Below are 57,671 nucleotides of genomic sequence, written 5' to 3'. Positions count from 1 at the left end.
AGGAATGAAAGCGCAAGGTAATAGGTTATCATTCCATACGGTACAAAAGATTAAGCTTCTTTCTGAAGAAAAGGACCTTTCAACCTCACAAGAAACTGAGGAAAATGAGATCGCAGCACCTGAAACACAGGCTATGGTCGAGAAGGAAGTCAAGTCTGAAAAAACAACAGTAGAACCAGAAAAACCGAAGGAACCAAAACCTGCTGAACCGGATGATATTCCTTTTGAAATCACCAACCCTGATGATATCCAAATCGATACCAATGGGCAGCTGGGATTGTTTGGAGGCAACGAAGAAGAAGAAAATTAAGATAATAGGGGACTTGGTCCCCTTTTTTATTTATGAATTACAAAATTTTTGGCCACCTCCTAATCGCAATATTTACTATTTTGGAAACAATGAAAAAAGGAGCCATAGTATCCTATGAACTCCTTTAAAAAAACAAGTAGTAATTATGTGATATTTATGATATCCAATGGAATAGTTTAAAATAGGATGAAGCTGAATTCCAAGCTAATCCTTGGTAATATTTAGCAAATTCATTCTCAGATTGTGCAGGAATATAACAGGACACCCCAGAAAAAGAATTAATTGCTGTTCCTAAAAATTGAGGGGTTGCAACCTTAAAGAGGACAGTTCGATCGATTTGACTCTTAATCATGGCTACATGTTCCTTCGAATAATTTTTCTCGCAGAAATCCAAAAGATCAAATGCAGGTACGGTAGAAACCATATTCGGATCAAGATCCAACCTCTGCACATCATTCCTGGAAACTTGCCCATATTTTCCAGTTTGGATAACACTTTCCATGGTCTTAGCCAAATTGGTCATCTCTTTCATATTTATTAAGGAATAACTAGCTGAACGGAACAATCCCTTCTGGTTATTGTAAAAATCAAAGTAAAGCTGTGCTGCCTTTATGAGTCCTTTTTCCACATTCTTATCAAAAAAATGTTCAATGATCTTGTCATATGGCAGACCAACACTGATGACCTCTGTTGGGGAAGCTAATACATAGGGAACAATATCTTTTAATTCATACAGAACCTCCACAGAACCCATGGAGCAGGCATCAAAAATCAAATATTCTAAATTCCTTGGCAAAGCTCTTTTTAGGTCCATTACATCCATGGTCTCCCCATTATCGTCTCCAAATGATTTGACTTTTGCCATTTTCGAGTTCCCAGGATACCAATTGGTAGCATGGGACCATAGTATGGCCGCATAACTTTCTGCCTTTCCGAGTTGCTCCATATCTTCAAATATCATTCTCATGATATTTGGATCTGAGGCATTGTGTTCAGGATAATCTTTTAAAACCTTACTGACAATCTGTGGGGTATCATCATGAACGATTTCGTAAATCTTGGGATTTTGGCCAAAGACCTTGGCATAAACTAATAATTTCCCTCCAAAATCTGCATAGCCGGCCTCCATCTGATTGATGTTTGCGTAAGCTTCCGGAGCTAAGTTGTTGTTTGCTGACATATAGACCATAACAGTCTTGGAAACTACTTGCCTTCCTTGAAGGTCCGTTTTGCTGCACGAGGCTAATAAAACACTAAATAACAGGACAAATCCTATTGTAAAACTTTTCTGAAAACATTTTCTCCTGTTGTTCATTTTTTTATTCAATCTAACTCTTTTAACAAATAAATTAATACGGGAAAGTGATCGGAATATCCATTCTGGAATAGATTACCAGAAAACGTCCTTAAGGGATATCCTTTGTACCGACCGTCCTTGGTAATTAAATAATCGGGATTATAGATTTCAGATTTCCAGAATTTCAAACTGCTCCTATCATCTCCTAATAGTGGCTCCGAAATAATAATCTGGTCAAAAAGGCTCCATTTGGCAAGATATCCTAATGTTCCAATACCTTGTGTATAATGCTTAAACATAGTATTGTACAATTCCCCTGGCCTTAAATTTTCACTATAGCGTTTTGCTCCTAAAATCTCCTTTACGCTGATATCAACAGGGTCGTCATTGAGGTCACCCATGATGATGATCTTTGCTTTATGATTTTTCCTGTAAATGGAATCCACAGCATTTCTGACTATGCCAGCAGCATGCTCGCGAAGTTCAGAGGATTTGGACCCAAACCTGGAAGGCCAATGGTTAATGAATACGTGGACCATCTCATTGGCAATTACCCCCTTGACCATTAAAATATCTCGAGTAACGTATTCCGGCCTACTTTCAATATGGTAAGGCAATATCTGGGCATGAACTAAACGAAAAAGCTTGGGATTGTAGAGCATTGCAACATCGATTCCTCGACGGTCTGGAGATTCGTAATGTACAACTTCATAACCATTATCTTTTATAGCACTTTGCTTGATGAGGTCATTTATTACCCTCCTGTTCTCAATTTCAGATAGTCCAATAATTACGGGCCCTGATTTACCATATTTCCTTCCGATACTGCTCAACACAGAAGCAATTTTCTCCTGCTTCTTCCAGTACTTGTCCTGGGTCCAGTTCATCCCGCCTTTTGGTGTAAATTCCTCATCTTGGATACTAGTATCTCTTTCTGTATCAAATAGGTTCTCTACGTTATAGAATGCAATGGGATATACAGAATATTTCCTGTGCTGACTGAGGCCGTTTAACCATAGTGCTGCAAAAAGAAATAACAGAAGGTATTTTCTATTTTGAATACTAAACATATCTGTTATTTCAATTGAGGAATAATGATTTCTTTCTTACCTCCATTTCCTGAATCCGCACCCACCAATTCTATATTATCTAACCTAAAGCCAATTTTGTTGTTAGCAGAGTTGGAAACAAACTCAATCCTCAAATTATTGGCTTGTGGAATCTTAGGAATACTGATGGTAAACCATTTGTTGTTGTCCCCAGCAGCATTCGATATAGGCTTACTTGGGACTGACATCAATTGCCCATTGACCTTGACCTGGATTTGGTTAAGGTCTGCCGATGCAGATGCATCAAACAGGTTTGCTGTCAGTTGATAGCTTAAGGTCACTTCGCCTTTACCTTGGGAATTGATTCCGGAAATCTCTACAGTAGCATCTCTATTGGCTGGCAACCAGATGTGGGCACCATTTCCTCCCGATATACTTCTAACATCGGCAATACTCGCATCTTCCTTATATTGAACCGGAGGCTTCATGTCAAAATCTTTAAAATCATTGATTTTTGGTCGATTTCCTGATGGATAGGTTCCCTGTCCAAAGGTTTCTTTGAAAAAACTGCCGGCAGTCGGTTTGACCTCTTCCGGATTTTCTCCACTAAAACTCAGAACATCGGCCTTTGTCCGCAACAAAAGCTGCCAGGTACCATTGAACCTTCCTAATATCCCAATAAGGCTACCGGTCCCCCTAGGCAATAGGTCCTGGGAAAAATTCGAATAATTACTCGTCCGAACAACCAGCACTTTCCCATCCTGATCCCTTATTTCCTCATTGCTGGTGGCATTTTTTTCCGAAAAGGTCCTTTTTCCGCCATTGACAAAACGTATGTCCCTTACTTCAACGATTTGATGGACCAGATCGTCCGTCAGTTTATCAAATGATATTTCTTTATATTTTACATTTGCTGGGTTTGGCCATGAATTCATCTTGACCTTATCCTGAAAACTCTGCCAGGAAATCCTATTGGCATTGGTGGTCCCCAAACCGATCTGCAATTCACCACCATACTTTAAGATATATAAGTCCTTAAGGCTCACATAAACTTCCTGACCTACCTGATAGGTCACATAGACCGAATTTTGTTCCACGCCTAAATAAATGCCTGCCGTTCCATCCTGTACATAGATTTGCTTATAGATGTTGCCAGATTCATCATTTGCAGTCACTATCCCTTTTATGATTAATTCCTCCTCCAAAAATACCGGATCCTTAATATCCTTAAATCGTTCTTTTAACTGTTTTATACTGATGTTATCCGGTTTCCCCTTATAGACCGGTTCAGTCAAAGGTGGTGGGGTATACTCGCGTTCACATGCCAAGAAAAGCATGCTGAATAAGAACAAATAGATTAACCTAATATTTTTCATCTAATAACTTTATTAAAACCTATAACTTGTATTAAAAAACACATTGAAACCCTGCATATAGAAATATCGAGAATTGAACCTATCTGGATATACTAGGTCCAACCTACCTTGTTCATAACCGCCAGTCCCAACATTTTTTTGGTTCAGTAAGTTCATAATCGACAGATTGAAGTTCAAGGCACGTCGGTTCCGAAGGTAGATCAACTTCCCAACCGAGGCATCCAAGGTAAAATTTCCTTTCAGCCTCTCTTGGCTTGTCAATTTCCTATATGATTCATAACTATCTTGATAGGGGTTCACCGTGGAATATACTGAAGCCATTCTCCTCAAAGCAGCAGAGGACATGTAGTTCCAGCTGACAAGATTCCCACTCATCTCGAGGAACCAGTAATCGTAGAAATACCTGGCAGCAAAGATTCCGGCTGCCTGTGGCGTTCCAGAGACAAAGAGGTTCTTCATGTAAACTTTCTCCTCCAAATTCACCATAAGGCCATTTTCTGAGTTCATGGTCCCCATGGGATTGTTACTATAGTAATATTCAGCTAGGGTACCAATAAAATCGAAATTCCAGTTTTGGTTCAGACTATAGGTTACACTTGCCTCTATTCCTCGATGTTTTCGATCAACTCCACTTAGGTTGTGAAAGACAAAGGTCCGCTGGGAATCATGGTAATAATTCATCCGTTCCAAATGATCATAGAAATTAGTCTGGAAGAGTGACAGCCGCCCAGATAGATGCGGCAAGGAAAAAACATAATTGATATCATTATGGAGGATCCTGCCACTAGAAAGTCCTTTAACGACGCGGTCTGTAACCCGCGGCATCACATATGATCGATCGGGAGCTGGTGGCTCTGTGATATAGGCAGAATTGGCAGAAAGGAAATTCCGGCCATCAAACTTATAGGTCAGGCCAGCTTTTACCGTAAAATCCACAAAGTCATATTTAGGACCTTTCCCATACGAATGGTCAGGGAATCGGCCGTTCCTCATATTTCCAACCCGACGAAAATCGGTATAGCTGATTTTTGTTCCGTAATAAAACTCTAAATTTCTGGATTGAAAACCATTGCTCAACCATGCATTCACAGCCTGAATATCTATATCGTAATCATAGCCGAAAATATCGCCCTCATAAACCTTTCGGTTGGGAAAAAGAAGGTCATTTTGCTTGACATTTTCATTACCCGGATTCTCCCGTTCGGCAAACTTGTCTAGATCAACGACATGGTCAGCTCCCAGCAGATCATCTATTGTCTTATACTGGTATGATCTCGTCTTTCTAGCCTCAATACCTGCTGTTAGATTAAAATTATTTTGATAAAGCTTATTGAATGTTATGTTCACTGTCCCTTCCATCAGGTCAGAATGCCTGCGTTCCAAGGTGTACAAAGCAGCACCGTTCGTTTTTCTAATATTCTCGGGGTTCAGATTCTGACGGTACATTTCTTCCCAGTTCAACTGGGTGACCTTAGGGTCCCTAGATTTCCAAAGCTGGGTATACTGTTCGATAGTCCTCATGTCAAGCCTAGGGGTAAACCTTGAAAAATTGGAGGGCAAATAACGATAATAATCAGGTCGTGGATCCATGGCGTTATACCAGTTCAATGCCGAATTACTGTATCGACCATAATGTATAATACCTCCAGAAGTCAAACTGCTCCTGTCATCAATTTTCCAGCGATGGGAAATGACCAAGGTCGGATCATAGGCATGGACCATTCTTGAATTACGGATCTTACCATTTTGATAGCCCCAATTTGGATTATATAGATTATCACCGACCAAGTCATAGACCTCCTGAAAAGAGGATCCTTGTTGGCCCCGAACTACAGGTGAACCAAAGCTGAGCACGGAAAGCGAATGATCGCCACCCTGCCATTGTTTTTCCATCGACAATGCATAGGAAAAGTTTCTATAGGATGTCCCCGGAATAAATCCCTTATCAGAAAACCTACCACCGATTGCACCCGTAAATGCCCAACCTTTTTCATTTAGCCCTGTTGAATAACTGAACATGGAGCGTGCATAATAGTTCCTATTCGTGTAGGACAGTGTGAGCTTCCCTCCCTTTGCATAAGAGCTTGCTCGCATATTGATGTTTTCAGAACCTCCAATGGTTCCGAAAGTGTATGTTCCTATTTGATTGTAATTGACCACATCCCCATTTCGGGTCAGGTCATTTAACGCTCCGATTGAAGCGTAATTAAAAACTCGGCGGTATTGGTCATTCGCCAAAATGCCGTTGATATAGATCTGTTCGTAATGTGGGTCGTATCCACGAACCCTAAAACGATAAGGAAAGAGCTTAAACCCTACTTTATTCAGGTAAAGGTCATTGGAGAGAATAACGGATGCCTGAATATCTTGTGAGCTCATGTCCCCTTCCGAGGAAATGATATCATCATCTATCACACCCAGAACGGTCTGCACATCGATCTGATTTTCAGCAACCAATTCTATATCCTCCAATCTCATGAAACTGGAATCCTTAATTTCAAATTCCATCTCATAGTTTCTAAATCCAGCTGACTGAATGATTAATTTTTCAGGTCCGGATTTCAAGTTGACAAAGACAAACTCCCCTTCCTCGTTGCTACTGCTGTTCATCTTGTTCTGTTCCAGGTAAACCGAAACACCCACCAAGGGGATTTTCGTGCGGCTGTGGACCACCTTACCTGATAGTTGAATTCCTTCCTGCCCCAAGACGGCTACACAAAAGCAAGTCAACAAAAAGATTATGGAAAAAATCCTTTGCATATTCTTTAATATTCGAAAGGTTTCATTGAACAAGGAAGGGGAATTTTATCCCCCAACCTTGATTAAAATGATTATTTTGTTCCTACTAATTTGATATTATCGATACGATAACCACCCTCATTTAATGCTGAAATCGCATCAAATTCAATAGTGATCGGAGCTGCAGGAATACCTGTGTTAATAGTTTGAGTAGAGAAAGAGTTTTGACCTCCCAATACGCCAGGTTGTTGCATTTCTTGACCATTGATTTTAACTTTCACATTCTCCACCTTCTGTCCAGGACGATTTGAAGCCATTGAATAGGTCAGTTTTAAATTAGTAAAGCCAGTTGTATTCACGTTTTGGATCTTTAACCCTGTGGTTCTATTTGCTGGCAACCAAACATGGGCATCCATGGTAGTGGTCCTACGGATGTCGGCATATTCTGCAGTATACAGATCTGAATAACTTACGGTCTTATTATAAAATCCTGTATACTGACCGATTCTAAACCTTTTAGACCTATCATCCATTGAGATATCACCAAAAGTTTCTTCAAAAATAGTTTGTTCAACACCAGTAGGAGTTGGAGGAGTAACTGTACCACCATCTTTGCCAATAGTATGTGTTCCACCAGTAACTGAGGTCCAATCTGTGATAATCGCATTTCCAGTAACGGCAACTAATCCGCCTACCTGAAGAGTGATATTATAAGTGTATTTCTTACCAGCTTCATAGTTCAAGTTTGCCGGTAAAGTCCATTTATAATTATCAGATCCAACTGTAAACACAACCTCTTTAGCACTATAATCAGAAGGAATTAAGATAGCTTCAACAAATTGATCCGCATTTTGAGCTGTAACCTTCGCGTTGATATTTGCATTGCTAGTTCCTGCTGCGATAGCTCCTGTCGAAAGTTCCATACTTGAAACGGTAGGTACATTATTATAAGCTGCTCTTAAACCTGTTAAATTGTTCACACCAGTTCCAGCCTTAACAATCAACTCGATTTTTGTCAGCTTATGTGCAAATTCCAAACTTGCAGGACCCGAATTTTTCCCCAAATTCTTTGCATTGTCTGAATACATCACATCAATCTTCGCTAAATTGCTCTGATCCGTAACATTAAAATCTAATCTTGTTCCATTTATCGCAGTTGAATAAGGATAATACGCAATAAAATCTACCTGCCCAGTTTCAGGATAATTGATGATATCACCTCCCGTTGCCGTAAAGTTCCCATTTCCATTGGTGATGTATTTTTTGTTCGCCGCCAAGATATTTGACAATCCTGTACCTTGCTTCATAAATACACCAATTTCATCATTTGCATCCCACGCATTTCCATTTGCTTTTGTTGCAGTTGTACCTAGAATCCTAGAAGTGAACTTAACTTCCGATGGATTGGTTTTCTCCAACTTCCTGTAATCATCTTTTTTACAAGAAGATACCAAGGCGATAAACGCCAGGGTTGCAGCTAATAATTGTTTTGTTTTCATTGTAATTTATTTATTTGATTTATAGTAAGTCCTATCTCCAGATCGCATTATTGATCATGCTTTTTGTCGCTTCCGGAAGTCCCGGAAAAAAGCGATGTCCAGTCTTCCTTTCCAATTCCGCTACAGTCATACGATAACTGTCAAAATGGGCACTGGCCTGCGTAGCCTTATTTTCCATATAGAAACCTATGGTATAATAATCCTGCCCCCTTTTTACGGCCAAAGCCTTATAGTAATATTTTGGTTTTGCAACATCCTCACCTCTATTATCCTTCACATATTCTACAGGAGCATTGCCATCCCTGATTCCGGCTCCTGTTACTACATACATGGTATCCACCCCCGAATTCCTTGCCCAAGAACGGATCTGATTTTCCAATCTTGCCCACAACCCCTGGTTCAATGAGCTGTTCTGAGCAGTCATATTGGTATAATAAAATGTCGTGGAGTTTTCGGCATAATTCTTTGTCCTATCTGCACTCGGGATCTGATGACCACGGTCTATCCCTCCGATTCCAAAACCTCTTGATAATAAAGGTTGAGTAAAGTTGGAAAAGCTAGGGTCATAGGCCCAATTGTCCGTACGGGACTGCCCCCCTAAATAGTCACCACTCAATGGATAGGCCACCCAGTGAGCAATCCTATTTTTCTTGTCGTAAAGCATTGAAAAATTTCGTTTGGAACGATCAGGAGTCATCTTAAAATTATATTCAAGGTCTGCTGAATTTGAAATGACTGGCAATTCCATATAAGAGACAGTCGGGTTGGGATCCACCGTACCATCATCAGTCAAATCGATACTATACTGGTATCTATTTCCCCGCACATAATCTGTAGCCAACTTGCCAATTTCCCAGGTATAACGATCTCCTTTATTACTAGTAAACACCATTACAGATTGACCACTCAATTTTCCAGGAAAAATGACCCATTCGATTACCGTTTCTAGTCCTGTAGACAGGACCTTACCCTCCACGTCCTTGGAGACTTGACGAGGGTTTAACTGAGACTGATCAATTTGAAAAATAGCTTCCGTCCGTAAAGAGCTTATTTTTGCATTAACCGCATTGATCCCCGCTCCTTTTACTCGAACCTGGATCTTGGCCATCATTCTTTCAAAATTCAATTGAACTGGCCCCTGCTGATAGCCCATGGCATTAGCACTGTGCCCAATCATATAATCAATGGTAGCCTGTTGTTGCTGATTGGATATGTTCAATTCCCTCTGCAGATCAGATCTTCGTTGAAAAGGATAAAATGCAACAAACTTAACTTGCTTATCCTTGGGAAAATCTATGGCGTCTGCCGATGTTTTGGGAGAAAAATTCCCGTTCCTTTGCGTTAAAAACTGTTTATTGAACCCCACAGGTATCACATTGCCTGCTGTCAGAGCCTCTCCCTGATACATAAAAATTGAAATGGAATCCTTTTCATCCCATTGCGTACCTGACATACGGGTCTGAACCTGGCCAGTAATCTTACTGGTAAACAAAACAGATTGTTCTTGCTTAACTTGGATATTACTGAAGTCTTTCCGACATGAACCCAAAAACAATAACGCAACTGCGAGAACAAAGAATAACCTCTTAATCATTAACTTAATATTTATTATATAAAAACCAATTATTTCGCATCATAATAAGTTTGGCTCAAAATCAAGACTTTTTCGGAGTTTTAATTTTGAATTCACCACCAAATTTACCTTTGAATTAATACAGTTTAATTAAAAAGATATTAAGAATATATTACTAATGAGGCTTTGGTTAAACTCTATGTTAAGCAACAAGATAAAAACCAAGGAATTAGCAAATTGAACAAGCTTTTAAGCCTTTATTCAGAGGACAAAAAAAAGGCAGAAACAAATAATGTTTCTGCCTAGCACCTTTTATAAAAATTTCTTATTTCGGCTTGTAATGGAACTTACCTTTTTCTATCAGATCTTGTTGTTTTTCATCACAGATGGCAAAAGTAAATCCATCTTGCAATGCATACGAACCATATTCACCATTTTTATTTAAAGCTAAAAATCCTACCTGAATATCTTTGGCAATTTCAGGTTTTTTCTTGACGATCCTCATAACCGCTTCCTTGCAGGCATCTTCAGGGGAATAACCTTGACGCATTAATTCTACCACCAGAAAACTACCTACATTCCGGATCACTTCCTCTCCCACACCGGTTGAAGTAGCTCCTCCAACCTCATTATCAACATATAGACCTGCTCCGATAATTGGACTGTCGCCTACTCGGCCATGCATTTTAAAAGCCATGCCACTGGTAGTGCAGGCTCCAGAAAGATTACCGTCAGCATCTAGGGCCAACATGCCTATGGTATCATGGTTATATTTGTTTCCCGGCAGTCTTTCCGTGGCAAATGATTTATTTTCAATGTTCATGACCGGTTTGTAGTTCTTTTCCTTTAACCACTCTTTCCAAGCTTCCTCAGAACTGGGGGTCAATAAATTCTCGGCCTGGAATCCATTCTCCAGTGCAAATTGCCTTGCTCCGGCACCAACCAACATCACATGTGGCGTTTTTTCCATCACTAATCTCGCTACCGAGATAGGATGGGCAATATCTTCCATCGCCGCCACTGAACCACAATTACCAAGCTCATCCATAATACATGCATCCAAGGTCACATGTCCATCACGGTCCGGATAACCACCTTTTCCCACTGTTACATTCTTTAGATCGGCTTCAGGGATTTTCACACCTGCTTCGACCGCATCAAGGGCCCGACCATTTTTCTTCAGGATTTCCCAAGCAGCTTGATTGGCAGCAACACCAAAATCCCAAGTGGAAATCACAATAGGTTTACGAACCGATTTCGTGGATTTCTCTGTCGCTTGACAGGAAATAGCAGAAGCTACTGTACCTATACTGGCAGCCCCTATGATACCTTGTTTTATAAATTTTCTTCTTGAATGCATAGTAATTACAATATTAGGAATACAATTTACAAAGAACAAGGATTAAACGATTGTAAATTATGCGTTATTTCCAGTTAATTATTTGGAAAAAACGTAAAAATACGCTTAATTACAGTCTATTTTTCGCATATTTATGCGGTTTTACCAAGATAACAATTATTAAAGACTAGAATGATGATACGTATCACTGCGCTATTCTGCACATTTTTCTGTTTGAACAATATTTCTTTCGCACAAACAGACTCCACGATCTATAAAAAAGTGGATCAGATCGTACAAGACGCCAAACAACAATTTGCTCCGGATAAACGAACCAAAATCGTTGCCCTTACGCAAGCAAATGCGATCAATAATCAGTATGTCATTGAGTCGAGTGTTGCTGAAGCCAGCAACTTCATTAAGTCTCAAACAGCTAATATTCCTGCAACGATCCGAATCAATGCCCTTCCAGACTCTACCGTAGGTCAAAAAGTTCATGGAGTCGTCAATCTTTCGGTGGCAAACTTTAGAACAAAACCAGGAAATGCCTCTGAAATGGCAACACAGGCCATTCTTGGAACAGAGGTTGACCTGTTGCAAAAAGTTGATGGTGAATATAGAGCAAGAACTCCTGAAGGCTATATTTCATATGTTCCAGCCTCCTCTATTGCAGCAATGGATCATGCCGCTTTAGAAAAATGGAGAAAGCTTCCCAAATTAATCTACACAGCTGAATTTGGAAAATCACTTTCTCAAGCTGACCCAAAAAGTGTCCGGGTTTCTGACCTGGTTTATGGAAATATCCTAGGCTTATTAGCTGAAGAAGGTAACTATTATAAAGTAACTTATCCCGACAATCGTATTGCCTTTATCCTAAAAGATGAAGCATTAACATTCGACAAATGGTTAGGCTCAAGAGAACTGACGGCAGACAATGTGATCAGCAGTGCCAAAACCATGATGGGGCTACCTTATCTTTGGGGCGGAACATCTGTTAAGGGTGTAGATTGCAGTGGTTTTACCAAAACTGCTTATTACATGAATGGCTACATCATCCCGAGAGATGCATCTCAGCAGGTATTGGCTGGTCAAAAAATTGACATCCTAGATAAAGACGGACATTTCGACGCTAAAAAAGCACTTAAAAACTTGAAACCGGCAGATTTATTGTTCTTTGCTTCTGGCAAAAACAGCAATCCTAATGCGCGTGTTACCCACGTTGCCCTATATATTGGAAATGGTGAATTCATACATTCGGCAGGAACCGTTCGTATCAACTCCATGTTGAAAGATGCCGCAAACTACGATGACTTCCAGACCAGGACCGTCGTTGCAGCAAAAAGATATATCGGCGTGAAAGATCAGCAAGTGCAAAAAATACAAGAAAACCCTTACTATAACCAAAAATAACCATGAACAGCAACGAGTGGCAAAGCAAAAATATGGGGAAATTTACCCTGCGTTTCAAGCCCTATACGCTTGAACTACGCCATGTATTTACCGTAGCTTCTTTTAGTCGATCAACAACCCCTGTTGTCTTGACTGAACTCGAATATGATGGCATTATTGGCTATGGCGAGGCAAGCATGCCCCCTTACCTTGGGGAATCCCAGGAATCGGTCATGAATTTCTTGAACAAGATTGATCTTTCTAGGTTCAACTCCCCTTTCCAAACCGAAGAAATCCTTCAATACATCGATCAGGTCGATGCTAAGAACACGGCAGCTAAAGCTGCTGTCGATATAGCATTACACGATGTATTAGGCAAAATAATGGGCCAGCCATTTTATAAAATCTGGGGATTAAACCCTGATCTTATTCCGCCAACTTCCTATACCATTGGAATAGATACGGAAGAAATGATCCGCAAAAAAGTAGCTGAGGCTGAGCAATTCAAGATCTTGAAAGTAAAACTTGGTCTAGATACAGACAAAATGATCATTGATACGATCCGTTCAGTAACGGATGTCCCTTTATGTGCCGATGTCAACCAAGGCTGGAAGAATAAGGAAGAAGCTTTGGAAATGTCCCATTGGTTAAAAGAAAGAAACGTTGTTTTCCTGGAACAACCGATGCCAAAGGAAATGATCGATGAAAATGCTTGGCTAACTGAACGTTCTCCCATCCCTACCATTGCGGACGAAGGGTGCCAACGCCTTGCCGATGTGCCGGCTCTAAAAGATGTTTATACAGGCATCAACATCAAATTGATGAAATGTACAGGGATGCGTGAAGCTAAAAGAATGGCTGAATTAGCCCGCTCTTTAGATATGAAAGTGATGTTGGGTTGTATGACTGAAACCTCCTGTGCCATTACCGCAGCAGCTCAGTTAGCTCCATTAGTGGATTGGGCAGATTTGGATGGGGCCTTATTGATTGCAAATGATATCTACGACGGTATGCAGGTAAGAGATGGGAATTGCATTCTTCCCAACCGTCCTGGAATTGGAATTTTAAAAATATAAATTGGACAAAAAAACCAAAAAAACACATTACCTAGAAAAACAGATTACCTAAGAATAACAAATTACCAAAATTATGAAACATCACTTGCTCACAACTTTGTGCGTAGTGGCTTGCACGTCTATGCAGGTCGTTAATGCGCAACAAATCGCTGTGGCTGGGAAAGTTTCTGGATCAGATGGCACTCCGCTCGTTGGAGTAACTGTATCTGTGAAAGGAACAACAATCAGTACCAGTACCAACGAGAATGGCTTGTTTTCTCTAAATGCAGATCACAATGCCACCTTGGTTGTATCTTATATAGGATACACAAGCCAAGAAATCCCACTGAACGGAAGAAAAGCCATCAACATCACCTTAAATCAGGATGACCAAGCCATCGATGAAGTTATGGTTGTTGCTTATGGTACTGCCAAGAAGAGCTCCTTTACAGGTTCGGCAGCAACCGTAAATTATGAAAAAGAGGCAAAGGACATTCCCGTCACCTCCTTCGAACAAGCTTTAACTGGTCGCATACCAGGTGTTCAGATCAATACGACTTCGGGCCAGGCTGGATCAACCTCCAGTATCCGGGTTAGGGGAATTGGTTCCATGAACGCCTCCAACGAACCTTTATATGTAGTGGATGGAGTACCGGTAGTTTCTGGAAATGTGGGCCAAATGAGTGGAGCTCTTTCGGGAAGCAGCAACAATATCATGGCCACCATTAACCCTAATGACATTGAATCCATTTCAATTCTGAAAGATGCCGCGGCAGCTTCATTATATGGTTCGCGTGCAGCAAATGGGGTAGTGATCATTACGACTAAATCAGGAAAAGCCGGAAAACCAAAAATCGATTTCCGTACCTCCTATGCCGTAACTCCTAATTGGGCGACCGACAACTACAAACCTGGAAATCCTCAGGAACAGATCCAGTACTTCTACCAAATTTTCCACGATTACAGAACCTCCAACGGATACACCCAAGAACAGGCCAATCAATATGCCTTAAACCGTATGAATACGAGATTCGGGATCCACGGCTATGAATTCTCTAGCGAAGGAACCGGCTTGTATGATAAAATTATCATCAAGGGTAAAACGGACGGTGTTGAAAATAGAGACGGTCAATATTTTGATTGGAATGACGCTCTTTTCCGCACTGGAAAATATCAGACCAATGACCTTGCTGTGAGTGGTGCTAGCGATAAAACTAAATATTATTCTTCTTTGTCTTATACAACCGACAAAGGCAGAGCCTATACCAATGAGTTTGAAAGAATCGGCGGCCGATTGAATTTTTCCCAAAAACTTTCTGAAAAAGTCGAATTTGCCACCAACTTCAATTTAAACCATAACAACAAGGAAGGTTACAATGACACGCGTAACACAGGGACAAACTATATGTACCTTGCAAACAACCTATTGTTCCCTTTCTATTGGCCTACGGATTACAAAACAGGCAAAGAATACACAACACGCTATAATTCTTTAGGTTACAACCCATTATACTATGATAAACAATGGGAAAATAATTCAAAGACACTTCGTATTGTTGCTGCTCCATCCTTGACTGTAAAATTCCTTCCGGAATTGACCGGTAAAACCATCTTCTCCTACGATAATGCCGAGGTTAAGGATCATTTATATTATAGCCCTTTGCATTACCATACTACTTATGGTGCTACAGCTAACGGAACTGTTTTTGAGTACAGCACGAATTACAAGAAGTTGATTTCTTCTTCAACCTTGAATTACAACAAAACCTTTGCTACGGAACATACCTTAGATTTATTGGTAGGATTTGAAGCTGAAAAGAATGAAACAAATTATCAATTTGCAAGTGGTTCTAACTTGCCTTCCAGTTCGCTGCATACCGTAGCTACTGCCGGTATCAAAGACGCTGATGCATATATGTGGGGGAATAATATGATGTCTGTATTCTCTAGAGCTGAATACAACTTTAAAAACACTTATTTCCTTTCAGGATCCCTGAGAAGGGACGGTAACTCCAGATTAGGCCCTGATACCCGTTGGGGTAATTTCTGGTCCCTGTCTGCTGCATGGAACCTAAAAAATGAGAGCTTCATTTCGGATATCGAAGAAATCAATCTCCTAAAACTAAAAGCTTCCTATGGTACCAATGGAACTCTTCCTACTTCGAATTTCGGCTGGAGATCCTTGGCTTCGTATGGATATAACTACATGGACCAACCAGGTGGAATCTTGACTACCATTGCAGACAAGGATTTGAAATGGGAAAAGAGCCATACCTTCAACGTAGGTGCTGAATTTGGTTTGTTCAACAATAGACTTTATGGTACCGTTGAATATTTCAATAGAGATTCAAAAGACCTATTACAGGATGTCAACATCTCTTTAGTAACTGGATTTAACTCTACTCTTCTGAATGTTGGGGAAATCAACAATAAAGGTCTTGAAATTTCAATAGGTGGAGACCTCATCAAAAAAGATGATTTCCGTTGGTCCGCTAATGTCAATACCTCTTTCCTGAAATCGAAAGTTTCGAAACTTTATGGCGGTAAAGATATCACTTGGTGGGACCCAACAGGTGGAGATTCAAGAGTGCAATTCATGTACAAAGAAGGGGAAGATGTGTATTCATATTACATGGCTGAATGGGCAGGTGTAGATCCAAGCAATGGTAAGCCAATGTGGTATACCAATGATGGTACAGAAGGAGAATTCTTGCACAACGGACGTGGTGCTACCAATAAGGTAAGCGATGCAAAACAGGTTATCGTTGGCTCTCCGATCCCTAAAGCATATGGAGGTTTCAATACCGATATAGAATACAAAGGTTTCTCTTTGGGCTTAAACTTCACTTATAAAATCGGCGGAAAATTATTTGATGCGGGCTCAAGAGACGTTGCAGAAGATGGTTATTACTGGGAAAGGATCCGTTCATATTACGCCATACAGAACGTATGGACACCAGATAACACAGATGCACTTTATCCTTTTGTCAGTGGAAATGACCCAGAAGATGGTATCACACGCTCCACCCGTCACCTTTATGATGCATCATTCCTACGCTTGAAAAACGTGAATGTATCGTATCGATTGCCAAGTGCAGTAGTCAGCAAAATTGGATTTAGCAATGCTAGGATCTTCTTCAATGGTACTAATTTATTAACCGCTTCTAAATTTAAATGGGCTGACCCTGAGGTTAACCAGTTTGGAACAAGAGGTTGGGAAACTCCTTTCGGAAAAACCTACACCTTCGGATTAGAAGTTAGTCTATAACCTTCAATTATTATCATCATGAAAAAGAATTCATTATATATCATAGCACTTGCAAGTTTATCGTTGTTTTCTTGCAAGGATTTCTTGGATGTAAAACCAACCAACTCCACCGATTCCAGTGTAACCATTCAAACAGTTGCCGATGCGAAGGTGATGATCAATGGTTTGACAAGACAGATTGTAAAATCAAGCTTATTTGGCCGAAACTTAATGCTCTACGGAGATGCAAAAGGAGGTGATCTTACCATTGTCTCCCAAGGCCGCGGGCTGGATGCATTATATGTATTCAACCACTCCGTCAATAACAACAACTATTCTGATTTCTGGGCAGATGGTTATAATGCCATCATGCAAGCAAACAATATCATCAAAAGTATTGATGACCTCCAAGCAGCCGGAACTGAACTGGATTTCAATAATTTTGAAGGTCAAGCTTTGACCATCCGTGCCTTATTACATTTTGAATTGGTCAAACTTTACGGAAAAACCTATACACAAGACCCGAATGCATTAGGGGTTCCTATTGTTACTGAAGCATTAAGTACCTCTGCTCAACCCTTGCGTAATAAAGTTTCGGAAGTGTATGGGCAGATCATAAAGGATCTAACTGCTGCGGCAGAGTTGCTTCCTAAAACAAAGGCAAATGGTTACATAAATTACTATGCCAATAGGGTTATCCTTTCTAGGGTCTACATGACCATGGGAGATTTTGACAAAGCTTTGGCTGCAGCCGAAGAGGTCATTGACTCCAAGGTTTACTCCTTATACTCCAACAGCGAATGGGTACCTTCTTGGGCAAATCAATTTGGCAAAGAGTCAATTTTTGAAATCACCTTAGCCAAAGATCAAGGCGATTTAGGATCCGCATCCTTGGGTTTCTATTATTTGAAGAATAAGGATAACAATGCACTTGGTAATTTCACAGCTTCAGACTATTTCTTATCACGTTTAGGACAAGATGAAGATGATGTACGTTGGGGAATATTCACCAAAGATGAATTGGACCGTCAGGCAGCATGTTATAAGTACGTAGGCTCAGTTGAAAAAGATGGCGATGGCAAGGATACTTATACGGCTGTCAATATTAAAGTAGCCCGTTTATCTGAAGTCTATTTAAATGCGGCCGAATCAGCATTGAAAAAACCATCTCCTGACAAAGCTAAAGCGGCGAACTACCTGAACGAAATCCGCAAGCGTGCTCCTGAATTGGCAGCAGCAACGGCTGCAACTGTTACAGAAGCCATGATCTTGGATGAAAAGAGCAAGGAGCTTTACGGCGAAGGTCAACGTTATTGGGATATGATCCGTACAAATAAAACGATCACCTTCAATGATGAACATGTTGGAGTTACCATGTCACATAGACAAAAATCCATCAACAGGACTTTCTTCAAAACCATTCTCCCTATTCCACAAGTGGAAATCAATGCAAATCCAGGTCTTGAAGCACAGCAGAACCCAGGATATTAAGAACCAATTATTATACAACATCAGGCGGTCAGATTGACCGCCTTTTTTTGACCCAAAATGAATGGGCAATGTCATTAAGTCTAGGTTTCTGTGTTCATGTTGTGTAACGAAGCATCTCGGATGCGAATTTTCAAAATTTAAGAAAACTAATATTGAATTGGCGTACAGATTCTCCATTGATCGTACAGAATTGCAAATGAACTAAAGAGGGATTCAGAGTGAGACGAAGAATCTATTCTTTAATTTTTTGTGGGTCGTGGTCATCTTGAGCACAGCGAAAGAACTGTTTTTTTTTAGAAGATTTATTGAAAAACATGTCACCTCGCTGGGGGTTGGCCGTAAAACGGTTTAAATTCCTAAAAAGATTTCACCCACGCTGTGGGTTCTAGAAACAAACATTTCACCTTCCAAAGGAAGCCCCTTAGCAACCGGCTCATTTCCAATGGCGGAAAAATGGAAAGAATGCCGTTGTCCTGTGCGATGGGATTGCTAAAATAATTGAACCCTTCTAGGGTTCTCCTTATTGCAAGAATTCTACATTGGCAGTGAGTAAAACAAGCATTTCACCTTCCGAAGGAAGCCCTTTACAAACAAAACCCTATCCTCTTTCCACAACCCATAAATATTCATTATTTATTTCTCTTTTTTAGCAAAATCTTCACAAAAACGCAAGGTTTTTAACAAATCCCTCAATATTTCGCAAATAGAGTAACTTAACAATAATGTCCTTTGCATTTTTTTGCAAATTTTTCATTGTTTTTAACATGAATCCGTTATATTCGTTTATCTAATAACCAATAACTCTAAAGATGAATTTACCAACTTGCTTATCAATTGCGGTTGCATCATTATGTTCCATTCAGATGCTCTCCGCGCAACAATTGTCCATAGCTGGAAAGGTGACCAACGCCGAAGGTGAACCCATTGTTGGGGCCTCCATTTTTGTAAAAGGCACACAGCAAGGTACTTCCAGTAATGAGAGCGGATTGTTTACTTTGAATGCACCAAGCAGCGGAACGCTGTTAATCCGTGCTGTAGGATACGCTCCTTTGGAAGTCCCTATCAGCGGAAGAACGAACATTTCCATTCAACTTCAACACGATGACAGTGAAATCGATGAAGTTGTAGTGACAGCTCTCGGTATCCAAAGAAGTGAAAAATCGCTAGGATATGGAGCCCAAAGTGTGAACAGTGCCACTTTGAACTCCAACAAACAACCCAACTTGGTCAATGCATTACAAGGTAAAATAGCCGGTGCGACCATCAGCTCTACCGGTGGTGCGCCTGGTCAAGGTGCAAATATCCAAATCCGTGGTATTAACTCCATCGACCCTACCCGCGATAATCAACCTCTTTTCGTAATCGACGGTATCCTAATGGATAACTCGACCTCTACACAAGGTGGTGCCGAAGTACGTGGTATGAGTAACCGTTCAGTGGATATCAACCCTGATGATATTGAAACCATCAATATCCTTAAAGGTGGAGCCGCCACCGCACTTTATGGACTTCGTGGTGCAAATGGTGTTGTCATCATTACTACAAAGAGTGGTAAAGCTGGTTCTTTGAAAATTGATTATCAAGGAACAGTTGGTTTTGAAAATGTCAACAAATTCCCTAAAATGCAGGACACCTATACCCAAGGATGGAAAGGTGTTTATGATAAAGATGATTTCTGGCCTGCTTGGGGACCTACCGTAGCTGAAGCTATTAAAGTAGACCCTACGCATCCAACTACACTATACAAACCTTTTGAAGAGGCCTTCGAAACCGGAAACCAATTCCGGAACTCCTTAAGTTTCTCCGGAGGATCTGAAAAATTCAGTTTTTTAACGTCTGTATCCCAATTGAAACATAATGGGGTACTACCAGCAACAGATTTCAAAAATTATCAAGCTCGATTGAACACCAATTTCACCTTAAGTGAAAAATTAAAAGGTGGTTCTTCCCTTGCAGTGACCAACTCAGGAGGTTACCGCGGAAATGCCAATCGCTATGCCGAGCAGTTGATCTATTGGACCCCAAGATACAATGTAAGGGATTACCTCATGGAAAATGGAACCATGAAATCTTACGGTGAAACCGACAACCCTATCTATGTCGCACATACCAACAGATTTAAAGACGATGTATTACGCGTAATTGGAGGTTTTGACCTAACCTATTCTCCAGCAAAATGGGTGGATTTGATGTACCGCGTAGGTATTGACGCCTATAGGGATAATCGCGAAGGAACAGCTATTGGTTACCAAGGACTGGCAGATGAGCGTTTAGTTTATGATAATGGTGTTGAGGGTGCTGATGGACGCGGATTTTATAATGTCTACAACAATAATTTCAGGGCATTGACCAGTACTTTCATTGCAACCTTCAAACATGATTTCAACGATGACCTCAATGCTACATTACGTGTTGGACAGGATGTTTACGACCGATTCATTAAAAGAACAGCTACCGAAGGTGGAGATTTAACGGTTTATAACTGGTTTGATCTAGGCAATGCCAACATCATCAAAGCGGCCACATACAATGAAAAATATAGATTGATGGGCTTCTTCGGTGAGTTGAACCTAGCTTACAAAGATTATCTATTCTTAACCCTAACAGGTAGAAATGACATCACCTCTACCTTGAGCAAGAACAATCGTTCTTTCTTCTACCCTTCTGCCACATTAAGCTATGTGCTTTCAGACCAATTCAGTATGCCTGAAGCTATTAACTTTGCCAAATTGCGCTTGTCGTACGCACAGATCGGTAAAGACGCTGCACCTTATTCAACCAGTGCTGGTTTCGCTCCTTATACCAACCTGCCAACAGGTTATATCGGATTTACAAGACCTTCCTTATTGGGTGACCCGCAATTAAAACCTGAATTTACCGACACCTATGAGGTAGGGATGGAAATGAAGTTCTTACAATCTCGATTAGGATTAGATGTGAACTTCTATAACTCGGTAAGTAAGGACCAAATTATTCAAGTCCCTGTATCTTCAACAACTGGATTTGTTACCGCTTCGATTAACGCAGGTAGTATCCGTAACAGAGGTTTAGAGATCACCTTAAATACAACACCTGTTAAGAAGGACAACTTCACATGGAATTCAGACATCAACTTTTCCTTCAACAGAAACAAGATCCTGTACATCCGCGAGGATTTAGATGATGAAATTGTAGTTTCTTCTGAATATGGCTACTTGAACTCAACCGTTTCCATGCGTATCCGTCCAGGAGAGTCCTATGGTACACTTTATGGTAGAACGTACAAGCGTTACTATACTCCTGATGAAATCGCTCAGGGTTTGGATAAAACCCGTGAATACGACGAGAGCCGTCCTCTATTGATCGGTGCAAATGGTTTCCCTGTATTGGAATCAACCTCAGTTCCTAAGAAATTAGGCAATGTTCAACCAAGCTGGGTAGGCGGCTGGAACAACACCTTCAATTACAAGAGCCTATCTTTAAATGTATTGGTCGATGCACGTGTGGGGCAATACCGTTACAACCAATTAGGAAACTTTATGGCTGCATTCGGAGAGGCTGATTATACAGAAGACCGTAATGACTACAAAGTATTTGATGGTGTATTGGCTGACGGTTCAAAGAACACAAAAGAGGTATGGTTAGGCCAAGGAAAAGACCCTAAAAATGGTGTAGATTATGGGAATGGTTATTACCGAGATAACTTCCGTGGAAACTCCCAATTCTTTGTGGAAGATGCTTCATGGTTAAGATTACGATCTGTATCCATTGGCTATAGCTTACCACAACAATGGTTAGAAAACAAGTTTGTTAAGAACGCTAGAGTTTCTTTGATTGGAAACAATCTTGCCCTTTGGACAAAGTATTCAGGATATGACCCTGAAAACTCAACCACCGCAAGTGGATCGAATATCGAAGGTTTTGCTGGGATGACTTACCCTGCTGTCAGAAGCTTCTTATTTAGCTTAAATGTTGGCTTTTAATTCTTAAGATCATGAACAAATTCATCAAAATAGGTAAAATTTCCTTATTGGCCCTAGCCCTGTTCTCCTTGAACAGTTGCAAGGACTATTTCGAAATGACCGATAACCCTAACTTGGTTCAAACCCCGCCTTTGAACGCCCTATTGACTACAGCTACACATAAGGCTGCATTCAACAACTATAGGATTGCATATTTCAACAATCAGTACTCGCAATATTTCGCGAGCCCTTCTGGTGGTTCGGATACAGATACTTACCAGATCACCAATAACTCCTCAACTTGGAACAACCTTTTTTATTCTTTAGCAGACCTGTATGACTTTATGGTCAAATCGGAAGAAGCTGGAGCATCTCATCACCTTGCTGTCGCACAAGCTTTGACAGCGTATCAATTGGCCTTGGTCGCTGATACTTGGGGCTCTGTTCCTTTCAGCAAGGCCTTTGGAAAAGAAGAAACCCTTACCGTTCCTTTTGACTCCGAAGAAGACTTATATAAAGCGCAGGTCGACCTTATCAATAAAGCTTTGGAGAATTTCAAAAAAACGGATGCTACCCAAGAGCTGAGTGCCAAGGATGATCTTTTATGTGGCGCAGACCTAGACAAATGGATCAAACTGACCAACGGATTAAAAGCCCGCGTCCTGAACAAGATAAGCAAGAAAGCTGCATACAATCCAAAACAAGTTTTGGCAGCTGCCCAAGCTTCATTACAATCCAATGCTGAAGATATTGGTATGTCTACCTTTGATGGTGTAAATCCATGGGCATCCATCTCGATCAGCAACCTATTGAATAACTTGGACGGTTGGTTAGGAAGTAATTTCATTGATCAAATGAATGGTAAAACTTACGGAATTGTAGACCCAAGAATTTCCAAGATCACAGAAAAAACAGTTCATGGCGTTTATGTAGGTACAATAAGCGGTCAAGGTAATGTCGGTGCTGCCAATACAGTTCGCGATGAATGTTATATCAGCTCAAAATCACCTGTAAGCAGTGAATCTTCTCCATTGATGATCTTGACTTATGCTGAAGTAAAATTCATTGAAGCAGAAGCCGCATTTAGAGACAATAACAAACCTGTAGCTTATGCTGCTTTCCTTGCCGGTGTCAAAGCCAGTATGGATAAATTAGGTGTTCCTGCTGAAGATGCCACAAAATACATTACGGCAATCTCCGTAGGACAGGCAAACCTAACGCTATTGGACATTTTCCGCGAAAAATACATCGTCACCTACCTCAATGCTGAAGCATGGAACGATGTACGCCGCTTCGATTACAAGTACAAAGACTTCAAACTACCGATCGGCGCCGTATTAGGCGACAAATTTATACGCAGAGTAGCTTACCCTGCTGATGAAATCACCGAAAACGGATCCAATGTACCTGCTGAAGTACCATTGAGTACCGAGCTATGGTGGGATAAACCGTAAGGGAGTATTGAGATTTGAGATTTGAGTATTGAGATATTAACTCTACAAAAAAGGGGACCAAAATTGGTCCCCTTTTATAATTTCTATAATATCTATCTTATCTCATTGCCTACATCTTACCTCTATAGACCCTTTCTATCTCACATCTCACATCTCACATCTCATATCTATAAAACCCTATTCTTCAATAGCCCAACCTCACTTAATGGTTTGGAAAGGTCTATGAGGTATCCATTGAGAACGGCGTATTTTAGGGTCCCGTTGGAATCACCGATATAGAAATTGGCGGTTCCACCAAGGTCTATAAAAGGTGTTGCTGCAAAGGCTTGGGTTCCAAAAATATGGATTGGCAAATTATGTAACATGCTGGTCTGTTCAGGTTTTAAGGTTGTTACCTGTACACCCATATATCCTTTTTTCAAGAGGTCATAGGCAATTTCCGGGGTAACGGACTCCAATGTTGGAACGGGTTTTTCGGCAATTTTACCTTGGATAAATTTAAGGCCATTTCCATCCACTTCATCATATCCAAAAGATTCAGGAAGGTCTCCTATATCCTCAACCCTACCCCGCACAAAGAAATCCCTGCCATCTGTCGTTTCACCGCGTCTGATAGCGATATCACTTTTCAATGGAATAGAATCTGATCCGAATTCCAAACCACGAATGACGATATCATGCATATTGCTTGCGTTGAATGGGATATCTTCATAACCTTTGGCATCATAGTTTTCATAGGTTCCTTGGGCTATTTCCATCAATGCATTTAGAATGATCACGAAATTCAACTTCCGGATTTCTTGTTTCTCAGGGTCACCTTTTAAGCCTCCCGACTCAATTAATACGGTACTTGCACCCCAAGATTGGAAGTTATCTCCAAACCCTCGTGGGGTATAGGTATCATCATATTTCGCAACCGCATCTGGAATATATTGCTGCAGGACTTTATTCATTCCCACAATGATCTGCATCGCTCCCTCTCGAACCTCATTGATCTCACGCTCTGTATTATAGGCGGGGGCCAATAAGGAGATGGTCACTGGATTCTTCGTACCTGGAACATTGTAATAAATATTCTGATCATGCAGATTGAAACCATAGCGAGGTTTTATTTCCTTAGCACGTGCCTTTAACAGTGCGCCTTCAACTGTCTGTCCAGCTCTGGCATCCCTATTGAGGTCAATACTCTGCGCATTCCTCCGAAGATATCGCTCTGCACCATCAGGGTTCAACATGGGTATGAAGTGAATATTCAATTGATCTTTCAGCAAGGTCCTTACACTATCAAAACCATCATCCTTACCTTCCAAGAAATTAAACAGGTCAAACAAGGCCATGGTAGCTGTCGGTTCATCGCCATGCATCTGCGACCAGAGCATTACTTTTTTGTCACCATTTCCATATTCCAACTCATTGATCGAACGACCTTCAACCGATTTACCAATTTCAGAGATCTTAAAAACATTGCTTTTCTTATGCAGTTGCAACAGGGAGTCAACGTCTTTATGTTTAAATCGTCTTGAAAAAAGTGCGGATTCTTTATAGGTTGAATGAATCTTATTCATTTGTGCAGTATCCAGGTTATAACCTGGAATATTACCATTAGAGGATCTTGAAAATGGATTACTGCAAGTCGTTGCGGCCAAAAGGCCTAAGGAAATGACAAAAAATTTCATACTATACTAACGCTTTCTCTAAAATTTCTATTGTACCCTTATTGGCATCTATTCTAGCTCTAACTCCAACGGGCAGCAAGAACTGATCATTGATATGTCCAATTACCGCACCAGAATAGGATGGTATATTCAATGGCTTTATAAAATCCCTTAGGATCTGGTCAAGATTTAAGGAACCATAACCACCTGAGGGAGAACAATCAGTACATTTGCCAAAAACAAATCCTTTGATTTGCGAAATAATACCAGCATTCATCAACTGGCAGAACATACGGTCCACCTTTTCCGGAGATTCGTTGATTTCTTCCAGAAACAAGATGCTGTCCTTGAAATCTGGCAAAAATTCAGATCCACAAAGGCCTGAAATCAAGGTTAAATTGCCCCCTAATAACTTTCCTTCTGCAACTCCTGGATTAATGGTCGTTATTCTATCTTTATATTGAATGATATCATCTCCTTTTTTCGCAGGGTTGCTATAGCTTACCAATTTGTTATCCACGAATTGGTCGGTAAAGGTCTTCGCGACAAAGTTACTCCATGTACTCGTCCCTACAGGACCATGGAAGGTAACCATGCCAATTTTGGCTTGGAAAGCCATAATCAACGCCGTGATATCACTGTAGCCCAATAAGGCTTTAGGATTCTTAGCGACCATATCATAATCTATACGTTTCAACAACCGGGAAGCACCAGCTCCCCCACGGATACATAAAATGCCTGCGACGGATTTATCCGCAAACATATTATGTAGGTCCTCCAATCGTTGATCATCCGTACCAGCTAAATTGCCATAACGTTCGCGGATATATTTCCCTTCTTTTACCTTAAAACCAAAATATTCGAGAACCTCTCTTGTCTGGGTGATGGAATCTTCCCCAGTAACGGCACTCGCAGGGGCAATGATACCAATAGTGTCTCCGGCCTTTAAGACCTTCCCTTTCAGCAAAGGCTGGACCTGATTAGCTACGGCCATGGCCTCTGATTTTCCAAACAAAGGAATGGCGGCTAAACCTATCCCCAATGATTTAATAAATGAACGTTTATCCATAGGTTAACGATTGAAAAGTAAACGATGTCCTGAACCTACCTCTTGTATCTTGCCATCTGTATAGGCCAATAATCCAGAAACAAGCGTATGTTCAATGGTTGATGTAAAGGTATGGTTTTCGAAAGGAGACCATCCACATTTGGATAAAATATTCTCCTTAGTTACCGTATATGGTTTGTTTAAGTCAACCAAAACTAAATCTGCCCAATATCCTTCACGGATATAGCCTCGCTGTTCAATTTGGAACAAAATCGCTGTATTATGGGCCGTTTTCTGGACCATTTGCTCCAAGGTCATCTTTCCTTGTTTTACCAGATCCAATAGCGCCTGTAAGGCATGCTGTACCAATGGACCACCAGATGGTGCCTGTAAATAGGATTGAGATTTTTCCTCAAAAGTATGAGGAGCATGGTCTGTTGCAATAACATCAATATGTCCATCCAATACGGCCTCAAGAATAGCATCACGATCGGCTGCAGTTTTGACTGCGGGATTCCATTTTATGAAATTGCCCTTTGTTTTGTAATCAGCATCAGAAAACCAAAGATGGTGGATACAGGCTTCTGCAGTAATCCGTTTTTGCTCCAAAGGGATATTGTTTTCAAATAATGCTGTTTCCTTAGCTGTTGAAATATGCAGGATATGAAGTCTGGTATTATTCTTTTTCGCTAATTCCACAGCCTTGGATGATGAAAGATAACAAGCTTCGGCAGAACGGATTAAGGGATGCATTTCAATGCTGACATCTTCGCCATATTGCTCTTTGAACTTGGCCAAGTTCGCTTGAATGGTAGCCTCATCCTCACAATGTGTCGCTATTAAGGTTGGCGCTTGGCTGAAGATGGCTTCCAATGCTTTTTCATTGTCAACCAACATGTTCCCCGTGGAAGATCCCATAAAAACCTTGATACCACAGACGTCCCTAGGATTAGTTTTCAGGACTTCATCCAAATTATCATTTGCAGCCCCCATAAAGAAGGAATAGTTCGCCAGCGAATTGTCCTGCGCTATATCATATTTATCCTGAAGTAACTTTTGGGTCAAGGTATTGGGAACGGTATTTGGCATCTCCATAAAGGATGTTGTACCACCAGCTACCGCTGCTCTACTTTCTGTAAAGATATTCGCTTTATGGGTCAGACCCGGTTCACGAAAGTGAACTTGATCATCGATCAATCCTGGAAAAAGATGTAATCCTTCAGCGTTTATGGTTTGGTCGGCATTGGTTTCAATCGTGTCGGCTATTTTTTCTATTCTGCCATTTTTAATAAAAAGATCCTGCACCTTAATGCTGCCTTCATTCACAACATGGGCATTCTTTATCAATATTGTAGACATGTAATTTATCTTTAAAGGTTATGCTAAGCAAATATACTAATTTCAAGGAGCCTACAGGAGTATAAGCACGATTTAAAAGCTGTTTTTACTGTCGTTTTCTGGGGGATTTCCACGGTCAAATGTCCCCAGCGGAACATAGAATTGCTCCAACTCTTCCTTTCGGTTTATCTTTCTACAACCACCATTCTCCAAAAGCAGCAACTCGGTCGCAATATCTAATACGTTCATATAATCATGGTCAGAAATCAATAAACCTTTGATTTTGGATTTTTCAACCAATACCTCCTGGATTTCTCCTTTAGAATGGGCGATATGCCAGAAAATGGCTCATCCAATAAAATAAATGTTGCTTTCTGTTCGATTAATAGCATGATTTCTAAATAGCGCAACTCTCCTCCTGCCAAGTCCGCAATCTTATTGTTCAGGATAGGCATGATCAACTCATCGCTTTCAACTTTCGCCCGGCTCTCTTTATCGGATAGCATAAATTCAATGGCTTTCTTTACTCGAAAGGAAGTGGGCAAAAAGCTATCTTGGGGAAGATAACAAACTTCCCTGGTCGGGAAAGCCTGACTCACTTTATGACCATTTACCCTGATATATGCATTGTGGGCTCGCAAGGATCCAAAAATAATTTTCATGAGAGTCGATTTCCCAGTCCCATTGCGACCTAGTAGTCCGATAATATCACCTACTTTCAATCCCAGATAGCCCCCAGTCAGCAACTGATTGTTATCAGTATAACTGAACTGCACCGAGTCCACAAATAATTCTTTATCCTTTGTATCCATAATGCATGATGATAATGAGGAGGAAGGAAATCAAAAGATTGGCAAGGAAGGTATATACGACCAAATGCTTGCGGGATAATCCCAGGTTAAAAAACAGGTATTTGGTATTGCCTTCAAAAAATCGAACCAATGCCGCCGAGGCTAAGTAGCCAACGGTCATAAACACAAAGGGAAAGTAGCCAAAATATTGAATGCTCATTGCAAGACTCAACACCAGGTTGATGAATAGAATTGGCTTATAAAATTGCCAGAGGTGTTTCAGTTCAATTGGCATAATTAAATCTACTAAGAAATTAACCAAGTCCAAAATAAATAATCTATTAATCAACAGCTTGTTGAAAGTAATTTTTGCATAAACTAAAAACTTTGGCTCTAAAAGTTATTTATTAACCTAATCCTAATGAGCAAAATTTAATTTTAAAGGATGAATCAACCTGAATAAATCTGAAGGAAAACTAGGCCTTATTCGAGACATATTCGGGGCAAGTTCCAAAAGTTTCGAACTGGATAGAATTATTCTCGAATATGTCTCGAATGATTCTCGAATCAGGTCAAAATAAAAACCATAAAATAGGATGATAATTTCCAATAAAATCAACCAATAAAGAAAGGGCTACCCAAATGGGCAGCCCTTTCTCCAATAAATGATTTCCTTATTCCATGCTAGGATTGAACTCCCCACCCCAGTCTTTATTTTGCAGCACCTTAGGGTTTCTGTCAATAATAGATTGTTGGATTGGGAAGAAATAATACGTATCAGGCACTTCACTAACCTTAACTCCATTTTTCGGAACTTGAAGAATGCTGTACTTGAAATTAGCTTCCTTCAACTGATAAGTTTTGGCCAAGGTATTAGCCTGTTTGATATCCATTTCAGCTCCATTTGCTTCGATAGCGATGGCTTCTACACCAAATTTGGTTCCTTTATCTAAGGTATTCAATTTCCGGCTTCTTCTCAGATCCCAGAAACGGTGTCCTTCGAAACAAAGTTCAATGTTTCTTTCTGCCAAGATAGCTTCGCGCATTTGATCGCGGTTAGTCGCAGTGATACCGTATTTTCCATCGGTACCAGCCTCGATTCCGGCACGTTTCCTCAATTGGCTCAACATATCCTGTGCTGTACCTAGATCACCGGTTTCGTTAGCAGTTTCTGCATAGTTCAACATCACTTCCGCCAGACGCATCAATACAAAATCTACATCGTATTGGGTTTCCACTTCCGTTTGTTTCAGGGACAGTTTACTGTTCTTTAAGATAAAGAATCCACTGTAACGGTCTTGATTTGTTGAGTTGATACCTGCAGCAGGATTGATACCAAAGTTGTCAAGGGCATCAGCAATACCTAGGGAGGTATATTGGCGTTTGCCAGCTTTTCCAGAAACTTCATACACCTTGCCGTTCCAAACAATGGATTTTTCAAATCTTGGATCTCTATTCATCCAATAGGATTGCAAGAAATCATCATCCGATTTAAAGTATTTGCCGGTAGGATCTGAATAGAGCTTACCATCTTTCATTGGGAATTCTTTTACAAAATCCCAGGTTGGAACCGACCCGGCAGGGCCACGGCTTTCTGAACCGGGACGCACACCATAATCCCAAGCAGCAACCTTATTAGGATAGGTATTGATTACTGCGAATACGACCTCTGGACCTTTTTCTTGCAGGGTGATGTTTGCATAATCAGGTGTCAGGGCATAATTGTTTTTGATCAATTGGTCATAAGCAGCTTTATTGGCTGCATTTGCTTCTTTCCAATATGCATTATTATACGGATTGGAAGGGTTGAATTGAGGGGAAGCTTTGTAAAGCAATACTTTTGCTTTAAAGGCCGCAGCAAAGTTACCATCAATTCTACCATAGTTTGATGATGATTTTTCGATCGTTTGAGGAAGCAATTTAATGGCTTCATCTAAATCTTTCACCAAAAGCTCGAAAGACTCTTTGGTGGAATTTCTCGGCGAATTTAAATCATCTGCCGCTTGGTCCTGCGGTACGGTTATGTAAGGAATACCGCCATAAAGCCTGACCATATCAAAGTAAACAAATGCCCTTAAGAAATAAGCTTCACCCAAGGTGCTGTTTTTCACCTCTTGACTCAAGCTGCTGCTTTCCTGAACTTTTTGGATTGCGGTATTGATCTTACGGATATTGGTATAGTCCCATGTTTTGAAACCGCCTGCAGTCGGCGATATGGTATTCAATTGGAAAGGAACACCCACCAATTGTTCACTATATACATCTGCACCGGCACTCCAATTACCAAAAACGGTATAAAGGTTTGCCATGTATGCGTTTACTAAATTCGGGTCTTTCCATACCTTTTCTTCATCTAAGGATTGGAGATCTTCGATATCCAACACATTCTTACAGGAAGTAAAAATGGTTGATAGTCCTAGTGCTACTAATAATATTTTTTTCATGATTCAGTTCCGGTTAAAATTTAATGTCCAAGCCAAAGGTGAATGTTTTCATTAATGGATATGAGTCATAATTCAATTGTTCAGGATCATGAAACTCGGTCATTGGTGAGAAAACAAAAAGGTTAGTACCATTGAAGAACAAATTGATACTGTTCATTTTGATTTTTTCAGTGAAGCTCGTTGGCAATTGGTAAGCAACATTGAGGTCTTTCAATCTGAAGAAGGCTCCGCTACGCATCCAGAAGCTAGAAGGGTTCGTACCCGACTCTGCCCAGTTATAACCGATAGGTCTCGGATACTGTGCATTTGGATTTTCTGGAGTCCATACATCATCTGCCCAAATCGGGTAATAAGGACGGAAAGTTCCACCATGTTGACGCATACCGCCACCCTCTTGATTGGAGATCATACGGTCGTAATTAAACACCCCTTGGAACAGGGCATTGATCGAAATTCCTTTCCATGAAGCGTTCAAACCTAATCCATAATCCCATCTTGGAGAATTGTTGGTCGACAATAAGGTAACGTCATTTCCATCGATCTTTCCATCTGGGATATCAGAATAACCCTGTCCACGGATATCTTCATATAAGATCATTCCTAAATAAGGATCCCTCCCATAAGTTTTGAATCCCTTGGCCAATAAATCATCTAATTGGGCTTGCGTACGCACCAACCCTAATGAATTTAATCCATAGATTACGTTGTTAGGTCTACCGATCCTGGATCTGAAATGTTCAAGTCCGCCTTCTGCATATGCAGCAGGTTCATCGAAAATATCCCATTGATCAACGGCATATCCTAAATTTCCAGAAATGCCATAAGCAACCTCGCCTATTCTGTCATTCCAGTTTACAGAAACCTCACCACCTTTATAGCTTCTCGCAGCATAGTTTTCAGGCGCCAAGGCGCGACCATAAGTATCCGGCAACAATACGGTTCTAGGACCTAAGATATTAGTTTCAGCACGTTTGAAGACCTCAATGGAACCATTCAATTTGTTGTTGATGAATCCGTAATCCAAACCTAAGTTGTAGCTTTCTGACCTTGTCCAGGTAATGTTGGGGTTAGGGGTTGAGCCATAAGCCAAACCATTGTAGTATCGATCACCGAATATAAAACCAGTGGTCGTTGCATATTTCTCAGCAAAAGAGAATGGATTGATTGCATTTCCATTCACATCCAAATAGTTACCGGTAGCACCATAAGCAAATCGAAGTTTCAAGTCGGAGAATTTATCCTTGATTCCAGCGAAGAACTCTTCTTCAGAAATTCTCCATGCTGCAGAAATCGAAGGGAAGAAACCGAATCTTTTTTGCTCAGGAAACAAAGCCGCTCCGTCATAACGGAAAGAAGCTTCAGCCAGATATTTACTGCCATAAGCATAATTGAAACGACCAATAATGGATTGCCTTGCATCAATTCCTTCCAGACCATTGGTATACCTAAAATTGCGGTCAGTTGGGTAGACATGCATTTGATCCAGTGCAGTGATTGGGCTTTGTGCAGTGGAGGTTATATTGGTGTATCCTTTTTCACCTTGTTCAAATACCAAAGTCGCACCTACATCATGCTTTCCAAAAGTCTGCATATAATTGATGAAGAAGTTCATCTGGTATTCCCATTTACGTTGGGTATAATAATCCATAAATGGATTTTGCTGACTGAAGGTGAAGACGTTTATCCTATCTTCCGAAGGTGGCGCAGGGATAAAAGGGTTTCCATCTGGATCCAAAGAAGTGAAAGTATAGTTCTTTTGGAAACTCATATAGCGCTTACGCAGATAATCTTCAGCGATATAGCTACCAACAAATTTCGTTGATAGACCAGGAACCAGTTTATCCAGTTTCAGGTTCAAGGAAAGAATTGGGTTGATCTGCCTCACCTTACGATCGATATAACGATCGCCGATCACCTGATCGATTACGTTCCAAGCCTGCCAGCTACCCATTGGCGTCTGTACCGGATATTCCGTTGGTTCATTACTAGGTGTACCATCTTGGGTCAAATAGAAAGGATACATTTTTGGCCAGTTGAAAGTTACGCGATAAAAATCGGAAACATCAAAATCATCATCATTTGATGAGGTACTGAAAGGCCAATAGAAACGATTGGAGTTCTGCTGGTTTGCAGAAATATTCATATCGATACTGAAGGCATCGGTAATATTCGCTGAAACATTGGACCTTAAATTGAATTTCTGATGGTCTACCGATTTATAGGAACCATTTTCATTTCTAAAGCTCAGCAAATTGTAATAGGTAATTTTATCACTACCTCCAGAAACGGAAATTGACTGCCTATGGCTGACAGGATTTCTCCAGATCACATCGTTTACACTATAACTTTTATCCTTGAAGTAAGCAAATTCCTCCTCACCATTGGGGATTGGTAAACCTTGAAATTCGGCAACCCTATTTTGATAGGTTAATTCATCTGTAGCGGTAGTTAAATCGGCCAGCGGTGTCATCGTCGGGTTACTGATGGCCACATTGCTTTGGATATTGAATTCAGGCTTTTTAACCGTTCCTTTTTTAGTGGTCACAATTACAACACCATTACCCGCACGGGTACCATAAACCGCAGCTGCACCAGCATCCTTTAAGAAAGACATCTGATCCACCTCATTGGCCTCTAGAGCGTCGAATGCGGCTTTATCGCGTACAATTCCATCAATAACGAACAAAGGTTCAGCAAAACTACCTCTAAATCTGATTTTAGAGGTAGCTCCCGAAAGGCCAGATGTTCCAGTTACCTTAACACCAGGTGCACGACCGGCGATGGCATTGGAAAGGTTGGAAGGAGAGACATTTTTTAGTGCATCACCATTTACGGTGGAGATTGCCGAAGTAATATTAGCACGTTTTTGGGTACCGTATCCCACTACCACTACCTCATCAATATTAGCATTATCAGGTGCTAGGGAAATATTGATATTTTGGGCATTTGATACCGTAACTTCTTGGGTCAGATAACCTAGGTTTCGGATAATAATGATGTCACCATTATTGGCAGTGATCGAAAATTCTCCCTTGGCATCGGTACTAGTTGCTCTTGTTGTCCCTTTAACGAGCACTGTAGCACCTACAATAGGGTTCCCCGCATCATCTTTAACAGATCCTGAAATACTTTGTTGCCGAACAGCAACAGCTGAATGGGCAAAATTTCCTTTTTCGGCGAAGACTTCCGGTGAGCTCATCAATAAGCACATCGCAAGCAACGACAAGGATTTTGCCCCAAAAAAAACACGATTTTTTTGAGTCATTATAGTAATAATTGAGAATAAAAAGATTGCCTAAAAGGCTTTAATAAAGGTTCTGTTTGTAATAGGTGTTCGGAGTTAGGATAGCTTATTTCACGTTCATAATTTAATAGTTTTTAATTAGATTGGGAGAAAAATAGGAGAATCCAACCTAAATACAAAATCATTTTTTCAGGCAACCAATTTAAATTTGAAATATATTCCCCTAAGAAAATAATAGCAATTTTCAAGGTTTAAAATATCAAAATAATTAAAATATAAACATTAATTAAGCTTAATAAATGTTTTTCAATAAGCAATTGTAACAAGTTAAAATTATAACCAATATCCTTCCAGCAAATTATTCCATTTTCTTAAATGTGGGCAAGTCTTTCCACCATTTCATCAAAGCCTTGCTATATTTTTTCACGAGAGGTTTTCTTTCATCAGCAAGATTTACACTTTCGTTGGGATCGGATTTGAGGTTGTACAGTTCGGGGTCACTACCATCTTGATTCATCATAAATTTCCATTCCTGATCTCGGATTGCCAGAGCTGGGCTACGGTTTATTTTCTTGGGGAAGCTGAATACGGTTGAATCATTCCTTCCATATTCCCAGATGAGCGGTTTGTTTCGGGTAATGGGATTTCCAAGGATTGCACCGCTGAGATCTTGACCATCAAGCCTCTTGGTATTCTTCAGCGGAGCTTCTGCCAACTTAGCTAAGCTTGGGAGCAAATCAAGTGCGGAAATAATGGTCTGATCATCTACCTTTCCGGCTTTAATCCTTGCTGGCCACCTCATCAACAAGGGCATCCGGATTCCGCCTTCATATAAGGAGAGTTTACTACCTCGCAGCCCTGCTGAACGGTCCTGTCTGAAATTAGGCAATGGGCCATTATCGCTGATAAAAATGACCAAGGTATTTTCATCCAGCCCCATTTCTTTCAAGCCTTCCATTAATCTTCCTATTTCTCGATCATATTCTTTGAGGACAAACTTAAAGCTTCTCTCCTCCTGGGGTTTCCAATCAAACTTTCCGGTTTCATCATCACCTGCAATCCAAGGAGTATGCACATCGTCTGTCCAAATATTGATAAAGCAGGGTTTATCTCGATTCTTTTGCAAGAAATCAAGGGTTTTGTCCACAAAGTATTTTGTCCGGTTCCATCTTTTAACACTGTCCTGGTCCGACCATATCCAATCCATTGCGGTGATTGCTGGGTCGGGATCGGGGCTTTCATAAGTTCCTGCCCAAGCATCAAAACCGTATTGATCGAAGTTAGGCGCGTCGGTTACGTCGCGACCTCCACCGAGATGCCATTTACCAAAATGTGCTGTCTTATAGCCCTCAGCTTTTAGCATATCGGCCATGGTCAGCATATCAGGGTCAAGAAAATCTACCTGTTCTTTTTTCCTGTTGTCTTCACGGGTATTTAGAAAGGTTGTAAAATGGAGTTTCGCAGGACGCTGACCGGTCAGTAGGCCAGCACGGGATGGGGAGCAAATTGGGGAAGCACTGTAATAGTTGTTGAATCGAATTCCTTCTTTACCCAATTTATCGAGATTTGGCGTTTCATATCGCTCATGGTAGGAACTTAAATCGCCTACTCCAAGATCATCTGCAAGGATCAAGATAATATTGGGTTGTTTATTGTTTTGAGCAATGCTATACTGGACAAACAAGGACAGTAAAACAAAAATAGCAGGTTTTAAGGCGTTCTTCATAGCATTAGGGTAAATATCCTGGATAAACATTTACCCAATTAACGACACAAAGCCCAAAAAGTTTGAAAAAGAACGCCTTGACCTGCTAACACTCAATTAACCGAAGTTGGTAAATACAGGTACATGAATACATAGTACATGGCCCAGCCCATGAAAACGATTATGATGATCCATACCCACCAAGGAATCCCCTGAGGAGTTTCACTTCCATCAATCATAAAGGTTTCGGAATTTCCTTTCCCATAGGCGTTGATCATGATGGGCACCAAGTCATCGATCACGGCGTTTTCTTTGATTCCGGTAATTTCGATCGCTGGACCGTTTCGGACTTCAAAAGGAATAATCCTTACCCCTTCTTTTCCTCCAGGGTCTTGGCTGACAATTCGAAGTTGGTGTTTTCCGTCGACTAGTTTGCGAGTATCCAGTTCAAAATTAACAGGACTATATGTTTCAGCTATTGGGATCTTTTCATCGTCGATGAAAATAAATATTTTACTTCTTTGGCTCATAGTTATCAGAATTTAGAATAAACCTTTTGATATGGTCAGACTGTTTTTCCCCTGGTTTGATGATCATTTTCAAGAACATTCCCAAAGCGATCAATGAAATCAGGATGATAGCGATGACCATGATGTATTCGAGGTTGCTTTTTGGAGCTGTACCATGTACCCAGCCTCTTAAAATTTTAGGTTGATTTCTTTCACATACCGGGCAAGCCATCAAAAAGGTAATGCAAGTACTAAAAAGCAGTGTCAATTGAAATTTTTTCATGATTATTTGGATTGAGTCTTTACAAAATCTACGATTTGCTTGATATCTTCAGGTTTTACTTTTTCACCATTATTACCCCAACTGGTCCTTTCATAATTGATAATGGCGGCTACTTCTTTTTCAGTAAACCCAGCATTTACTCCTACCGCTGCCATCACACCATAATCAGGTCTGCTATCATAACCGTTCATAATGATATCGATATAAAGCTCCAGATCATCGCCAGTTACGACAGGACTGCCCTTTAAGGGAGGAAAAGCTCCTGGTAGCCCATTGCCATCAGCTTGGTGGCATGCTTGACAATGTGCTACATATAGGGCCTCGCCGTCCAATTCTTCTTCGGCTGTTCCTTGGCCAGCGGCGGCCTGAGCTTTTCTTTTATATAGAAACTCTGGAACATCAGCTTCCAGTTTAACTTGTTTCAAGGACTGTAAATAGGCTATCAATTGCATAGCCTCTTTACTTGCTACGACTTTCTTCCCATTACTGGGTGCAAAGTCTTCGGGAATATTGACCACAACATCTTCCTTGTCTGGTATGGATTTATATTCAAACAGGAAGGGATAAGCGGGCATAATGGATTCCTTGACCACTATACGAGGGTTATAAAGGTGGACCAAATTCCATTCTTTGCTGGGTTGGCGATTACCTACATCAGTCAGGTCGGGGCCAGTTCGTTCTGTTCCCATCAATGTTGCAGTATTTCTCCAAACATCCAGTCTTTCATTATGTGCATAATCAGCTGCTACACTTGGTCGCTGACCAAAAACTTTATCCATATCTACATTTCTGACCTGTTGAGTATGGCAAGCCACACAGCCGTTGGCAATAAATATAGACTTGCCAGCAGCAGCATCTGGTGAGAGCGGTTCGGATTGAGGTAGAGGTGCATTTATCAACTGGTTGTTCAATGCGGGAAGAATGGCAACAAAAATCGTCAATACAATAAAGAAGATTGCTGCAGTAATAAATAGTTTCTTATGATCGTCGAAAAACTCCATGATCGTTTATTTTATTTTTGAACTTTAATAGTTGATTGGTTTTCAAATTGGCTTGTAATTTCTTCAGCAATGTCTAATTCTTTTACATCAGCCATCATCTTATATAAGTTATAGGCGAAAATGAGGTGCGACAGCCACATCAGACTACCTCCGATGGCTCTCCATAACCAGTAAGGCGCCATAAAGGCCACACCATCGATAAATGGCTTGCCTTCTAACCACATAATTCCTTTCAGGGTGGATCCATACATCAATGGTACGGTATACATCAACATTCCGATGAAAGCGAACCAGAAATGGGCTCCAATACTGATTTGGGGCGCCTCTCTTCCAGTAAATCGCGGTACGATGGTGTATATGGATGCCCACAAGAAAAAGCTGATAATGCCGTACATGGTTAGGTGGGAATGGGCAACGGTAAAGTCAGTAAAGTGCCAGATCAAGTTGGTTTCGCGGAAGGCTTCGGCGGTACCTTGCATCGATCCGGTGAAATAAAAGATGATGCCGACCAAGAAAAATGGAAGGATATAACTATCGCCCAATTTATACCAGGATCCTTTAAAGGTCATGAGGAAGTTGGTCGTTCCGGCAATAACGGGAATGGCCATACCGGCACTTCCGACAATAGCAACAGTCTGCAACCACCAGGGAATGGAGCTGAACACAAAGTGGTGGCTTCCGATCAGCGTATAGAATAAAATCTGTGTCCAAAACGCAAGAATCCCTAAACTATAGGAATAAATAGGCCTATTGAGTTGCTGTGGAAGGAAATAGTACACGAGGCCTAGACAAAAAAGCATAAACCACATACCGACACCTTGGTGCATGTAATAGCCTTGAATGATTGTCTCTCCGAGGCCATTCTGCCAAAAAGGCAAATAGGCTGCTAGGCTAATCACAATAGTAAAGATTACCGCAGCGACTATATACCAGTTTGATATATAAATTTCCCGAGTTGTCCTTTTTGCAATGGTTTTATAATAATTGATTAGTGTCAAAACCAATGCAATTCCAAACAGCAACATAATAGGCCAGATATATTCCCTATACTCGCCTCCGCTATTGTTAATTCCTGCCATCAGGGAAATGGTTCCCACGAACACACAGACATTGATCAAAATAAGGCTGTACCAGCCTAGTTTTAAGCTATAGAGTTTGGTGTTACTGACCCTTGGGACCACATAATAACCTAAACCGATCATGGCTAGGGATGCCCATCCCCAGAAGACGGCATTGGTATGGACTGGCCTTAACCTCCCGAAGCTAAGCCAGCTAAAACTCTCCATGTCTGGAGCGACGAATTTAAAACCGAGGTATTCACCGATGGTGGTTCCAAATACCAACCAAACGGTTGCCGATATCAAGTACCAGTTGACCATCTTGGATAGGTCCACGTCAAAGTTGGTCCTATCGGTTGATCTTTTCTTTTTGGATACGATCGGGATTCCATGGTTTTCATTAATGGACAATAGCCCTTTGGGATCCTCCGCTTGATTGGAACCAGAAAGTACATCAGCTTTCAATCTATAATCAGCAGCTTCCTGAAAGGCTAATAGTTCTTTTTCAACCTCAGCTAAAGGCCTGTTTTCCAATTCTTGGACAATTACTTTTGCTTCCTCTTTTTGAGCGTTAATGTTCAACTTAGATAACCTCCGATTGATTCTGACGAACAATAAAACTAGAATGAAAATGGTCGGTATCAAGAGCAACACTAAGGTGATAATAACGCCTGCCTTAGACCAGATGGATTCACTGGTACCATCAATGGAAACAGTCTGCGCTAAGGATTCCAGGGGGAACAAGGATGTTCCAAGGAGGAAAAAGGCCAGTAACCAAGATTTCAGCTCCTGCCTGCTCTTTTGCTTGATAATTCGCGCAATTTGGCTGGAGTTCATTTTCTTGAGTGAGTTTTTCCAAAGATTAACATTCCGTTTGGATTTCTCTTTTAAGAGAAAGGTGCTGACCTGTTTAATGCGATCGATCAAAAGGAGAACCACAATGAGGATGGAAAGGAAAACTAGCAGTAGAAAACCTATCCAAAACTCAACCGGACTGATCTTAGAATGGAAAAAAATGGATTGTGTGAGTAAATCTTGGACGGAATTACCGTCCGAAAGGATTAAATTAAGAGTTAAAATAGAATTCATGTTAAATTCGATATGATCTTTGAATTTAGATTAAGCCATATTCTTAAATAAAATGAATTTGAAGAATTCGCGATTTGATGAAAATGTTAGTTTTCAGGAAGTCGTAAAAGTATTGCTGGAATGCAACCTACCCTCGCTTGGATTTATTTGAACAATTCAATGACTTAATTGAACAAAGTTAAGACTTGAATTAATAAAAGACAAATTTATCTTTTATTAATTGCAAAGAAATTTAAACGACACTGTTTATAAATGATTTACAAAAACACCAATCCTATTTTCAGAAGGATTAAGCGGAATTTATTGTTTTGGCTGGGCAAGTTCGCGTCTTATCCTGCTCAAGGATTGCGGGGTGATTTTAAGGTAGGAAGCGATATATTGTTGCGGAACCTGTAAAGCTAGTTGAGGATATCGTTTAACAAATTCAAGGTACTTGGTTTTAGAATTGCCAAAATTTAAAAAATCATTGTCTTTAATCTTATTCAACAATGTGGCTTCTGTAATCGTTTTGAGAAAGATAAAGAAATTGGGGATCTCTTGGCATAATCTTTCTACAACCAACTTATGGATAGCATATATTTCTGTTTCGACCACTGCCTGGAAAGCTTCACTCGCCGGAATACTGGAATAGTAACTTTCCAGATCAACAAAGAATTGATTCTCCTTAAAGAAATACTTGGTGATTTCATTCCCTTCATGATCAGGTTTAAAAATCCTGACGATACCGGATTCAATAAAAGCGATTTCGTGAGCAATCTGTCCTATTTCCAAGAAATAATCGGACGCCGCTAACTGTTTCTGCTTGAAGTTGGAGGCAATGACCTCGATGTCTGCATCAGAGAGTATTGCCCCAAATCTCAATATGGATTTTAACCTTTGCATTTACTTAACGATTCCTAGTTCTATAACACTATTTGCACAATCTAAAATGGCCTTCTCCATCGAATGTCCTTTCCAACCTAATTCCCTTTTGGCTTTGGAAGTATCTACCTTTCTTTTTAAACCCAAATCCAATAATACAGGTTTTAAGGCAGGTTCAAAAATTGACATTATTCTAGCCAAAAAATTAGGGAGGTTGGCAGTACTGATTTTCCTGTCAGGGAAATGGGTTTTTAGGACTTCAGCTAGCTCCTTCATCGACATGTGACCTTCGCTTGCCATATATCTATTTCCAGCAGCCTTTTCCAGTTCCATCACATCTGCCAATAATTTTGCGACGGAGCGAACATCAACTATTTCAAATCCTATTTTTGGCATGGCAGGCATGCTTCCTGATAAGATCTTAACGATAATATTGGCGGAAGTACCATAATCTTCCTCCAATACAGGTCCTAACATCGCACCAGGAAGAATGCTGACTAATTCCATCCCCTTGCCTTCTTCTTTGATAAAGTTCCATGCAGCTTTTTCAGCAATGGTCTTGCTCCTCATATACGGAGCAGTATCCTGTTTATTGCTTTCATCGGTCCAGTGCTCCTCAGTAAAAACCCTGTCCATTTCATCAGTTTGTTTTCCATATACCACTGTGGAAATGGAGGATACCAAAACCACTCTTTTCACATGGTTATGCTTGGCAGCTTGAAGAACATTCAATGTCCCCTCTTTTGCTGGGATGATTAATTCATGCTCATCCTTAGGTAGTTCTCGCGGGAATGGAGAAGCTGCATGGATGACAAAATCCTGATTTTCGCAAGCTTTTAACCATGCTCCTTTATCGAGCAGGTCTGCCTGTACAAAAGATAGGTTATTTATACTCTGGGTATGTTTGGCGATTACGTGCTGTATAGCGTCTGCACGTTTCATGTCCCGTAGAGACCCTGTAACCTGATATCCTCTGTTGAGCAATTCAATAGCTGTATGAGAACCCAAGAAACCGGTCACTCCTGTCAATAATACTTTTGATTTGTTCATGACTTTGAAATTTGATTAATACAAAGTACCTGAACAATCCGATGCCCTCAATTACCAATTGGTAAAAAATGAAAACAGATTAAATAGCTTGCCCAAAGGTAATTAGGTTACTGTCAGGATCGAGGATAGCGAATTCTTTCTGTCCCCAAGGTTTTTCCGTTAAGCTTCCATTAGGATGAATGTTGACTCCACGGTCAATCAATTCTTGGTAAAGCTCTTCGATATGGTTCACACGGATATAAACCTGACCATAATTTTCTTCGGGAACAAGATCCAAAAAGATAAAGAAATGAAGTTCTGCTTCATCTTTTTTCAGGATCATATAGCTTTCAAAATTAGCAAAACCAATTTCTTGAAAACCTAATTGCTGAACGTAAAAGTCTTTGGTTACGGTCTTTACGCGCATGGGTAATTTGGGGCAAGCAGCTGTTAACATAATTGAATTATTTAATTGTTAAAATAAGTATAATTTTTGGAGTAGAGAGTTGGCCTTTTCTCTATTTTATCTTCAATATGAATAAATCACCACCCAAATTTCATACCATAATAGTTAATAATTTTACATCAATCGATAATATTTTTAAACATCAAAAAGCATAGGCTATAAAAAATGAGATGGAATAAAAATAGTTCAAAAAATAGAAATCTTTCTAATTGATTAACTATCAATTATATAATACTACCAACCTCTGATATTCACCTATATTCAATAAGATTTAACATAATTAGACAAAATATATCCAAAATATGTTCGTTTTTGTATCAATTGTATCATTGCCGTTACAATGATATCTCATACTTAAACTTATATTATGTATAAAACACTAACCCATCTATTTTTATGGCTATTTGCTATACAATTATCTTATGGACAGGATCGAACAGTAAAAGGAAACGTTGTTGACGAACAGACGAAATCACCTATAGTCGGCGCGACAGTCCGTTTAGACGCCAGTAAAAAGGCAACCCAAACCGATGATTCCGGAGCTTTCAGTTTAGAAATTCCTGCAGGTGCTGTAAACCTGACCATCAGTGTGTTAGGCTATAACACAGTGAAACAGGCTATAACAGCGACAGACTCCGTTATTTCCATTTCCATGACCGCACAGACCGCAAGGATTGATGATGTCGTTGTCACGGCCTTGGGAGTACAGCGAAAATCAAAAAGTTTAACCTACTCTACCCAAACGGTTAAAGGGGAAGACCTGACCAAAGTCAAGGATGCCAATCCGATGAATAACTTGACAGGGAAGGTCTCTGGGATGCAGATCAACCGAAGTTCTTCGGGTATCGGAGGTTCGGTCAATATCGTCCTTCGCGGATTTAAATCCAACCGGAACAACCAGCCACTTTATGTGATCGATGGTTTGCCGATTACCAATACAGGTGGATCGGGATCTGAAGGAGCTTTTGGTGGCGGGCCAGACCGTGGAGATATCCTGAGTACCCTGAATGCAGATGATATCCTGAGCATCAACGTCTTGAAAGGAGCCTCTGCCTCTGCCCTTTACGGTAGCCAAGGTGCAAATGGTGCCATCATGATCACCACCAAAAAAGGTGCTGAAGGTAATCTGAAAATCGATGTATCCTCAAGCATTACCGCTGACCAAGCCTTCTACCTTCCGAAGTTACAATACAGCTATGGCCAGACAACAGAGGGATCAGAAGAGAGCTGGGGTGAGAAAGGTTCATTCCAAGATCCTGTAGATGGATTCTATAATACTGGAACAACTTTGATCAATACCGTTTCCTTGAGCGGAGGAACTGAAAAGATGCAGAACTATTTCTCTTATGGCAATACCACCAACAAAGGTATATTGCCAACCAATTCGTTTAATCAGCATTCAGCAACCTTTAGAAATTCCACTAATTTTTTCGATAATAAACTAACCTTCGACGGTAGTATGATGTACTCTAGACAGGATATCCACAACCGTCCAACATCTGGCTTGTACTTTAGCCCGATTGCCGGTCTTTATCTGTTCCCAAGAGGTTTGGATTTTGATAAATACAAAAACAATTATGAGTACCTATCCCCTACGCGGAATCTATACCTGCAGGATTGGTGGAATATCAATGCAGATGCAGGTTTGACGGGTACACACCATTCACAGAATCCATTTTGGGTATTGAACCGCAACCCAACATTCCAATTGCGTGACAATATCATTGCCCAAGGGCAATTGAAATATACCATCAACGATTGGTTATCAGTCAGTGCAAGAGGTACACTGAACAAGCGATGGGATAAATGGGAAAGACATGTCTATGCCGGTACGCAAGGAGTTCTTTCTGGAGAGAAAATAGAAGGTGTTTTAGATGATAATGGTCGATATACCCGTGACCAGACTGAAAGTACCGCTTTATATGGTGATTTACTCTTCATCGGTAACAAAACATTTGCCGAGGATTGGGACCTGAACTTTACAGCTGGAACTTCAATCAATGATACTAGATCCACAGGTTGGAACCTTGATCAGTTAAAACTAGCTGTGGCCAATAAGTTTTTATTGAGCAATATTTACAGGGATGCGCCAATCAATGTATTAAATGAATCCATCAGCAGGCGCCAGTTGCAATCGGTATTCGCGTCGACCAACTTGGGCTATAAGGACAGGATATTCTTGGATTTAACGGCACGTAACGATTGGGCTTCTACCCTTGCCAATACTCCGCAGGAGAAAAAAGGTTACTTCTATTGGTCAGCAGGTTTATCGGCAGTGCTTTCGGACATGATCAAAATGCCAAGTTTTATTACCTACAGTAAATTAAGGTTGACCATGGCGGAAGTAGGAAATGATGTCGGAATTTACAGTACCATCCCGACAAACAGCTTGGCAACCGGTATTTTGAACGCAAATGTTTCAGGGCCTTACCAAGGATTACCTTTGCGCCCGGAGATCAGCAGAAGTTATGAAGTGGGCTATGAGGGAAGGTTTTGGAACGACCGCATCAATTTTGATTTGGCCCTTTACAAAACAAACACAAAGGATCAATATTTCTCATACGAAGCTCCAGTTGGACAGGTATTCACGACCGTTTTCCTAAATGCCGGAAATGTACAGAACAAGGGTATTGAGGCAGCTTTGGGTGTTGATGCGATCAAGAAGGATAACTTCAGCTGGAATACGTCTGTGAACTTCACGGCAAACCGCAATAAGATCCTGGAACTGGCACCCAAACTAGGCGAACGTTATTCTGTAGGCGGCAATTTCAATGTGCTTCGTTTAAATGGATCATTTGGAGATTTCTGGGCAAGGACCTTCTTGCGTGATGAGAATGGGGTGATGGTGGTTGATGATACCGGAAGGCCGCAGATTGGACCGGAGGGATATATTGGAAATAACAATCCTAAATCCATAGTTGGCTGGAACAATACCATCAATTACGGAAAATTCGGTTTAAGCTTTACGATAGATGCCCGATTTGGAGGTCAGGTCATCTCAGTGACCGACGGTTATTTGAACTCCTTCGGTGTCAGTGAGGTTAGTGCTGCAGCAAGGGACGCAGGAGGGTTGGATATCCCTGCCGTTAAACTGGACGGTACCCCTTGGTCAGGTAAAATCCCAGCACAGGCCTACTATAGCGCGGTGGGAAACAGAGATGGCATTATCGAAGGCCAGGTGTATGATGCAACAAATATCCGGATGCGTGAGATTTCATTGAGTTATGGTCTTCCTATCAAATGGAAAGGTGTAAAGAGCGCGTCCATATCATTGACGGGCAGAAACTTGTTTTTCTTCCGTAATGACGCACCATACGATCCCGAGCTCAACACCACAACCGGTGTTGGAGGACAGGGCTATGATAGTTTTGCCTTACCTGCTACCCGCAGTTATGGATTGAACCTTAAAGTATCCTTTTAATAACCAAGAGAAAAGAAATGAAGACATTAAAATCATATTATAAACTGTCAGGAATATTATTGAGCAGCCTTTTCCTGACGATGAGCTGCACCAAAGACTTTACGGAATTAAACACGAACCCTGCTGGGGTAACGGATGAAGAAGCCATGGGAGACTTTGCCTTGGTCGCTTCATTCCTTGCACAAGGACAACGAGCTATTCTTTCTGAAAATGTAGGTGAGTATCAAGTTTCAAACAACTTGACCAGCGATGCCTATGGCGGCTATTTTGGGGCTGAGGCGCCCTTTGTTGGGAATGCCAACAACCTGACCTATAGTTTAGTGCCAGGTTGGTATTCTTCCTTATGGGTTGACCGGTATATCCGAGCGATGAATCCCTTATCGAGAGTAGAGTTACTGACCAGGAACGACGAAAAAATGAAAGACATTTTTGCCTTTGCCAAAATATTGAAAGTGTCTGCCATGCATCGTACCTCCGATAAGGTTGGACCTATCATCTACAGTAAATACAATGCGCCAGATGAGAATGATCAGATCCATTATGACAATCAGCAGGATGCCTATAAAAACTTTTTTAAAGATCTGGATACCGCTACGACAATACTAAAAACCTACAAAGGCAAAGAGGTGTCTGCGGCCATGAAAAAGTCTGACTTGGCTTACACAGATAATAATTACGATCGCTGGTTGCGAATTGCCAACACCCTACGATTAAGACTTGCGCTTCGTATCGCATTCAAGGATGCTGCATTGGCTAAAACTGAAGGTGAAAAAGCCTTGAACCCTGAAAACGGAGGTTTATTGGAAGCCACAGCAGATAACTGCTTTATCAAATTAAGTACGGACCATCCATTGAACATCATTACGACCACATGGAGTGATACACGGATGCATGCCAGCATAGAAACATTTCTGGGCGGTTATAAAGACCCGCGTCTAGGAAAATTGTTCCAACCTGCTACGGACCCAGCGGTCAAAGGCCAATTTAAAGGGATCCGTACCGGAATTGACATAGATGCAAAGAGCCGATATGATAACTATTCAAAATTACAGCCATTACCAAATAAGATGCAACTAATGGTATCCTCTGAGAGTTGGTTCTTAAAGGCAGAAGCGGCATTGAGAGGCTGGAGCAATGCAGGCAATGCCAAAACCAACTATGAAACAGGGATTGAAAGATCATTTGAAATGTACGGTTTGGGCGCACAGGCAACAGCTTACAAAAACAATGCTACCGACAAACCTATGCCTTACATCGATCCAAAAGCAATCAAGGCCGGACAGAATGATATCAAGGCTGGCTCTCCATATTTGAGCACCATCAGCATTGCTTGGAATGAAGGCGATAGCAAGGACAGGAAATTGGAAAGGATCATTACACAGAAATGGATTTCCATGTTCCCTGACGGAGATGAAGCTTGGGCAGAGTACCGCCGTTCGGGATATCCGATCTTGTTCCCAGTGGTGGTCAACTACAGTAACAACACGATCCCAACAGTCCCAGGAATAAGAAGGATGCCGTATCCGGAAAGAGAATACAACAGCAATAGTGCAGCAGTAAATGAGGCCGTGAAAATGTTGGGAGGGCCAGACAATGGCGGAACTCGGTTATGGTGGGATGTAGAAAACAAGAAATTATAGTAAATGATTCAGTGGTAATTTCAGGAGCGGAGAGGATTATTCCTTCTCCGCTCTTTTATTTCCGTTCATTTTCGAACAAATAATGTCCGAAAATGAACAACTTAAGGACTAATCAAATCACAATTAATTGATTATAACCCAATTGATGCAATGGCAATAAAATTGCAAGCTGTATTCCATATCTATAGAACACAACTGCATCTGCTAAAATCTTAACAATGAATTGGAGCTATATAAAAATTGCTTGGCGAAATATCAGTAAGAAAAAACTTCAGAACATCATCAATTTAATCGGATTGATCTGTGGCATTACTTTCATCATGATCGTCGGTGCCTATATCTGGGATGCAAAGCAGGTGAATGCACATCTAAAAAACAAGAATCAACAATATCTATTGCAGAGTTCATATAAAAAGGAGGGTTTAGGATTAGACATCACCACTGTGGGTGCACTTCCGAAAGCACTGGCTGAGGAGTATCCTCAACTTGTTAAGAATTACTACAGACTCGACGGCCTGACTTGTATTGTGTCCAATGGTACAGATAAGTTTGAAGAAGGCGCAAGTTTGGGCGACCCAAGCTTATTAGCCATGTTTGGATTTGAGCTCCATGCAGGAGATATTAATACGGCTTTAAAAGACCCTTTTTCATTGGTCATAACGGAAGCAGCCGCCATGAAATACTTCGGCCGAACCGATGCCCTTGGTGAACAATTATCCATTAGAAACTTCAATGGGGAAAAGCATGATTTTATGGTAACCGGGATAATCAAACCAAGTTATCAAAACTCAGTCCTTGAATTAACCCCTGCCCTACGCAGTGATTTCTTTCTTCCAATTGCTTCTGAGAAATACTTTGGAAGGGACATTGATAATTGGGAAAATCCATACATCATTGGTTTCTTGGAATTAGAGCAAAACGTATCTCCAGGGCAGCTCACAACAGCTATAAAAACCTTAGTCAGCAAACATACTGACAAGACTTTTGCAGACAATTATAGTCCGGATCTAAAACCGCTGAAGTCCTATTACCTGGAAAGCAATGATGGAGCTATTCAAAAAATGATTGATATCCTGCTTTACATTGCTGGGTTCATCCTGTTGATGGCAATCATTAATTTTATCAATTTTAATCTCGGTCAAAATATAGGTCGTTTAAAAGAAATTGGGATCAGGAAAATAATGGGAGCCCAATCCAATCAGATAGCATCTTTATTGCTAACGGAATATGTAATTCTACTATGTTTGATTTTATTCATCTGCCTTCCATTGTATATCCTAGCCAAACCACTTTTTGAAAATATTTTCATGCGCAGGCTACCGCAATTAACAGAATTGCCCTATTATTTCTATTTGGGTATTTTGTTGTTTTCGATTTTGATCGGGTTAATTTCAGGCCTATACCCTGCTATCAAACTTTCAAGAAACAGCTTGTTAAATTCAGTAAAGCTTCAGTTTGACAAAGTAAAAAACAAACACAGCATTCGAAAAGCTTTGCTGTTCCTTCAGTTTACTACAGCAATAGTCATTTTGACTTCCACTATAATCATTGCCAGACAGATCCACTTATTTGTCAATAGCGATTTGGGATATAATAAAGAATATATCCTCACGGTCCAGACGACTCGAGATTGGAGCCCTGAAGGTGTTCGGAAAACCCAAACTATCCAGCAGGAATTGGAAAAGCTGAATGAAATTGAAGATATCAGCTTATCCTATGAAACCCCAAATAATATAGTTGGGAAGGCAGAAATTGCATTGATGGACAAGTCTGATGAACCAATCAATTCTCAAATGATTATTTCAGATTCCAAATTTGCTGACACCTATCAAATCCCGATGCTGGCAGGTCAATTCTTTAGCTCCAACCTGGTAGATTCCATGGCCCCTCAAGAGGTGGTAATCAATCGAAAAGCGATGAATGTTTTAGGGTATGAGCATGCTGATGATATAATCGGCCGGAATTTAAGAATCAATGGATCAAATGACCCGATAAAAGTCGTTGGGATTACTGAAAACTTCATTCCCAACTCCATGCACAATCCAAATACTGCAATTATCTGGCTGAATGTGGCCCAGAATAATTTTTATCGCTATTTCAATATCCGAATGAAACCAGGTTCCATTTCAAATTCTATTCAAAACATTGAGAAGAATTGGCATTTCCTAATGCCCGATGCTCCATTTGAATACCATTTCATGGAAGAAAATATCCGGAAAATGTATGAAACCGAACTGCAGTTGTACAGAGCTTCAATTTCAGCTACAGTTATTACTTTAATTATCGTTTGCTTAGGCATTATCGGTTTGGTCTCCTTATCAATCAGTGCGAGAAGTAAGGAAGTAGGCATGCGAAAAATATTGGGCGCAAAACTATCAGATCTGCTGGTCTTATTTTCAAAAGAATATTACCTGTTGTTTATAGCATCTGTCCTGACGGCAGTTCCTATCAGTTTCTTTATGATGAAGAAATGGTTAACCAATTACGAATTTAGAATTCAGATTTCTGCCTGGAACTACCTATTACCAATCCTTCTGCTTTTGGCATTATTGGCTGGATTAATCCTCTTCATCTTATATAGAAACGGAAGAGGTAATCCTATCCATAGGTTGAAGGAAGATTAATTAATAGATCAATAAAAAAGCCGGCTTGAACCGGCTTTTTTCATATTTCTATACCTTCGGGATTTGATACCCGTTATTGTATTTCGCTGCTAGATAGCCATTCGCTTCTTCATCCGTAAATTTCGCCTTATCCTTATCCCAATAGAGCTTCTTACCAGTTCTGTAGGCAATATTCCCCATTTGGGACAAAATAGCAATATGAGCTCCAGCTTCCACAGGAGCATGTAAGATGCTCTTGTCCTTTGTGCGGATTGCGGTCACAAAGTTCTCCATATGTTTCTCCAAACCATTATCTTTTGAAGGTTGATGCGGAACAGCTTCCATCCTACCTTTCTCTGGAATGACTTCCCAGCCACCTCTATTCACCACCAAGGTACCATTGTTCCCGATAAACGAAACGCCATGATCTTTTCCATAAGGACCTAAATCAATACCTGTCGCTTGTTCCCATTGCAGGTAAAAGTCGTCAAATGCGAATACAGTAGTTAGGGAGTCCGGTGTTTCAGCGGCATCATCTGGATAAGCAAACTTACCGCCTGTTGCCATGATGGAGTTAGGGTTAGACACTTTCATACCGATCAAGGCAAAGTCCAACATATGCACACCCCAATCAGTCATCAGGCCACCTGCATAATCCCAGAACCACCTGAAATCAAAATGGAAGCGATTAGGATTGAATGGCCGCTTTGTTGCCGGACCTAACCATTTATCATAGTGCACTCCAGCTGGAGGAGCAGAATCTGGCTTTACAGGGATACTCTTCATCCAACCCTGATAAGCCCAAGCCTTGACAGACCTAATTTTCCCTAATTTGCCACTGTGCACAAAGTCCATCGCATCTCTAAAGTGCTGCTGACTACGTTGCCATTGTCCTACCTGTACAATCTTATCGTACTTTTTGTCCGCTGCCAACATCACTTCACACTCTTTGATGGAATTCCCCAAAGGCTTCTCCACATACACATGCTTACCTGCCTTTACTGCATCGACCATCATCATGCAATGCCAATGATCGGGCGTTCCAACGATGACAGCGTCTACATTAGGATCTTTCAATAGATCCTTATATTCAATATATTTTTTGACCTTGATGTTTTTTTGTTCCAGTTCAGAGGCTCTTTTGTTCAGCACATTTTCATCGACATCACATAAAGCAGTACAGGTAACATTATTTATTTTTAATATCGCATTCAGATTGGACCAACCCATGCCGTTTGTACCGATTAAACCTATACGCAAAGGGGTATTCTGATTAGCGAAAGCTTCCGTTCTAAAAAGCAAAGTCGAGGCGGCGAGCACGCCGGCACTCTTGAGAAAATCTTTTCTTTTCATTTATTGTTGTTGTTTTAGGTTTTAAAAAATTAGGTGTGTAATAAAAGTATTATTTACATTTCATCAAGATACAAAAAATCTGAAAAATTTAAGGCTATTTGATTTCAAAGAATTGACTGTTAGTAGTTAAGGATATTTTAGTATATTGTTATAAGCAAAAAAATGCACCCTATGGAAGAAAGTATCCCTTTTAAGCCGATAAACTTGCTTATTGTCGAGGACCAACAGATTATCGTGGATGGCTTGATCATGATCCTCAGCGGACACCCGAAATTTGGCGAAATCAATGCTTGCACAGATACAAAGGAGCTTTTGCATGCCATCGACACCTACAAACCCGATGTCATTTTAATGGACTTCAACATGCCCCATATGGATGGTATGCAATGTATTGAAGTGGTACTGGAAAGCAATCCAGACCAGAAAATACTGATGCTGACTGGTTATGATGACACCGAACTTATTCGTGAAGCGTTACGAAAAGGAGCTTTAGGCTATGTTCTGAAAAACATAGCAAAAGATGAATTGATCAAAGCTATCGTTGCCGTAAATGAAAGGAAGAGACATCTAGACCAACAGGTACAGAACAAGGTCGTTGAAGCATTTTTAATGAATGAGGAGCATAATAAAGTCGAACAACCCAGCAATAAAGATGCTTTCAATCTATCGAATCGTGAAATTGAAATCTTGAAATTGATCGCTGAGGGTAAACCGAGCAGCAAGATAGCCGATCAACTCTTTATCAGTGCCAATACCGTAGATACCCACCGAAAAAACATCATGGCAAAATGTGGGGTCAAGAAAATAACAGAACTGATCACCTTTGCTAACAAGAATCAACTTCTTTAGCTTTTGAGAGGCAGGGTAATTGAAAAAAACGAACCTGCATCCAATTTGCTGTCTACTTCAAACTTTCCTCCAATTAACTGGGATCGGGTCAATATACTCTTTAGACCTAACCCTAACGTATTTTCAGGTTCATAAATAAATCCTTTCCCATTATCCTCCAGACTGATGATCAACTCCGATTCATTATCGATCAACTGAATATTGATTTCCGATGGCTGGGCATGCTTTACCATGTTGTTTAGCAACTCTTGGATGATCCTATAGATATGGACTTCCATGCTGGCCGATAAGTTTTTGGAATCATATTGCTGGTAAAGGTTGAACTTGATATTCGGGTAGCTCGATTTGATATGGTTGACCAGTTCCTGAATGGCGGATTTCAAGCCCAGTTTACTGAGCGAAATAGGCATCAAATTATGCGAAATGGTCCGGATATCAGCATTGACCCGATCGACATCCTGCATCAATCTTTGGATATCCTCAGCAGCCTTTGGACTATCCAGATGATCCTCAAGATGGGTCAGTTTCATTCGGATGGCTGACAACTGGACTCCAGAGCTGTCGTGCAGTTCTTGGGCTATCCGCTTCCGCTCCTGTTCCACCGTCGCCATCAAGAGCTTGGTGTCTTCTTCCTGCTTCTTACCCAGTTCCATCAACATGGCATTATGCTGCTCATACATCTTCTTCAACCGCAGCATCATCAGGGTAAATACAATCAGGACCTCCCAGACCATAGACCAAAGCATCATGTTCTGAACGTGAATGGTCCATAGAAAAAATGGCACCTTGGAGATCACATCGAGCTCCAAATTGAAATAATACTGCCCAAGTTGTCTGATACTTGTAGTCAGGATCGTATAGGCATGAGGTGCAAAGGCAATCATAAACCAAATCGTTTCGGTCTTGTTCCTTTGCCTGGTCAACAATATTACCAATATGTACAAAATAATCCCACAGGTAATGGAGAACATAACCGTATTCAACTTTTGGATCAGAGAAAATATGGAGTGTGGGATCCATTGATAGAACATCGCAATAATGGTCAGCAGCAAAGAACATAAAACAAAAACCCAGAGTACCTTATCCAATCTCTTGACAAAACGACGGGTGACAAAATATTCCCGAAAAAAACTGACCCCAAAAATCAAATACAGGTTGGTGAAGATATAACTGGAGATATTTTGAACCGATGGATAATCTCCCCACAAATACTTATAGGAGAGTCCTAAATCGGAATAGATATAGCTGGCTCCAAAAAATATATAAAAGAAAAAAGCCCATTGCTTTATTTCTTTGGTCAATACCAAGGTGATGCCCAAGATAAAAAGGAACGCTGTGGTAATGAAAAAGAAATAGGAAATGGTCGTCGTTTCTTTTAGGTAATAGGCCTCCCGTTCATGTTTGTCCCAGAGCAATAAATTGAAATTGATGGCCGAATAGTCGGAATGAACCTTCACAAAGTAACTTCCAATTTCCAATGGTTGCAATTCTATGGAGAAGATCAGGTTTTGATGCTTAACCGTACGATTGGCAAATGGATAACTGGAACCAAGGATCTTGACCAGGACAAAGCGATCTCCAACTTTTTTATACAAGGTCAGCGAATTGAGATTGGGATTGGTAAACTCTAAATATAGGTTTCTGGCAACAGAATCCTGATTAGCCAGATTTACCCGTACCCATAGGTTACCATCTACTTTTCCAAAATTATAAATGGGCTCCTGAAAGGGTTGAAATTGATTCTCAGCAGGAAGGCTATCGCCTGCAGTGTTATCATAGTAGTAGGCTGTAGAAGTGGAAATATTGAGGTGCTCGGTCGTATCAGGCAACAAAATGGTCTGCGCTTCCAATCGACTGGAAAACAAACTGAGGAGCAGACTAACTGCCAGTGTCCATATCAAACCATGCAGCTTCATTATCCTAATTTACAGTTTAATCCTGTAGAAAACCTAGCTAAAGCACTATAAAATAAGGCTATCCGATCGAATATCACCTTTTCAGGTTAGTGAAATACACCAAAAAAGGGATTTGGTTAAAATCCTCTTTTTGGATGTTTTATGCGGTTAAAATTTGTCGTCACTTTGAGTTAACAAATCAGAAAGGAGAAAAATATGAAAACCTTAAAAATAAAATCGCTCTTATTCGGCCTTGCTTTGATTGGCTTAAATTATCTTCAAAGTTCTTGTAGCCGCTATTACTATCAGCCCAATGCGGTGAATGCTCCAATGATGAAAGAAAAAGGAGATTTAAAAATTGGGATATCAGGAACCACAAGCTCTGAGGATCTGAACGGTACCAATACCAGTTCATCCATTATCAATCTGCAAACAGCCTACTCACCCATCAAACATTTAGGTGTGATGGTCAATTACTCCAATTACAATTACAACTTTAATGAGGAAGATCCATCAATAGGAAATGTGGATGCCCATGCGGGGCTATTTGAAGGTGGCGTCGGTGGTTATTATCCCATTATTGCCCGTGAAAATGGATTTGGTCTGATTGCCGATACTTATGTTGGATACGGCGGAGGTAAATTGAGCAGTGACGTGAACATGAATTTTAACAGGACCTTTATCCAACCAGGAATAAATCTTACTTTCCCATATTTTGATGTAGGTCTAGCGACTAGGATTTCAGGTATCAAATACAGTAATTTTGACGCCAATGGCATGACCCCTGAATATATCACCGAACATAAATTGGACAATATCACAGATAAAAGACATTATTTCTTTGAACCGGCATTTACCTTAAGGGCAGGATATAAATTTGTCAAGGCGGAATTGCAGGTCGTGGGAAGTACCCCAATGAGTGAGATTGATTGGGAAAGCAAAGGAACAGTTGTCACCTTCGGGATCCATTTCTCCTTGATGGATGCTATAAAATTTGCAAAAGATAGATAGTGAATCATCCAAAAATAACGGAGCAAATGTTTGCTCCGTTCTTTTTATTTAAGCACCCACTTTAAGGATTTCTTTATCTTTTCATACTCCGCTTCAACAGCCTTATTCCATTCTTCAGCAGAAGTTACCTTTCCAGCTCGATTCCAAACCGCACCATTGTAATACACAAAATCTTCATCGTTCCTAGCCTCGCTTGATAGCAAGAATTGCTCAGGCCTTCCGGAATCTAAAATGACCTTTTTCTTTGGGATGATGACCGCTATTCCGGTCTGTCCATTATTTGCAATTTCTGGCTCCCAATAGGCCAATGTTTCATTTTTTTGCCCAACTGCAATTTTTGGCTGATCTTCTTTCCGTTTAGCAACCCCGATCGCAATTGCAGTGTTACTGGCTTTACTATTTTGAACCTGCAACACTATTTTATTGAAATTACTGCCCGCATCCAAGCTTATTATCTTATTCAATTTCACTTCCTGCCCTTCCAACTCCTCTGGATCATACTCCAATTTAAAGGTGGTCCTTAAGGGTCCGTTATCCAAGATCTGGTATCGACGATAATGCTTTGTAAATTTCAAACCTTTATTGGAAAGTAAAGCTACATCTCCTGCACCAAGCGTTTGCCCCACGGTATAATAATCCATTCCTTCCCCGTTATCCTGATGGTAGTTTTCTACCTTATACCATTTATTTATGATCAATTTATCGGTTCTCTTCGCCCAATAGTCCATCCCTTGACCATCATCTTTTCTGCCTTCCAATGCCTTTCCATATAAGCGGAAAGCCACGACATCATTTTCCCAAGCAAAATCATCAAAACGTTCAGGCACATAGCGAGCAAAGGTTTTTGGTTCTATCACAGTTCCTGCTTGTTTGTCTAGCTTATATTTTATGGTAGTCAGGGCAGGAAGCTCCACTTGGATCAGTACATTCACAGGAATGTCAGCACCCAATCTTTCTAATTGAAAGGGAACATGCTGATTGCTTTCATCGAGAATACTAAAGACCGTATCGACCTTAAAATGTTCCTTAAATTTCTGAAATGGAATGGAAATAAGTTCTTTTCTAGGATGCTTACTTGGATTTTTCACCTCAATATATTGGGCATGGCTAATTGCCAAACAGTGTATTATGATTAGGCAAGTCAATAGGAATCTCTTCATAGCTACTAATTTCAGAAAATGAATCTATCGAAAAAAGAGATATTTTACCCCAACCCTCCTCAAATCGCCTGAATGCTTTTGATATTTACACCATTGAAGCACCCATCTTGACAATTGCCCTCAACATAACCAGCTAAGGAAATCATACCGTTGTTTTTAGTTTCAAAATACTGCACTGCATTTTTACGCTTGATTATCCAATCCGTTTCTGCTAATTTATAAATTTCATCTAGGGTCCTGATTTGGGATGCATACCCTACTTTAGAACCTAATTTCCCAAGATTATTTTCGTTTTCGGTCCACTGTAAGAAATCAAGAAGTGTTATACCCTCCTTTTTTAATTGTTCCTCAAATTCTTTCCCCTTTTTCTTAAGGATCTCATCTAGCTCATTCGATGTCCAGCCATTTGCCGGCAATTGCACAGATTCAAACGCAGTAAAATAAAACTCGCGTTTTACAACCTTTCCAGACTTAATCGTCAGCTTTGTCTCCCAAGAATATCCAAAATATGAATTCCCCGTAACAATGTAAAAGTAGCTGTTGTTGCTGTTCGCTTTAAACTTCTGAAAAACATCATAACTGTCCTTAAATTCAGATTCATATTTAAGATCTGACTTCTCACAGGATAAAAATAAAAAAGGAATCAGCAAGGAAATAATAATTGATTTAATTCGCATAACTTTAAATTTTTAGGTGTATAAACATTAGTTTTAAACTAAAACGAAAGACGGATAGATTTTGCCACAGGGAATCAAAAAAACTACTCCAAGTTGAGGTCTTTTGATTTCTGGATTTTTATTAGGGGGAGTGTGTTAATTCAACACACATCGGCATGGAAGAAAATTACTGCATTTCATTTTGACCTTATTCGAGACACATTCGGAATTTTCGCAAGATGTATAAATTGATATCCAAAAAATGTTCAAAAAATATTCGAATAATTGCTAAATGAATAGCAAATTTTGTAAGGGAAATCGTCTAAATAAAACGAGAAAATTTCTGGGCATTTCCCGAATATGTCTCGAATGAGACTCGAATGAAAGTAAGATGATTGGGTAAGTTTTATTGAAAGAGATAAGGGGATGGTCGGATGGAAGATGTGAAAGATATTTTTTCGTTTTTTAAAAGGTCAAACCTTTCTAATTTACCTTAAATATCTGAATACTATTTTTAAAGTTCCTAGTCATTGATGGATTCTGAAGGATTAGAAATTGACATTCTTGTCAATAAAAACATTTGTGCTTCAGTAAATCTAGCCTTATGGCAACCCCAACCTAGACGGCAGAAATAATCTAAACACTAAATACTCTCTACTAAATACTACGCAAGGGTGGCAGGATTGCTTCAGCCCCACAAGCCCCAGACTCTAACCCTGAAGCTCCTTCGGATCGAACCACGGTTCGAATCTGCCACACCCGAACACAAAAAAAGCCCGACCTAAGTCGAGCGTAAACTCCAC

At 40.5% G+C, this 57,671-nt stretch carries 39 protein-coding genes (1 of these 39 only partly in view); 12 read left to right on the top strand and 27 right to left on the bottom strand.

Translation table 11 applies throughout. The features are described from left to right. Nucleotides 1-310: the final stretch of a DNA gyrase/topoisomerase IV subunit A gene (locus tag ACWICE_RS19365; protein WP_454299039.1), read on the top strand. 2,441 nt of this gene lie to the left of the window's left edge; the window shows 310 of its 2,751 coding nt (coding positions 2,442-2,751); its start codon lies off the left edge, out of view; it ends in the stop codon at nt 308-310. Between the two features lie 154 nt (nt 311-464). On the opposite strand, the gene ACWICE_RS19360 is transcribed toward ACWICE_RS19365, so the two are convergent. From ACWICE_RS19360 to ACWICE_RS19330, 7 genes are all read right to left on the bottom strand, one after another. Further along, on the bottom strand, nt 465-1,490 hold the full coding sequence (locus ACWICE_RS19360; protein WP_454299038.1) for a clostripain-related cysteine peptidase: 1,026 nt from the start codon (nt 1,488-1,490) through the stop codon (nt 465-467). Between the two features lie 143 nt (nt 1,491-1,633). After that, nucleotides 1,634-2,677, bottom strand: coding sequence for an endonuclease/exonuclease/phosphatase family protein (locus tag ACWICE_RS19355; protein ID WP_454299037.1), 1,044 nt, complete (start codon nt 2,675-2,677; stop codon nt 1,634-1,636). Between the two features lie 5 nt (nt 2,678-2,682). Next, a complete protein-coding gene (locus tag ACWICE_RS19350) occupies nt 2,683-4,032 on the bottom strand; it encodes a DUF5689 domain-containing protein (RefSeq protein ID WP_454299036.1) in 1,350 nt (449 codons plus the stop codon). 12 nt (nt 4,033-4,044) lie between these two features. Then, nucleotides 4,045-6,792: a carboxypeptidase-like regulatory domain-containing protein gene (locus ACWICE_RS19345; RefSeq protein WP_313260015.1), complete on the bottom strand. Its 2,748-nt coding sequence runs from the start codon at nt 6,790-6,792 to the stop codon at nt 4,045-4,047. A 71-nt stretch (nt 6,793-6,863) separates the two neighbouring features. Beyond that, nucleotides 6,864-8,270, bottom strand: a complete 1,407-nt coding sequence (locus ACWICE_RS19340) for a fimbrillin family protein (RefSeq protein WP_454299035.1) — start codon at nt 8,268-8,270, stop codon at nt 6,864-6,866. A 31-nt stretch (nt 8,271-8,301) separates the two neighbouring features. Continuing rightward, nucleotides 8,302-9,864: a DNA/RNA non-specific endonuclease gene (locus tag ACWICE_RS19335; protein WP_454299034.1), complete on the bottom strand. Its 1,563-nt coding sequence runs from the start codon at nt 9,862-9,864 to the stop codon at nt 8,302-8,304. A 304-nt stretch (nt 9,865-10,168) separates the two neighbouring features. Next, nucleotides 10,169-11,203 (bottom strand): N(4)-(beta-N-acetylglucosaminyl)-L-asparaginase, encoded by a 1,035-nt coding sequence (locus ACWICE_RS19330; RefSeq protein ID WP_185210571.1) that lies wholly within the window; start codon nt 11,201-11,203, stop codon nt 10,169-10,171. Between the two features lie 171 nt (nt 11,204-11,374). Here ACWICE_RS19330 and ACWICE_RS19325 point away from each other — a divergent pair, with 171 nt between their 5' ends. The 6 genes from ACWICE_RS19325 (at nt 11,375) to ACWICE_RS19300 (ending at nt 23,759) form a co-directional block, all read left to right on the top strand. After that, nucleotides 11,375-12,592, top strand: coding sequence for a C40 family peptidase (locus tag ACWICE_RS19325; protein WP_313260021.1), 1,218 nt, complete (start codon nt 11,375-11,377; stop codon nt 12,590-12,592). Between the two features lie 2 nt (nt 12,593-12,594). After that, nucleotides 12,595-13,647, top strand: a complete 1,053-nt coding sequence (locus tag ACWICE_RS19320) for a dipeptide epimerase (protein ID WP_185210575.1) — start codon at nt 12,595-12,597, stop codon at nt 13,645-13,647. Between the two features lie 73 nt (nt 13,648-13,720). Beyond that, nucleotides 13,721-16,894 (top strand): SusC/RagA family TonB-linked outer membrane protein, encoded by a 3,174-nt coding sequence (locus tag ACWICE_RS19315; RefSeq protein WP_185218250.1) that lies wholly within the window; start codon nt 13,721-13,723, stop codon nt 16,892-16,894. An 18-nt stretch (nt 16,895-16,912) separates the two neighbouring features. Further along, a complete protein-coding gene (locus ACWICE_RS19310; RefSeq protein WP_254529736.1) occupies nt 16,913-18,364 on the top strand; it encodes a RagB/SusD family nutrient uptake outer membrane protein in 1,452 nt (483 codons plus the stop codon). 809 nt (nt 18,365-19,173) lie between these two features. Beyond that, on the top strand, nt 19,174-22,326 hold the full coding sequence (locus tag ACWICE_RS19305) for a SusC/RagA family TonB-linked outer membrane protein (RefSeq protein WP_185210580.1): 3,153 nt from the start codon (nt 19,174-19,176) through the stop codon (nt 22,324-22,326). An 11-nt stretch (nt 22,327-22,337) separates the two neighbouring features. Next, nucleotides 22,338-23,759, top strand: coding sequence for a SusD/RagB family nutrient-binding outer membrane lipoprotein (locus tag ACWICE_RS19300; protein ID WP_185210582.1), 1,422 nt, complete (start codon nt 22,338-22,340; stop codon nt 23,757-23,759). Nucleotides 23,760-23,926: 167 nt separating this feature from the next. On the opposite strand, the gene ACWICE_RS19295 is transcribed toward ACWICE_RS19300, so the two are convergent. The 16 genes from ACWICE_RS19295 to ACWICE_RS19220 all read right to left on the bottom strand — a co-directional run bounded on the left by ACWICE_RS19295 (nt 23,927) and on the right by ACWICE_RS19220 (nt 42,271). After that, complete coding sequence (locus ACWICE_RS19295) at nt 23,927-25,435, bottom strand: M14 family zinc carboxypeptidase (protein ID WP_454299033.1); 1,509 nt, start codon at nt 25,433-25,435, stop codon at nt 23,927-23,929. A 1-nt stretch (nt 25,436) separates the two neighbouring features. Beyond that, nucleotides 25,437-26,483, bottom strand: coding sequence for a S66 peptidase family protein (locus tag ACWICE_RS19290; RefSeq protein WP_454299032.1), 1,047 nt, complete (start codon nt 26,481-26,483; stop codon nt 25,437-25,439). Nucleotides 26,484-26,486: 3 nt separating this feature from the next. Then, nucleotides 26,487-27,821 carry a dihydroorotase gene (locus ACWICE_RS19285; RefSeq protein WP_185210585.1) on the bottom strand — a complete coding sequence of 445 codons (1,335 nt, stop codon included), beginning with the start codon at nt 27,819-27,821 and terminating at the stop codon, nt 26,487-26,489. A gap of 72 nt (nt 27,822-27,893) precedes the next feature. After that, nucleotides 27,894-28,049, bottom strand: a complete 156-nt coding sequence (locus ACWICE_RS19280; protein WP_454299031.1) for a hypothetical protein — start codon at nt 28,047-28,049, stop codon at nt 27,894-27,896. A gap of 17 nt (nt 28,050-28,066) precedes the next feature. Next, entirely contained in the window at nt 28,067-28,612 is a 546-nt protein-coding gene (locus ACWICE_RS19275; protein WP_454299030.1) for an ATP-binding cassette domain-containing protein, read from the bottom strand. Continuing rightward, entirely contained in the window at nt 28,596-28,886 is a 291-nt protein-coding gene (locus tag ACWICE_RS19270) for a hypothetical protein (RefSeq protein ID WP_185210587.1), read from the bottom strand. The genes ACWICE_RS19275 and ACWICE_RS19270 overlap by 17 nt, the downstream gene beginning before the upstream one ends. 379 nt (nt 28,887-29,265) lie before the next feature. Beyond that, nucleotides 29,266-31,035: a RagB/SusD family nutrient uptake outer membrane protein gene (locus tag ACWICE_RS19265; RefSeq protein ID WP_313260034.1), complete on the bottom strand. Its 1,770-nt coding sequence runs from the start codon at nt 31,033-31,035 to the stop codon at nt 29,266-29,268. A 13-nt stretch (nt 31,036-31,048) separates the two neighbouring features. After that, on the bottom strand, nt 31,049-34,300 hold the full coding sequence (locus ACWICE_RS19260) for a SusC/RagA family TonB-linked outer membrane protein (protein ID WP_454299029.1): 3,252 nt from the start codon (nt 34,298-34,300) through the stop codon (nt 31,049-31,051). Nucleotides 34,301-34,637: 337 nt separating this feature from the next. Continuing rightward, a complete protein-coding gene (locus ACWICE_RS19255) occupies nt 34,638-36,005 on the bottom strand; it encodes a sulfatase family protein (RefSeq protein WP_454299028.1) in 1,368 nt (455 codons plus the stop codon). Nucleotides 36,006-36,097: 92 nt separating this feature from the next. Then, nucleotides 36,098-36,514, bottom strand: coding sequence for a cytochrome C (locus ACWICE_RS19250; RefSeq protein WP_185210594.1), 417 nt, complete (start codon nt 36,512-36,514; stop codon nt 36,098-36,100). Further along, nucleotides 36,498-36,776: a hypothetical protein gene (locus ACWICE_RS19245; RefSeq protein ID WP_185218258.1), complete on the bottom strand. Its 279-nt coding sequence runs from the start codon at nt 36,774-36,776 to the stop codon at nt 36,498-36,500. The genes ACWICE_RS19250 and ACWICE_RS19245 overlap by 17 nt, the downstream gene beginning before the upstream one ends. Nucleotides 36,777-36,778: 2 nt before the next feature. Beyond that, the gene (locus ACWICE_RS19240) at nt 36,779-37,777 is read right to left on the bottom strand and encodes a cbb3-type cytochrome c oxidase subunit II (protein WP_254529717.1); all 999 of its coding nucleotides are present in this window, start codon (nt 37,775-37,777) and stop codon (nt 36,779-36,781) included. Nucleotides 37,778-37,788: 11 nt separating this feature from the next. Beyond that, nucleotides 37,789-39,924: a cbb3-type cytochrome c oxidase subunit I gene (locus ACWICE_RS19235; RefSeq protein WP_454299027.1), complete on the bottom strand. Its 2,136-nt coding sequence runs from the start codon at nt 39,922-39,924 to the stop codon at nt 37,789-37,791. Between the two features lie 300 nt (nt 39,925-40,224). Further along, entirely contained in the window at nt 40,225-40,806 is a 582-nt protein-coding gene (locus tag ACWICE_RS19230) for a Crp/Fnr family transcriptional regulator (protein WP_254529713.1), read from the bottom strand. Beyond that, nucleotides 40,807-41,835: an SDR family oxidoreductase gene (locus tag ACWICE_RS19225; protein WP_454299026.1), complete on the bottom strand. Its 1,029-nt coding sequence runs from the start codon at nt 41,833-41,835 to the stop codon at nt 40,807-40,809. It abuts the gene before it with no gap. 79 nt (nt 41,836-41,914) lie between these two features. After that, complete coding sequence (locus tag ACWICE_RS19220) at nt 41,915-42,271, bottom strand: bleomycin resistance protein (RefSeq protein ID WP_454299025.1); 357 nt, start codon at nt 42,269-42,271, stop codon at nt 41,915-41,917. Nucleotides 42,272-42,647: 376 nt separating this feature from the next. Here ACWICE_RS19220 and ACWICE_RS19215 point away from each other — a divergent pair, with 376 nt between their 5' ends. The 3 genes from ACWICE_RS19215 (at nt 42,648) to ACWICE_RS19205 (ending at nt 49,965) form a co-directional block, all read left to right on the top strand. Beyond that, nucleotides 42,648-45,701 carry a SusC/RagA family TonB-linked outer membrane protein gene (locus ACWICE_RS19215; RefSeq protein WP_454299024.1) on the top strand — a complete coding sequence of 1,018 codons (3,054 nt, stop codon included), beginning with the start codon at nt 42,648-42,650 and terminating at the stop codon, nt 45,699-45,701. A gap of 17 nt (nt 45,702-45,718) precedes the next feature. After that, on the top strand, nt 45,719-47,341 hold the full coding sequence (locus tag ACWICE_RS19210; protein WP_454291328.1) for a SusD/RagB family nutrient-binding outer membrane lipoprotein: 1,623 nt from the start codon (nt 45,719-45,721) through the stop codon (nt 47,339-47,341). A 218-nt stretch (nt 47,342-47,559) separates the two neighbouring features. Beyond that, complete coding sequence (locus ACWICE_RS19205) at nt 47,560-49,965, top strand: ABC transporter permease (protein WP_454299023.1); 2,406 nt, start codon at nt 47,560-47,562, stop codon at nt 49,963-49,965. Between the two features lie 48 nt (nt 49,966-50,013). Here ACWICE_RS19205 and ACWICE_RS19200 read toward each other — a convergent pair whose 3' ends face one another. After that, nucleotides 50,014-51,297, bottom strand: coding sequence for a Gfo/Idh/MocA family protein (locus tag ACWICE_RS19200; RefSeq protein WP_313260053.1), 1,284 nt, complete (start codon nt 51,295-51,297; stop codon nt 50,014-50,016). Nucleotides 51,298-51,468: 171 nt separating this feature from the next. Between ACWICE_RS19200 and ACWICE_RS19195 the strand changes: the two genes are divergently transcribed. After that, a complete protein-coding gene (locus ACWICE_RS19195; RefSeq protein ID WP_454299022.1) occupies nt 51,469-52,146 on the top strand; it encodes a response regulator in 678 nt (225 codons plus the stop codon). Here ACWICE_RS19195 and ACWICE_RS19190 read toward each other — a convergent pair. Continuing rightward, nucleotides 52,143-54,062, bottom strand: a complete 1,920-nt coding sequence (locus ACWICE_RS19190) for a 7TM-DISM domain-containing protein (RefSeq protein WP_454299021.1) — start codon at nt 54,060-54,062, stop codon at nt 52,143-52,145. The genes ACWICE_RS19195 and ACWICE_RS19190 overlap by 4 nt on opposite strands. Nucleotides 54,063-54,257: 195 nt before the next feature. Between ACWICE_RS19190 and ACWICE_RS19185 the strand changes: the two genes are divergently transcribed. Next, nucleotides 54,258-55,052, top strand: coding sequence for a hypothetical protein (locus ACWICE_RS19185; protein ID WP_185210614.1), 795 nt, complete (start codon nt 54,258-54,260; stop codon nt 55,050-55,052). A gap of 44 nt (nt 55,053-55,096) precedes the next feature. Here the strand turns inward: ACWICE_RS19185 and ACWICE_RS19180 are convergent, their stop codons facing one another. Together ACWICE_RS19180 and ACWICE_RS19175 are read right to left on the bottom strand one after the other, a co-directional pair. Beyond that, nucleotides 55,097-56,212: a DUF4861 family protein gene (locus ACWICE_RS19180; protein ID WP_454299020.1), complete on the bottom strand. Its 1,116-nt coding sequence runs from the start codon at nt 56,210-56,212 to the stop codon at nt 55,097-55,099. A 59-nt stretch (nt 56,213-56,271) separates the two neighbouring features. Continuing rightward, entirely contained in the window at nt 56,272-56,889 is a 618-nt protein-coding gene (locus ACWICE_RS19175) for a hypothetical protein (RefSeq protein WP_454299019.1), read from the bottom strand. Nucleotides 56,890-57,671 lie beyond the last annotated feature (782 nt).

It is taken from the genome of Sphingobacterium sp. NPDC055346 (genome assembly GCF_053645235.1).
Note: the sequence above shows the minus strand (reverse complement) of the source record. Positions and strands in the feature narration are given on the sequence as shown.

Excerpts from the sequence above, each read along its gene's own strand:
- ACWICE_RS19360 (WP_454299038.1), bottom strand. The coding sequence starts at position 1,490 with ATGTCAGCAAACAACAACTTAGCTCCGGAAGCTTACGCAAACATCAAT.
- ACWICE_RS19355 (WP_454299037.1), bottom strand. The coding sequence starts at position 2,677 with ATGTTTAGTATTCAAAATAGAAAATACCTTCTGTTATTTCTTTTTGCA.
- ACWICE_RS19350 (WP_454299036.1), bottom strand. The coding sequence starts at position 4,032 with ATGAAAAATATTAGGTTAATCTATTTGTTCTTATTCAGCATGCTTTTC.
- ACWICE_RS19345 (WP_313260015.1), bottom strand. The coding sequence starts at position 6,792 with ATGCAAAGGATTTTTTCCATAATCTTTTTGTTGACTTGCTTTTGTGTA.
- ACWICE_RS19340 (WP_454299035.1), bottom strand. The coding sequence starts at position 8,270 with ATGAAAACAAAACAATTATTAGCTGCAACCCTGGCGTTTATCGCCTTG.
- ACWICE_RS19335 (WP_454299034.1), bottom strand. The coding sequence starts at position 9,864 with ATGATTAAGAGGTTATTCTTTGTTCTCGCAGTTGCGTTATTGTTTTTG.
- ACWICE_RS19330 (WP_185210571.1), bottom strand. The coding sequence starts at position 11,203 with ATGCATTCAAGAAGAAAATTTATAAAACAAGGTATCATAGGGGCTGCC.
- ACWICE_RS19325 (WP_313260021.1), top strand. The coding sequence starts at position 11,375 with ATGATGATACGTATCACTGCGCTATTCTGCACATTTTTCTGTTTGAAC.
- ACWICE_RS19320 (WP_185210575.1), top strand. The coding sequence starts at position 12,595 with ATGAACAGCAACGAGTGGCAAAGCAAAAATATGGGGAAATTTACCCTG.
- ACWICE_RS19315 (WP_185218250.1), top strand. The coding sequence starts at position 13,721 with ATGAAACATCACTTGCTCACAACTTTGTGCGTAGTGGCTTGCACGTCT.
- ACWICE_RS19310 (WP_254529736.1), top strand. The coding sequence starts at position 16,913 with ATGAAAAAGAATTCATTATATATCATAGCACTTGCAAGTTTATCGTTG.
- ACWICE_RS19305 (WP_185210580.1), top strand. The coding sequence starts at position 19,174 with ATGAATTTACCAACTTGCTTATCAATTGCGGTTGCATCATTATGTTCC.
- ACWICE_RS19300 (WP_185210582.1), top strand. The coding sequence starts at position 22,338 with ATGAACAAATTCATCAAAATAGGTAAAATTTCCTTATTGGCCCTAGCC.
- ACWICE_RS19295 (WP_454299033.1), bottom strand. The coding sequence starts at position 25,435 with ATGAAATTTTTTGTCATTTCCTTAGGCCTTTTGGCCGCAACGACTTGC.
- ACWICE_RS19290 (WP_454299032.1), bottom strand. The coding sequence starts at position 26,483 with ATGGATAAACGTTCATTTATTAAATCATTGGGGATAGGTTTAGCCGCC.
- ACWICE_RS19285 (WP_185210585.1), bottom strand. The coding sequence starts at position 27,821 with ATGTCTACAATATTGATAAAGAATGCCCATGTTGTGAATGAAGGCAGC.
- ACWICE_RS19280 (WP_454299031.1), bottom strand. The coding sequence starts at position 28,049 with ATGAACGTATTAGATATTGCGACCGAGTTGCTGCTTTTGGAGAATGGT.
- ACWICE_RS19275 (WP_454299030.1), bottom strand. The coding sequence starts at position 28,612 with ATGGATACAAAGGATAAAGAATTATTTGTGGACTCGGTGCAGTTCAGT.
- ACWICE_RS19270 (WP_185210587.1), bottom strand. The coding sequence starts at position 28,886 with ATGCCAATTGAACTGAAACACCTCTGGCAATTTTATAAGCCAATTCTA.
- ACWICE_RS19265 (WP_313260034.1), bottom strand. The coding sequence starts at position 31,035 with ATGAAAAAAATATTATTAGTAGCACTAGGACTATCAACCATTTTTACT.
- ACWICE_RS19260 (WP_454299029.1), bottom strand. The coding sequence starts at position 34,300 with ATGACTCAAAAAAATCGTGTTTTTTTTGGGGCAAAATCCTTGTCGTTG.
- ACWICE_RS19255 (WP_454299028.1), bottom strand. The coding sequence starts at position 36,005 with ATGAAGAACGCCTTAAAACCTGCTATTTTTGTTTTACTGTCCTTGTTT.
- ACWICE_RS19250 (WP_185210594.1), bottom strand. The coding sequence starts at position 36,514 with ATGAGCCAAAGAAGTAAAATATTTATTTTCATCGACGATGAAAAGATC.
- ACWICE_RS19245 (WP_185218258.1), bottom strand. The coding sequence starts at position 36,776 with ATGAAAAAATTTCAATTGACACTGCTTTTTAGTACTTGCATTACCTTT.
- ACWICE_RS19240 (WP_254529717.1), bottom strand. The coding sequence starts at position 37,777 with ATGGAGTTTTTCGACGATCATAAGAAACTATTTATTACTGCAGCAATC.
- ACWICE_RS19235 (WP_454299027.1), bottom strand. The coding sequence starts at position 39,924 with ATGAATTCTATTTTAACTCTTAATTTAATCCTTTCGGACGGTAATTCC.
- ACWICE_RS19230 (WP_254529713.1), bottom strand. The coding sequence starts at position 40,806 with ATGCAAAGGTTAAAATCCATATTGAGATTTGGGGCAATACTCTCTGAT.
- ACWICE_RS19225 (WP_454299026.1), bottom strand. The coding sequence starts at position 41,835 with ATGAACAAATCAAAAGTATTATTGACAGGAGTGACCGGTTTCTTGGGT.
- ACWICE_RS19220 (WP_454299025.1), bottom strand. The coding sequence starts at position 42,271 with ATGTTAACAGCTGCTTGCCCCAAATTACCCATGCGCGTAAAGACCGTA.
- ACWICE_RS19215 (WP_454299024.1), top strand. The coding sequence starts at position 42,648 with ATGTATAAAACACTAACCCATCTATTTTTATGGCTATTTGCTATACAA.
- ACWICE_RS19210 (WP_454291328.1), top strand. The coding sequence starts at position 45,719 with ATGAAGACATTAAAATCATATTATAAACTGTCAGGAATATTATTGAGC.
- ACWICE_RS19205 (WP_454299023.1), top strand. The coding sequence starts at position 47,560 with ATGAATTGGAGCTATATAAAAATTGCTTGGCGAAATATCAGTAAGAAA.
- ACWICE_RS19200 (WP_313260053.1), bottom strand. The coding sequence starts at position 51,297 with ATGAAAAGAAAAGATTTTCTCAAGAGTGCCGGCGTGCTCGCCGCCTCG.
- ACWICE_RS19195 (WP_454299022.1), top strand. The coding sequence starts at position 51,469 with ATGGAAGAAAGTATCCCTTTTAAGCCGATAAACTTGCTTATTGTCGAG.
- ACWICE_RS19190 (WP_454299021.1), bottom strand. The coding sequence starts at position 54,062 with ATGAAGCTGCATGGTTTGATATGGACACTGGCAGTTAGTCTGCTCCTC.
- ACWICE_RS19185 (WP_185210614.1), top strand. The coding sequence starts at position 54,258 with ATGAAAACCTTAAAAATAAAATCGCTCTTATTCGGCCTTGCTTTGATT.
- ACWICE_RS19180 (WP_454299020.1), bottom strand. The coding sequence starts at position 56,212 with ATGAAGAGATTCCTATTGACTTGCCTAATCATAATACACTGTTTGGCA.
- ACWICE_RS19175 (WP_454299019.1), bottom strand. The coding sequence starts at position 56,889 with ATGCGAATTAAATCAATTATTATTTCCTTGCTGATTCCTTTTTTATTT.